General features: G+C 72.2%; 46 protein-coding genes. 27 read left to right on the top strand and 19 right to left on the bottom strand.

Features of this window, described 5'->3' with window-relative positions; translation table 11 throughout:
- Positions 1–187: 187 nt before the first annotated feature.
- Complete coding sequence (locus DEJ06_RS16825) at positions 188–1,432, bottom strand: multidrug effflux MFS transporter (RefSeq protein ID WP_111040077.1); 1,245 nt, start codon at positions 1,430–1,432, stop codon at positions 188–190.
- Positions 1,433–1,478: 46 nt separating this feature from the next.
- Here DEJ06_RS16825 and DEJ06_RS16820 point away from each other — a divergent pair, with 46 nt between their 5' ends.
- Positions 1,479–1,919, top strand: a complete 441-nt coding sequence (locus tag DEJ06_RS16820) for a MarR family winged helix-turn-helix transcriptional regulator (RefSeq protein WP_216852147.1) — start codon at positions 1,479–1,481, stop codon at positions 1,917–1,919.
- Here DEJ06_RS16820 and soxR read toward each other — a convergent pair.
- The 3 genes from soxR to DEJ06_RS16805 form a co-directional block, all read right to left on the bottom strand.
- Positions 1,916–2,434, bottom strand: coding sequence for a redox-sensitive transcriptional activator SoxR (soxR, locus tag DEJ06_RS16815; RefSeq protein WP_111040076.1), 519 nt, complete (start codon positions 2,432–2,434; stop codon positions 1,916–1,918). The two genes, DEJ06_RS16820 and soxR, sit on opposite strands and share 4 nt — an antisense overlap.
- 79 nt (positions 2,435–2,513) lie before the next feature.
- A complete protein-coding gene (locus DEJ06_RS16810) occupies positions 2,514–3,560 on the bottom strand; it encodes a YdcF family protein (protein WP_258372476.1) in 1,047 nt (348 codons plus the stop codon).
- A 2-nt stretch (positions 3,561–3,562) separates the two neighbouring features.
- Positions 3,563–4,018, bottom strand: coding sequence for an iron chaperone (locus DEJ06_RS16805; protein ID WP_196783353.1), 456 nt, complete (start codon positions 4,016–4,018; stop codon positions 3,563–3,565).
- Between the two features lie 90 nt (positions 4,019–4,108).
- Here DEJ06_RS16805 and mgrA point away from each other — a divergent pair, with 90 nt between their 5' ends.
- Both mgrA and DEJ06_RS16795 read left to right on the top strand, forming a co-directional pair.
- Positions 4,109–5,152, top strand: a complete 1,044-nt coding sequence (gene mgrA / locus DEJ06_RS16800; RefSeq protein ID WP_111040075.1) for an L-glyceraldehyde 3-phosphate reductase — start codon at positions 4,109–4,111, stop codon at positions 5,150–5,152.
- A gap of 561 nt (positions 5,153–5,713) precedes the next feature.
- Positions 5,714–6,955 carry an MFS transporter gene (locus DEJ06_RS16795; protein WP_111040074.1) on the top strand — a complete coding sequence of 414 codons (1,242 nt, stop codon included), beginning with the start codon at positions 5,714–5,716 and terminating at the stop codon, positions 6,953–6,955.
- A 77-nt stretch (positions 6,956–7,032) separates the two neighbouring features.
- Here DEJ06_RS16795 and mnhG read toward each other — a convergent pair whose 3' ends face one another.
- The 7 genes from mnhG to DEJ06_RS16760 all read right to left on the bottom strand — a co-directional run bounded on the left by mnhG (position 7,033) and on the right by DEJ06_RS16760 (position 14,160).
- The gene (gene mnhG, locus DEJ06_RS16790; RefSeq protein WP_111040073.1) at positions 7,033–7,389 is read right to left on the bottom strand and encodes a monovalent cation/H(+) antiporter subunit G; all 357 of its coding nucleotides are present in this window, start codon (positions 7,387–7,389) and stop codon (positions 7,033–7,035) included.
- Positions 7,386–7,724, bottom strand: a complete 339-nt coding sequence (locus tag DEJ06_RS16785) for a hypothetical protein (RefSeq protein WP_051597118.1) — start codon at positions 7,722–7,724, stop codon at positions 7,386–7,388. Before DEJ06_RS16785 ends, mnhG begins: the two co-directional genes overlap by 4 nt.
- On the bottom strand, positions 7,721–8,302 hold the full coding sequence (locus DEJ06_RS16780) for a Na+/H+ antiporter subunit E (RefSeq protein ID WP_111028654.1): 582 nt from the start codon (positions 8,300–8,302) through the stop codon (positions 7,721–7,723). Before DEJ06_RS16780 ends, DEJ06_RS16785 begins: the two co-directional genes overlap by 4 nt.
- A complete protein-coding gene (locus DEJ06_RS16775) occupies positions 8,299–9,990 on the bottom strand; it encodes a Na+/H+ antiporter subunit D (RefSeq protein ID WP_111040072.1) in 1,692 nt (563 codons plus the stop codon). The genes DEJ06_RS16780 and DEJ06_RS16775 overlap by 4 nt, the downstream gene beginning before the upstream one ends.
- Positions 9,987–10,397, bottom strand: a complete 411-nt coding sequence (locus DEJ06_RS16770; RefSeq protein ID WP_110865552.1) for a Na(+)/H(+) antiporter subunit C — start codon at positions 10,395–10,397, stop codon at positions 9,987–9,989. The genes DEJ06_RS16775 and DEJ06_RS16770 overlap by 4 nt, the downstream gene beginning before the upstream one ends.
- On the bottom strand, positions 10,394–13,306 hold the full coding sequence (locus DEJ06_RS16765) for a Na+/H+ antiporter subunit A (protein ID WP_111040071.1): 2,913 nt from the start codon (positions 13,304–13,306) through the stop codon (positions 10,394–10,396). The genes DEJ06_RS16770 and DEJ06_RS16765 overlap by 4 nt, the downstream gene beginning before the upstream one ends.
- Before the next feature lie 101 nt (positions 13,307–13,407).
- Complete coding sequence (locus DEJ06_RS16760; RefSeq protein WP_111040070.1) at positions 13,408–14,160, bottom strand: SDR family NAD(P)-dependent oxidoreductase; 753 nt, start codon at positions 14,158–14,160, stop codon at positions 13,408–13,410.
- Positions 14,161–14,205: 45 nt separating this feature from the next.
- Here DEJ06_RS16760 and DEJ06_RS16755 point away from each other — a divergent pair, with 45 nt between their 5' ends.
- The 6 genes from DEJ06_RS16755 to DEJ06_RS18685 all read left to right on the top strand — a co-directional run bounded on the left by DEJ06_RS16755 (position 14,206) and on the right by DEJ06_RS18685 (position 19,345).
- The gene (locus DEJ06_RS16755; protein WP_181436824.1) at positions 14,206–14,928 is read left to right on the top strand and encodes an SDR family oxidoreductase; all 723 of its coding nucleotides are present in this window, start codon (positions 14,206–14,208) and stop codon (positions 14,926–14,928) included.
- Entirely contained in the window at positions 14,925–15,584 is a 660-nt protein-coding gene (locus DEJ06_RS16750) for a FadR/GntR family transcriptional regulator (protein WP_111040068.1), read from the top strand. Before DEJ06_RS16755 ends, DEJ06_RS16750 begins: the two co-directional genes overlap by 4 nt.
- Before the next feature lie 67 nt (positions 15,585–15,651).
- Positions 15,652–16,272, top strand: a complete 621-nt coding sequence (locus DEJ06_RS16745; protein ID WP_111040067.1) for a DedA family protein — start codon at positions 15,652–15,654, stop codon at positions 16,270–16,272.
- A 40-nt stretch (positions 16,273–16,312) separates the two neighbouring features.
- A complete protein-coding gene (locus DEJ06_RS16740) occupies positions 16,313–17,179 on the top strand; it encodes an SMP-30/gluconolactonase/LRE family protein (RefSeq protein ID WP_276542208.1) in 867 nt (288 codons plus the stop codon).
- Between the two features lie 7 nt (positions 17,180–17,186).
- Positions 17,187–18,338 carry a 23S rRNA (uracil(747)-C(5))-methyltransferase RlmC gene (rlmC, locus tag DEJ06_RS16735; protein ID WP_111040066.1) on the top strand — a complete coding sequence of 384 codons (1,152 nt, stop codon included), beginning with the start codon at positions 17,187–17,189 and terminating at the stop codon, positions 18,336–18,338.
- Between the two features lie 302 nt (positions 18,339–18,640).
- A complete protein-coding gene (locus DEJ06_RS18685; protein WP_111040065.1) occupies positions 18,641–19,345 on the top strand; it encodes a transglycosylase family protein in 705 nt (234 codons plus the stop codon).
- A gap of 74 nt (positions 19,346–19,419) precedes the next feature.
- On the opposite strand, the gene DEJ06_RS16725 is transcribed toward DEJ06_RS18685, so the two are convergent.
- Both DEJ06_RS16725 and DEJ06_RS16720 read right to left on the bottom strand, forming a co-directional pair.
- Positions 19,420–20,463, bottom strand: coding sequence for an LCP family protein (locus DEJ06_RS16725; RefSeq protein WP_111040064.1), 1,044 nt, complete (start codon positions 20,461–20,463; stop codon positions 19,420–19,422).
- Positions 20,464–20,538: 75 nt separating this feature from the next.
- Positions 20,539–20,946, bottom strand: a complete 408-nt coding sequence (locus DEJ06_RS16720) for a MarR family winged helix-turn-helix transcriptional regulator (RefSeq protein WP_071404826.1) — start codon at positions 20,944–20,946, stop codon at positions 20,539–20,541.
- 77 nt (positions 20,947–21,023) lie between these two features.
- Here DEJ06_RS16720 and DEJ06_RS16715 point away from each other — a divergent pair, with 77 nt between their 5' ends.
- From DEJ06_RS16715 to DEJ06_RS16700, 4 genes are all read left to right on the top strand, one after another.
- Positions 21,024–23,138 (top strand): efflux RND transporter permease subunit, encoded by a 2,115-nt coding sequence (locus tag DEJ06_RS16715; RefSeq protein ID WP_111040063.1) that lies wholly within the window; start codon positions 21,024–21,026, stop codon positions 23,136–23,138.
- A gap of 12 nt (positions 23,139–23,150) precedes the next feature.
- A complete protein-coding gene (locus DEJ06_RS16710; protein WP_111040062.1) occupies positions 23,151–23,801 on the top strand; it encodes a GntR family transcriptional regulator in 651 nt (216 codons plus the stop codon).
- Positions 23,802–23,938: 137 nt separating this feature from the next.
- On the top strand, positions 23,939–25,441 hold the full coding sequence (locus tag DEJ06_RS16705) for an LCP family protein (protein WP_111040061.1): 1,503 nt from the start codon (positions 23,939–23,941) through the stop codon (positions 25,439–25,441).
- A gap of 38 nt (positions 25,442–25,479) precedes the next feature.
- Positions 25,480–26,262 carry an endonuclease/exonuclease/phosphatase family protein gene (locus DEJ06_RS16700; RefSeq protein ID WP_071404829.1) on the top strand — a complete coding sequence of 261 codons (783 nt, stop codon included), beginning with the start codon at positions 25,480–25,482 and terminating at the stop codon, positions 26,260–26,262.
- Between the two features lie 6 nt (positions 26,263–26,268).
- Here the strand turns inward: DEJ06_RS16700 and DEJ06_RS16695 are convergent, their stop codons facing one another.
- Positions 26,269–27,003 carry a hypothetical protein gene (locus tag DEJ06_RS16695; RefSeq protein ID WP_111040060.1) on the bottom strand — a complete coding sequence of 245 codons (735 nt, stop codon included), beginning with the start codon at positions 27,001–27,003 and terminating at the stop codon, positions 26,269–26,271.
- A 198-nt stretch (positions 27,004–27,201) separates the two neighbouring features.
- On the opposite strand from DEJ06_RS16695, the gene DEJ06_RS16690 reads away from it, so the two are divergent.
- Positions 27,202–28,128: an SDR family oxidoreductase gene (locus DEJ06_RS16690; RefSeq protein ID WP_110858602.1), complete on the top strand. Its 927-nt coding sequence runs from the start codon at positions 27,202–27,204 to the stop codon at positions 28,126–28,128.
- 98 nt (positions 28,129–28,226) lie between these two features.
- Here DEJ06_RS16690 and DEJ06_RS16685 read toward each other — a convergent pair whose 3' ends face one another.
- Positions 28,227–28,544, bottom strand: coding sequence for a hypothetical protein (locus tag DEJ06_RS16685; RefSeq protein WP_027467174.1), 318 nt, complete (start codon positions 28,542–28,544; stop codon positions 28,227–28,229).
- Positions 28,545–28,713: 169 nt separating this feature from the next.
- Here DEJ06_RS16685 and DEJ06_RS16680 point away from each other — a divergent pair, with 169 nt between their 5' ends.
- Both DEJ06_RS16680 and DEJ06_RS16675 read left to right on the top strand, forming a co-directional pair.
- Positions 28,714–29,397 carry a TetR/AcrR family transcriptional regulator gene (locus DEJ06_RS16680; RefSeq protein WP_111024589.1) on the top strand — a complete coding sequence of 228 codons (684 nt, stop codon included), beginning with the start codon at positions 28,714–28,716 and terminating at the stop codon, positions 29,395–29,397.
- Positions 29,398–29,488: 91 nt separating this feature from the next.
- Positions 29,489–29,683, top strand: coding sequence for a DUF2795 domain-containing protein (locus DEJ06_RS16675; RefSeq protein ID WP_027467172.1), 195 nt, complete (start codon positions 29,489–29,491; stop codon positions 29,681–29,683).
- Positions 29,684–29,786: 103 nt separating this feature from the next.
- Here DEJ06_RS16675 and DEJ06_RS16670 read toward each other — a convergent pair whose 3' ends face one another.
- The 3 genes from DEJ06_RS16670 to DEJ06_RS16660 form a co-directional block, all read right to left on the bottom strand.
- Positions 29,787–31,304, bottom strand: coding sequence for a threonine/serine exporter ThrE family protein (locus DEJ06_RS16670; protein WP_111040059.1), 1,518 nt, complete (start codon positions 31,302–31,304; stop codon positions 29,787–29,789).
- A gap of 58 nt (positions 31,305–31,362) precedes the next feature.
- A complete protein-coding gene (locus DEJ06_RS16665) occupies positions 31,363–31,617 on the bottom strand; it encodes a hypothetical protein (protein ID WP_111040058.1) in 255 nt (84 codons plus the stop codon).
- Positions 31,618–31,730: 113 nt separating this feature from the next.
- Positions 31,731–32,171, bottom strand: coding sequence for an OsmC family peroxiredoxin (locus tag DEJ06_RS16660; RefSeq protein ID WP_111040057.1), 441 nt, complete (start codon positions 32,169–32,171; stop codon positions 31,731–31,733).
- A 123-nt stretch (positions 32,172–32,294) separates the two neighbouring features.
- Between DEJ06_RS16660 and DEJ06_RS16655 the strand changes: the two genes are divergently transcribed.
- Both DEJ06_RS16655 and DEJ06_RS16650 read left to right on the top strand, forming a co-directional pair.
- Entirely contained in the window at positions 32,295–32,909 is a 615-nt protein-coding gene (locus DEJ06_RS16655; RefSeq protein WP_111040056.1) for a DUF805 domain-containing protein, read from the top strand.
- A gap of 22 nt (positions 32,910–32,931) precedes the next feature.
- Positions 32,932–33,975 carry an NAD(P)-dependent alcohol dehydrogenase gene (locus DEJ06_RS16650; protein WP_111024593.1) on the top strand — a complete coding sequence of 348 codons (1,044 nt, stop codon included), beginning with the start codon at positions 32,932–32,934 and terminating at the stop codon, positions 33,973–33,975.
- A gap of 105 nt (positions 33,976–34,080) precedes the next feature.
- Here DEJ06_RS16650 and DEJ06_RS16645 read toward each other — a convergent pair whose 3' ends face one another.
- The gene (locus DEJ06_RS16645; RefSeq protein WP_111040055.1) at positions 34,081–35,961 is read right to left on the bottom strand and encodes a gamma-glutamyltransferase family protein; all 1,881 of its coding nucleotides are present in this window, start codon (positions 35,959–35,961) and stop codon (positions 34,081–34,083) included.
- A 159-nt stretch (positions 35,962–36,120) separates the two neighbouring features.
- Here DEJ06_RS16645 and DEJ06_RS18680 point away from each other — a divergent pair, with 159 nt between their 5' ends.
- The 9 genes from DEJ06_RS18680 to DEJ06_RS16595 all read left to right on the top strand — a co-directional run bounded on the left by DEJ06_RS18680 (position 36,121) and on the right by DEJ06_RS16595 (position 45,069).
- Entirely contained in the window at positions 36,121–37,317 is a 1,197-nt protein-coding gene (locus DEJ06_RS18680; RefSeq protein ID WP_111028636.1) for a peptidoglycan DD-metalloendopeptidase family protein, read from the top strand.
- Between the two features lie 201 nt (positions 37,318–37,518).
- Positions 37,519–38,016, top strand: a complete 498-nt coding sequence (locus DEJ06_RS18495; protein ID WP_220036502.1) for a hypothetical protein — start codon at positions 37,519–37,521, stop codon at positions 38,014–38,016.
- A 10-nt stretch (positions 38,017–38,026) separates the two neighbouring features.
- Positions 38,027–38,830, top strand: coding sequence for a sulfite exporter TauE/SafE family protein (locus tag DEJ06_RS16625; RefSeq protein WP_181436825.1), 804 nt, complete (start codon positions 38,027–38,029; stop codon positions 38,828–38,830).
- Positions 38,827–39,462, top strand: coding sequence for a DNA alkylation repair protein (locus DEJ06_RS16620; protein WP_181436826.1), 636 nt, complete (start codon positions 38,827–38,829; stop codon positions 39,460–39,462). The genes DEJ06_RS16625 and DEJ06_RS16620 overlap by 4 nt, the downstream gene beginning before the upstream one ends.
- Positions 39,463–39,534: 72 nt before the next feature.
- Positions 39,535–41,055, top strand: coding sequence for an MFS transporter (locus DEJ06_RS16615; RefSeq protein WP_111040079.1), 1,521 nt, complete (start codon positions 39,535–39,537; stop codon positions 41,053–41,055).
- Positions 41,045–41,632, top strand: a complete 588-nt coding sequence (locus DEJ06_RS16610) for a TetR/AcrR family transcriptional regulator (protein ID WP_111040078.1) — start codon at positions 41,045–41,047, stop codon at positions 41,630–41,632. The genes DEJ06_RS16615 and DEJ06_RS16610 overlap by 11 nt, the downstream gene beginning before the upstream one ends.
- A 98-nt stretch (positions 41,633–41,730) precedes the next feature.
- Positions 41,731–42,630, top strand: coding sequence for an aminoglycoside phosphotransferase family protein (locus tag DEJ06_RS16605; protein WP_111040053.1), 900 nt, complete (start codon positions 41,731–41,733; stop codon positions 42,628–42,630).
- A gap of 145 nt (positions 42,631–42,775) precedes the next feature.
- Positions 42,776–43,969: a zinc-dependent alcohol dehydrogenase gene (locus tag DEJ06_RS16600; RefSeq protein ID WP_071404842.1), complete on the top strand. Its 1,194-nt coding sequence runs from the start codon at positions 42,776–42,778 to the stop codon at positions 43,967–43,969.
- A complete protein-coding gene (locus DEJ06_RS16595; RefSeq protein WP_111040052.1) occupies positions 43,969–45,069 on the top strand; it encodes an NAD-dependent epimerase/dehydratase family protein in 1,101 nt (366 codons plus the stop codon). The genes DEJ06_RS16600 and DEJ06_RS16595 overlap by 1 nt, the downstream gene beginning before the upstream one ends.
- Positions 45,070–45,085: the final 16 nt, after the last annotated feature.

The following is a 45,085-nucleotide window of genomic DNA, read 5'->3' as shown; positions in this document are numbered from 1 at the left end:
GCTGAGGCCGGGCTGGTTGGGGCCGGGCCGGGCCGGGTCGGGCCGGGTGCGGGGGCGGTCTGGTCGACGCGGAACGACACTGTCGATGTCGGGCGACGTCGACAGTGTCGTTCCACGTCAGCGGCGGGTGTCGTTCCGCGTCAGCAGGCGGTGCCGTTCCGGCTCAGCGGGGCGGTGTCCTTCCGGGTCAGCTGAGCGTGCTGGTCCGGCCCCGCGCCGCGAGCAGCGCCACGACGGCCACCACGGCGGCGGCGAGCATCACGATCGCCAGCGGCGCCGCGGTGTCCGAGCCGCCGATGCTGACGAGCGGGGACACGAGCGCCGCGAGCCCGAACTGCAGGGCACCGAGCACGGCCGAGGCGCTGCCGGCGGCCGAGGGCACGGCACCGAGGGCGAGTGCGGTGGCGTTGCCGAGCACCAGGCCGAGCGAGCCGACCGCGGTGAACAGCGGCACGGCGAGCCAGATGACCGGCGCCCCGGAGACGACGAGCAGTGCGAACGCCACGGTCGACGCGAGCACCAGCACGATGCCGAGCGACAGCACGCCCGTGACCGAACGGGTCGCGGTGAGCTTGGCGGACAGGATGCTGACGCCCATCAGTGCCAGGGCGTTCAGCCCGAAGGCCAGGCCGTAGCCGACCGTGCCGAAGCCGATCATGTCCTGGTACAGGAACGGTGACGCGGAGATGTAGGCCATCATCACGGCGAACGCGAAGCCGAACACCGCGGTGTAGCCGAGGAACGTGCGGGAGCGCAGGGCACGGAGCGCCGAGCCCGAGCCGCGGCGTTCCGCACGCAGGGCGTCGCGGTGTTCCTTCAGGTGGGTCTCGCGGATCACGGCGAGGACCGCGATGAGCATGACGACCGACAGACCGAGCACGATCGAGAGCAGGCCGCGCCAGCCGATCGGACCGGTGAGCAGGCCGCCGAGCAGCGGTGCGACGACCGGGGCGACCCCGCCGACGATCATCATGAGCGAGAACGCGCGGGCGGCGGACTTGCCGGTCGCCAGGTCGGAGATGACCGCACGGCTGATCACCATGCCGGCCGCACCGCCGAGGCCCTGCAGCAGGCGGGCGGCGATCAGCACGCCGATGTTCGGCGCGAGCACCGCGGCGATGCTGGCGAGCACGCACACCGCGGCACCGGCGATGAGCGGCGGCACGCGGCCGAACCGGTCGGACAGCGGACCGAACACGAGCTGGCCCGCGGTCACGCCCACCAGGAACGCGGTGAGGGTGAGCTGGACCGCGGTGGCGCTCGCCCCGAGCTCGGTGGTCATCTGCGGGAACGCCGGCAGGTACAGGTCGGTGGCGAAGGGGGCGACGGCACTGAGCAGGCCGAGCACCAGGAGCAGCGCGGTCGTGATGCCCTGCTGCTTGGTCGTGGGTGTCGCGATCGTCGCGCGGATGGTTCCGGTGTCCGTGGTCATTGTTATGAAAGCATAACTCATCGCCGGAAATCGGTACAGTACGGTCATGCACTCCGCCGTGTCCGACCACGTCCTCGCCGAGTTCGCGGACGTCCTGCTCCGGATCGCGCGTGACATCGACCCGCACGGCTCGGAGACCCTCGACATCGTGCCGCTGACCGGCACCGAGGCGCTGGTGATGCGCTGGATCAACCGCAACCCCGGCACCTCGCCCAGTGCCACCGCCGAGGCGACCGCCCTGCAGCGCAGCAACCTCAGCGTCGCGCTCCGGTCGCTCGTGGCGAAGGGCATGGTCGAGCGGCGCCAGGACCCGGCGGACGCCCGAACCGTGCAGCTGCACTCGACCGCCCTGGCCCAGGAGAGCGTCGACCGGCTCTACCGGCACTGGTCCGGCAAGCTCCGCACGGCCCTCGGTGGCGACGAGCGCGGTGCGGTCGAGGCGCTGGAGCTGCTGCAGCGGATCGACGACGGACTGCGCGCGGGCTAGGCGACAGCGTCCTCGGCAGCGGCAGCGTCCTCGGCATCGTCGGCCGCCTCGTCCTGGATCGGCAGCAGACGACGCGCGCCGTGCCCCTCGTCGCCCAGGGCATCACCGGGGTTCACGACCGAGCAGGCCCCGAGCGAGACGCACCCGCAGCCGATGCACTGCGTCATCTCCTGCTGCAGGCGCTCGAGCTCGAGCTGGCGGGCCCGCAGTCGTGCGCGCCACCGCTCGTTCAACCGGTTCCAGTCGCGCAGCGAGGGCATGCGGTCGGCGGGCAGGGCCTCGAACTGCTCGGCGACCTCGCTGAGCGGGATACCGAGGCGTTTGGCCACCTGGATGATCGCGATCCGTCGTTCGACGTGCCGCGGGTACATCCGCGTGCCACCGTCGGTGCGCTCCGGGTGGATCAGCCCCTTGCGCTCGTAGAAGTGCAGGGCCGAGGCGGCCACGCCCGTGCGGCGCACGATCTCGCCGATGGGCAGCAGGTCGGTGGGACGTGGCGGCTGGATCTCGACCATGGTCGAGATCTTACGGCGGCTCGGACTGGAGGCCCGTGGCGGGCCCGCCACGGGCCTCCAGTCCGTCCGTGGGTCGCGTCTACCGCTGCTGGAACGACTCCCAGAGCAGGAACCCGGTGAACAGCACGAACGGCGTGCAGGCGACCACGTTCAGCCAGCGGTGCTCGACGATCACCGCGGCGAACTCCCGCAGGAACGCACTCGGGACGTAGTACGCCGCCGTGCGCGCGCCGACGACCTGGGCCGGCAGATCGAGGCGACGGGCCAGGGTCGCGGCCCGCAGCACGTGGTAGTTGTTCGTGACCACGACCATCTGGCCGTCCCGGCCGGCGGCCGTCTGCACGTCCCGCGAGAACCGCAGGTTCTCGCGGGTGTTCCGCGACGCGGTCTCCGCCACGACGTCGTCCGCGTCGGCACCGTGCGCCACCAGGTACTCGGCCATCGCGGTGCCCTCGGGGCGGGGCTCGTCGTCTCCCTGTCCGCCGGACGGCACGAGGAGCGGTCGGCGTCCGGCGGCCCGTTCGGCCCGGTAGACGCCGAGCGCCCGGTCGAGCCGGCTCTGCAGCAGGGGTGGGACCTCGCCGTGCACGAGCCCGGAGCCGAGGACCACGATCGTGTCGGGGACGATGCCGTGCCGCGTCCGCCCGTAGACCACGGAGTACAGGGCGAACGCGACCAGCGACAGTGCGAAGTACCCGCAGACGAACACCATCAGCACGGCGACCGCGATCTTCGTGCCGTCCCAGAGCGTGAAGCCCTCGCCGCTGCCCGAGACGAGCAGGGCGATGGCGATCGCCGGCAGCACGAACACTGCCACCCCGGCGGCGAGCGACAGCAGGTTGCCGACGCTGCGCCCCTCGGTCCGGAGCATCTGCAGGCCGTTCGCGACCAGGGCGACCCCGAGCACCACCACGGCGAGCGGCACGAGCAGCAGCACCACGGCGACGAGCAGGCTGAACCCGGGGACCACCCTGGTCAGCACGGCCACGACCGTCGCGAGCCCGAACAGCACGGCCGCCGTCAGGAACACCCCGTTGCGGAGCATCCGCGGGTCCCGTCGCCGCCCCAGGACGTACAGCACCAGGAACAGCAGGGCGAAGACGGGAGCGGCGCCCAGCCCGAGCACCGTCAGCCGACCGCGCGACGGATCAGGTCGGCCACCCGTGCCTCGTCGGCCTCGGAGAACTCGGGGCTGATCGCCCACGACGTCGGCCAGAACGTGCCGTCGTCGAGCGCGGCCGAGTCCTGGAACCCGAGCGTCGCGTAGCGGGCCTTGAACTTCGCGGCGTCCTGGAAGAAGAACACCGCCTTGCCGTCCCGCGCGTAGGCGGGCATGCCGTACCAGAGCTTCGGCGCGAGCTCAGGCGCGACCTCGAGCGCGATGCGGTGGATGCGCTCCGCCAGACCGCGGTCCGGCTGGGGCATCTCGGCGATCTTCGCCTCGACCGCAGCGGCGTCGGCCGCCGCCTTCTCGGCCTTGGTGCCCTTCGTGCCGCGGGCGCGCTTGACCTCTGCGGCGTGCTCCTGCATCGCCGCGCGCTCCTCGTCGGTGAAGGTGGTCTCGGTCTTCGTCGTCCGTGCCATCGTCGTCTCCTCGTGGTCTCGTGCACCCATCATGGGTCCGGGAAGCGAAGCATGCGAGGCCAGGGCTCGAACGAGTGCCAGGCTCGTCCCATGACCTACATCGCCAGTGACGACCGCTACGACTCGATGACGTACCGCCGGACCGGCCGCTCGGGCCTCGACCTGCCGCTGCTCTCCCTGGGGTACTGGCACAACTTCGGGGACGACATGCCCTTCGAGAACCAGCGCGCCATCAGCCGCCGGGCGTTCGACCTCGGGATCACCCACCACGACCTCGCGAACAACTACGGCCCGCCGTACGGTGCCGCCGAGGTGAACTTCGGCCGCCTGATGCGCGAGGACTTCCGGCCCTACCGCGACGAGATGGTCGTCTCGACGAAGGCCGGCTGGGACATGTGGCCCGGGCCGTACGGGCAGGGCGGTGGCTCGCGCAAGTACGTGCTCGCCTCGCTCGACCAGTCGCTGCAGCGCACGGGCCTGGACTACGTCGACGTCTTCTACTCGCACCGTCTCGACGCCTCGACCCCGCTCGAGGAGACGATGGGCGCCCTGCACACCGCGGTCCAGCAGGGCAAGGCGCTGTACGTCGGGATCTCTTCGTACGACGCCGAGCGCAGCCGGCAGGCAGTCGAGATCCTCCGTGACCTCGGCACCCCGCTCCTGATCCACCAGCCCTCGTACTCGATGCTCAACCGCTGGATCGAGACCGAGGGGCTGCTCGACGCCGCCGGCGAGCTCGGCTTCGGCGTCATCGGCTTCACCGCGCTGGCGCAGGGGCTGCTGACCGGCAAGTACCTGAACGGCGTGCCCGAGGACTCCCGCGCGGCAGCGGGCAAGTCCCTCGACGCGTCGAGCATCACGCCCGAGGTCGTCGAACACCTCCGCGCCCTGAACGACGTCGCGGCCGCCCGCGGACAGTCCCTCGCGCAGCTCGCCCTCGCCTGGGCGCTCCGTGACGAGCGGGTGACCTCGCTCGTGATCGGCGCATCGCGTGTGTCGCAGCTCGAGGACAACGTCGCCGCGCTGTCCAACACCTCGTTCACCGACGAGGAGCTCCGCGTCATCGACGAGCACTCGGTCGGCATCACCGATGTCGACCTGTGGGCGGGAGCCCGCGCAGGCGAGGTCTCCTGACCCGAGCACCACGCCGCAGCAGTCGCTCGGCTGGTCGCATCTCGTTGCTCGTCGGGCCCCACCGGCTGGTCACGACCCGTCGCGGGTCGCCCGCCGAGCGGTCACGAACCGTCGGCTGGCGGCGCCGCAGGCGACGGTCTGCGACCGCGCCGCGCACGGCCGACGGGGTGTCGTGACCGCTGCGGGGCCCTGGGGGTGCGGTGCGGCGGACGGGAGGCGCGGGGCACGCCGCCACGCGCCTCCCGTCCGTCGTCCGGTCGCGTCGCGTCGCGTGGTCGGCCCGCGCCGGCTGGTCACGACCCGTCGCGGGTCGCCCGCCGAGCGGTCACGAACTGTCGGCTGGCGGCGCCGCAGGCGACGGTCTGCGACCGCACCACGGGCTGACCGCCGGGACGGCGCCAGGAGCGAACTCCTCCGAGGCGCGGCGGCCGGTTGGTACCATCGACAGCGTTCGACAACACGCAGTGTGTATCTACCGGCCGCCGGCATCCCGGCGGACAACGGCGGCACCCGATGGGTCCGCCGCCACCGAACCGGGCGGGCCGAGAAGGCACAACCCCGATGCTCCAGACCCGCTCAACCGACGCCCCGCCCGCTCCGGACCGCTCACTCGTCTCCCTCGCCGGCCGCTGGTACTTCCCCGTGGCGTTCATCGCCCGACTCCCGTTCGCGATGATGGTGGTCGGCGTCCTGACCCTCGTCGTCGCCGCCCGTGACTCCGTCGCCCTCGGCGGCATCAACTCCGCCGCCGTCGGCATCGGCTCCGCGATCTTCGGCCCGATGGTCGGCGCCGCGGCCGACCGCTACGGCCAGCGGGCGGTGCTCGTCCCCGTCGGCCTGGTGAACGCGGCGCTGCTCGGGTTCTTCCCGTTCGTCGCCAGCGGCACCGCGCCCGACCTCGCCGTCCTCGCGGTCGCGTTCTGCATCGGCGCCTCGGCCCCGCAGGTCGCCCCGATGTCCCGCACCCGGCTCGTCGCGATCATCCGGCAGCGGATGGCCCCGGCGCGGCGCGAGAAGACCCTCAGCGGCACGATGGCCTACGAGTCCGCCGCCGACGAGACCGTGTTCATCATCGGTCCGTTCCTGGTCGGCATCCTCGCCAGCGCGATCGCCCCGTGGGTGGCCGTCGCCGGCGCCTCGGTCCTGACGTTCGTGTTCGTGACGGCGTTCGCGCTGCACCCGACCGGCAAGCTCGTGGTCGGCCAGCACGCGGAGTCGACGCAGGCACCCGCCCGGCAGCTCCTGCGTCCGCGGCTCGTCGTCGTGGTGGTCGGCATCCTCGGCATCGGCCTGTTCTTCGGCTCGACGCTCACCTCGCTGACAGCCTTCATGGAGACCCACGGCGAGGCCTCGCAGGCCGGCCTGCTCTACGGCCTGATGGGCATCGGTTCCGCCGGGTTGGCGCTCGGGTCGGCGGCGTTCCCGCGGTCGTTCGGCCTCGGTTGGCGCTGGCTCGTGTTCGGCGTCGTGCTCCTCGGCGGTGCGATCGCGTTCGCCAGCGCCGACTCCGTCGTCGCCGCGGGCGTCGTCCTCGCGATCATGGGCATCGGGATCGGGCCGACCCTGGTCGCCCAGTACAGCCTCGGCTCAGACCGCTCACCGGTCGGCCGGTCCGCCACCACCATGACGATCCTCGGGTCCGCCGTCATCGTCGGCCAGTCCATCGCCTCCGCGATCACCGGGGACGTCGCCGAGCACCACGGCACCGCTGCAGCGATGCTGCTGCCGGCGGTCTCCGCCGCGATCGTCGTGGTCGCCGCGGTCGGCAACCTGCTGCTCCCGCGCCGGGTCGCGACCGCCTGACCGCGAACGTGACCACCTGACGGACCGGAGGCCCGTGGCGACGCCGCCACGGGCCTCCAGTCCGTCAGGTCGGTGCGTCAGGACTCCGTGTCGTCGACGAGCAGGTCCTCGTGCCGGTAGTCGTCGGCGCGCAGGCCGGCGCGGGCGATCATGTGCGTCGACACCGGCACCAGGAACAGCTGGAACACCATGATCGGCAGCACGACCCAGAACGCCGTCCACGTCCACACCGCGACCACGATGGCGGCCAGCGCGAGTGCGAGCCCGAGCACCTGCGGCTTCGCCATCGCGTGCAGACGGACGAGCGGGTCCGGGAACCGGACGATGCCGACCCCGGCGCCGAGCGACAGCAGCGACCCGACGAGCAGCAGCCCGACGGCGATCCACGCCCGGATGCCGGCGTCGTCGACGAACGACTCGATGATCTCGATCACGACTGGTCCTCCTCGGCGCGCTCGGGGGTGGTGACGGTCAGCCCCTCGTCGGACGGGTCAGCCGAGGGCGTGACGGCCCGGGCGACGGCGACCGTGGCGAACACACTCGTCGCCGAGATCACCACGAGCACGGGGATGCCGGTCAGGTCCTGGCGGATGACCATCGCGGCGGCGATCACCACGAGCACGGTGGTCAGCACCATGTCGGAGCCGATCATGCGGTCGAGGATGGTCGGGCCGCGCACGATGCGGAACACCGCGAGGGCGAACGTCGCCCCGAGGAGCGCGAGCACGAGCGCGACGGCGATGCCCATCACGACGACGGCGGGGCTCATCGGGTCACCTCCGGCAGGGGCTCGGACAGCTCGGAGACGTCCTGCTTGGACCCCAGTGCGCGGATGACCATGGCCTCGATCCGGAGTGCGACGCGGCGTTCGTCCTCGACCTGCTCGAGGCGCTCGGTGTCGAGCACGTGGAGCAGCAGGCGACGGCGCCGCAGGTCCACGTCGGCGACGTACGAGCCGGGCACGAGCGAGATCGCGAGGGTGGCCAGGGTGAAGGTCATCTCGGAGGTCGAGTGCAGCTGCACGAGCGTGATCGAGCTCCGCCGCACACCGCGAGGACGGAACGCGACCCAGGCGACCCGGAAGGACGCCACGACGACGAGCCCGGACCAGACCGCCAGGAACCGCAGCACGTGCACGATCGAGAACCGTGCGGACAGGGGGACCGGCGGGAGCGGCAGCGCCTGGGTGACGATGAGCGCCACGACGATGCCGCACAGCAGCGTCAGCGGGGTCCACGACCCCCAGAGCAGCGCCCAGAGCACGGTGAGCCCCGCGACCAGGGGCACGTCGTAGCGCCACGCCAGCGCGATCCGCCTGGCGTTCGAGATGCGGCGGACGTCGGTCATCGCTCACCTCCGAGCACGGCCTGCACGTAGCGGTCGGGCGACTCCAGCGACTCCGCTGCGCGGGTCGCGTAACCGTAGAGCGGGCCGGCGACGACGGTCAGGGCGACGGACCCGAGCACCGCGACGGTCGTCACGCCGACGAGCATGCGCGGCAGGCGCACCTTCTCGGGAGCCTCGCCGACCGCCTCGGTCGCGCCGGTGGTCGGACTGGAGGCACGGGCCGCGTGCGGTGCGTCGGTGACCGTCACCGAGCCTCCCGGGTGGTACGCCTCGCCCGTCTCCTCGGAGACGGTGAGCGGCGCCGGTTCCGGCGACCGGAGGTGGGCGTGCGGTTCGGCACTCGTCGCGTGCGGGGCGGCGGCCTCGGCCGCCGGCTTCGGCCGCCAGAAGGCGGCGTCCCAGACCCGCATGAGCGCGTACAGGGTGAGCAGCGAGGTGACGACGCCGGCGCCGATGGTGACGTACGCCATCGGGGAGCCGTCCTCGGCGGCGGCGCGGAACAGGCCGAGCTTGCCGATGAAGCCGGAGAACGGCGGGATCCCGCCCAGGTTGAACGCGGGGATCAGGTACAGGGCGGCCAGCAGCGGTGCGGCCTTCAGCAGTCCGCCGAGCGACCGGGTCGAGGTCGTCCCGCCGACACGTTCCATCAGACCGGACACCAGGAACAGCGTGGTCTGCACGACGATGTGGTGCACCGTGTAGAACACCGCTGCCGCCGTCCCCGCGACGGTGCCGAGTCCGACGCCCATCACCATGAAGCCGATGTGGCTGATCAGCGTGAAGGACAGCAGCCGTTTCACGTCGGTCTGCGACACCGCGCCGAGCACCCCGACCACCATCGTCAGTGCGGCGACGACGAGCAGCACCTCGTTGAGTTGTGGTCGCGGGAAGATCACCGTCTCGAGCCGGATGATCGCGTAGATGCCGACCTTCGTCAGCAGGCCCGCGAAGACCGCGGTGACCGGCGCCGGGGCCGTCGGGTACGAGTCCGGCAGCCAGAACGCCAGTGGGAACACGGCCGCCTTGAGGCCGAACCCGATCAGCAGCATCGTGTGCAGGAGCAGCTGGACGTGTTCCGGCAGGTCGGCGACGCGCTCGCTGATCTGGGCGATGTTCACCGTGCCGGTGGCGCCGTAGACCAGCCCGATGGCGGCGAGGAAGATCGCCGACGCGATCAGGCTCGTGACGATGTACGTCGTGCCGGCCCGGACGCGCTGTTCGCTGCCGCCCAGCGTGATGAGCACGTAGCTCGCCACCAGCAGCATCTCGAACGCGACGTACAGGTTGAACAGGTCACCGGCGATGAACGAGTCGAGCACACCGGCGGCGAGCACCAGGTACGTCGGGTAGAAGATCGTGACCGGGGCGTCCTCGTCGTCGGCGGCCAGGCCCTGCCCGATCGAGAACAGCAGGACGAGCAGCAGGACGCTCGCACTGACGGTGAGCAGCAGTGCGCTGAGCCGGTCGACGACGAGCGAGATGCCGTAGGGGGCGTCCCAGCCGCCGACCTGCACCACGATCGTGCCGTGCCGGTCGACCAGGACCATGAGCGTGGCGGCGACGGCCAGGGCCACGACGAGCACCACGACGGTGATCGCACGCTGGAGCTTCTGGTGCCGGAGGAGTCCGAGCGCGACCGCGGCACCGAGCAGCGGGACGAGGACGAGGAGCGGGACGAGCCAGGTCATCGGGTCGCCTCCTGTTCTGCGTCGGTGGTGGTCTCCGGGTCCTCGTCGGCCGCCTCGTCGCGGTCGCGGCCGATCGCGGCGTCGGCTTCGTCGACCTCGACCTCGTCGGCGCGGGACAGCTGCCACGACCGGTGGATCAGGGCCAGCAGGAACGCACTGACGGCGAAGGTGATCACGATCGCGGTCAGGGCGAACGCCTGGGGGAGCGGGTCGGTGATGCCCTCGGCGCTCTTGCCGATCGGCGGGTCGCCCGCGGCGCCGGACATCACCAGCAACAGCAGGTTGAGCGAGTTGCCGAGCAGCAGGAAGCCGAGGAGCATCCGGGTCAGGGAGCGTTCGAGCAGCAGGTAGACGCCGCACGAGAACAGCACCGCCATGGCGATCACGAGGACGAGGGTGACGGTCACGTGGCGCTCCCTTCCGGGGTGGGGGCATCGAGGGCGTCGCTGACGGACCCCTCGGTGGTGTCGCGGGTCGGGGTCGAGGCGTCCTCGAGGCGCTGCCGGTCGACCTCGGCACCGAGGCTGCGGAGGACGTCGAGCACCAGGCCGACGACGACCAGGTAGACGCCGATGTCGAAGAACGTGGCGGTGACGAACTCGACGTGCCCGAGGATCGGGACGGTGGCCTCGAAGAACTCGGAGTACAGGGCTTCACGGCCGAAGAACAGCGGCACGATCGCGGTGATCGCTGCCGTCGCGACACCGAGCCCGAGCAGTCGACCGGCACGCACCGGGGCCGCTGCGCCGAGTTCGGCCGGGCCGCCGGCCAGGTAGCGGGCCGCGAGCGCGATGCCGGCGACCAGGCCACCAGCGAACCCGCCACCGGCCGAGTTGTGCCCGGCGAACAGCAGGTACACCGACAGCACGATCAGGCCGTGGAACAGCAGGCGGACGACCACGTCGAGCAGTGCCGAACGGCCGGTCGGGATCGCGGCGCTCGTCGGCAGCCAGGCGCGGGGCTCGCCGTCGGTGCGCTCGCCGTTCGCGGTCAGGGTCTCCGGCAGGTCCCGCAGCCTGGGCAGGGTGTCCTCGCGCGAGTTCACGAAGATCAGGCTCGCGACGCCGGTGGCCGCGGCGACCACGACCGTGAGCTCACCGAGGGTGTCCCAGCCGCGCAGGTCGACGAGGGCGACGTTCACCACGTTCAGACCGTGCCCGAACGAGCTCGTCAGCGCGGGCAGGTCGGGCCAGAGGGGGCGTGCCGTCCGGGCCGAGGCAGCGACGACGACGACGATCGCCAGCGTCAGCCCCGCCAGCCCGGCGAAGAGCGCCCGCACGACCCGGAACCGCGACGGGTTGGTCGTGGCGATGCGCGGGGGCAGCCGTCGGAGCACCAGGACGAAGGCGATCAGGGTGACCGTCTCGACCACGAGCTGCGTCAGGGCGAGGTCGACGGCGCCGTGCAGGACGAACAGCACCGAGAGGCCGTAGCCGGTGACGCCGACCAGGACCGCGGCGGCGAACCGGGTCTTCGCCGTGAGCACCGCGATGCCCGCGATCGACATCACGATCATCACCGGGATCTGGCCCCACGAGTCGGCGAACCGGACGTGGAACTCCCACGGCCCGCCGAGCACCAGGTTGGCGAGCGCCCCGGCGACGAAGACCGACAGGATCACGGTCAGGTAGTAGGGGAGCGAGCCGCGCTGCAGGCTCGCGGTGAGTCCGGTCGCCCCGCGGTCGAGCAGTCGCATGCCGTGCCGGTACGTGCCCGCAGCGCTCGGGAACCCCGCGAGCCGGTGCTGGAGCGCTTCGACCGGACGACGCAGGGCGAACAGTGCGAGGCCGCCGACCAGGGTGATCGCGGACAGGCCGAGCGCGGGTTCGAGGCCGTGCCAGAGCGCGAGGTGCGGGACGTCCTCGCTACCGAGTGCGGCGGTCGTGGCAGCGGGCTCGATGCCGTGCGCGACCACCGGGGTGAGCAGGCCGAGTGCAAGGCCGGCCAGCGCGAGCACCGAGGGCACGACGGCGAGGCCGTGCAGGGCGTGCGGCTCGGTGGTCGCGATGCCGGGCTTGCGGGCGAAGGCGCCCCACAGGAACCGCAGCGAGTAGGCCACGGTGAGCACCGATCCGACGGTCACACCGATCAGGGCGAACCAGGCCCAGCCGGCGTCGGGGCCGTGCAGGGACTCGGTGAACCCGGTCAGCACGGCTTCCTTCGCGACGAACCCGATCGTCGGCGGGATCCCGGCCATCGACAGCAGCGCGAGCACCGCGACGACCGCCAGCCACGGGCGGGCGCGGCCGAGCCCGCTGAGTCGACCGAGGTCACGCGTGCCGGTGAGGTGGTCGATCGCGCCGACGACCAGGAAGAGCGTCGACTTGAAGGCGGCGTGGGCCACGAGGAGCGCGACCCCGCCGAGGGCGACCGCGGGGGCACCCCAGCCGGCGGCGAGCACGAGGAACCCGAGCTGGGCCACGGTGCCGTAGGCGAGCAGGAGCTTGAGGTCGGTCTGCCGCAGGGCGCGGTACCCGCCGACGAGCATCCCGGCGACGCCGAGCAGCGTGATCGTCTCGCGCCAGCCGTCGAGCAGCGCGAACGCGGGGGCGAGCCGGGCCACCAGGTAGATGCCGGCCTTCACCATCGCCGCGGCGTGCAGGTACGCGCTGACCGGTGTGGGTGCGGCCATCGCGGCGGGGAGCCAGAAGTGGAACGGCACGATCGCCGACTTCGTGAGCGCCCCGAGCAGCACGAGGACCACCGACACCGAGACGACCGTGCCGCTCGGGGGATCGGCGACGATCGCGGACAGCGAGGTCGTGCCCGCCGTGACCGAGAGCATCACGAGGCCCGCGAGCATCGCCAGGCCACCGGCGGTGGTCACCACGAGCGCCTGCATGGCGGCGGCGCGACTGGCACGCTTCGCGGCGTCGTGCCCGATGAGCAGGTAGGAGAAGACCGTCGTGGCCTCCCACAGGACGAACAGCACGATGACGTCGTCGGCGATCACGAGCCCGTACATCGAGCCGGCGAAGGCGGTCAGGACCCCGGCGAACCGACCGAGCCCGGGTTCGTCCCGCTCGAAGTAGGAGGCGCAGTAGACCAGCACCAACGCGCCGACGATCGACACCACGAGGGCGAGCACCCACGACAGGGCGTCCATCCGCAGCGTGACGTCGAGGTCGAGCTGGGGGACCCACTGGTGCCGTTCGACGACGCTGCCGTGCAGGGCGGCGTCGGTCTGGGCGATCGTCAGCACCGCCGCCGCGGCGGGGGCGAGGGCCGCCACGTAGAAGACGCGGCGGCCGAGGACGGGGGTCAGGGCGGGGACGATCAGGGCGACGATCGCGAACGCGACGAGGACGAGGACCATCGGGCACCTCCTCGGGGTCGGGCTGCAGTCCGGCTCACTGGGCTTTCACAGCCTACGGAGGAGGCCATGTGGAGAACCTGTGCGGCCGGACAGCAGTCCGCTCAGGTCCGGCCGTGCGCGCGAGCGGGGATCTGGGTTGCGAACTTGCCGCCGGAGACGTCGAGCAGGGTCCCGGTGATGTACCCGGAAGCATCGCTCGCCACGAAGACGAGCAGGTCGGCGACGTCGTCCGCGGTCTCCCACCGGCGGAGCGACAGCGTGTCGAGCAGGCGGTCCTGCGCCTCGGCCGGCATCGTCGCGAAGCCGTTCATCGCCGTCGGCACCATGCCCGGTGCGTAGGCGTTCACGGTGATCCCCCACGGGCCGAGCTCCGACGCCAGGACCCGGGTGAACGAGACGACGGCGGCCTTCGACGCCGCGTAGGCAGCGCTCCCGACGCTGGGCACGATCGCCGCGAACGATGCGGCGTTGATGATCCGCCCGCGCCCGGCGGCCTGCATCACCGGAGCCACGGCCTGGCTCATCAGGAACGTGCCGCCGAGGTTGACGTCAATGCAGCGGCGCCAGGCGTCCCACTCGAGTTCGGCGACCGTGCCCGTGACGTTGATGCCGGCGTTGTTCACCAGTACGTCGATCGTGCCGTGCCGCCGGACGACCTCGTCCACGGCGTCGCGAACCGACTGCGGGTCGGCGACGTTGCACACGACGTGGTCGAGCGGGAAGTCCGGCTCGAAGGCCAGGTCGAGCGCGACGACGCGACACCCCTCGCTGACGAAGCGGTCGGCGAGCGTGCGGCCGATCCCGCGCGCTGCGCCGGTCACGATCACCACGCGGTCGGTCAGGTCGAGGTGCATCGTTGCTCCCGTCGTCGGTGCCTTGAATAGGCATACTATTCGAGCATGACGGATCAGCGTGTGCTCTGGGTCACGGGTGGGGGCAGCGGCATGGGGGCCGCGAGCGCCGAGGCAGCGGCGCGGGACGGTTGGACCGTGGTCCTCAGCGGGCGCCGTGCCGAGCGGCTCGAGCAGGTCGCGCGCACCGTCCGCGGCGCCGGGGGAACCGCGGACGTCCTGCCCCTCGACGCGAACGACACCGACGCCGTCGCAGCCGCGCGGGACACCGTGCTCGAGCGGCACGGGCGGCTCGACGGGCTCGTGCTGGCGGCCGGGCTCAACGCCCCGAGGCGCCGGTGGGACGACCAGTCGCTGACCGACTTCCGCGCGATCGTGGACACGAACCTCACCGCCGTCGTCTCGCTGGTGGACGCCGCGCTGCCGGCACTCCGCGCGGCCGGCGGCGTGGTCGTCGTCGTGTCGTCGTACGCCGGGTGGTCCTTCCAGCCGGGGGCGGGTGTCGCGTACTCGGCGAGCAAGTCGGCGCTCGCGGCGGTCGTCCGGACGCTCAACCAGCAGGAGGCCGAGCACGGCGTGCGTGCCACCCACCTGTGCCCGGGTGACGTCGCGACGGACTTCCTCGACCAGCGGCCGGAGGTCCCCGACGCGGCCGCGCGGCAGCGCATGCTCCAACCGGAGGACATCGGGCGGACGGTCGCCTTCGTGCTCGGGTCGCCGGCACACGTGCGCATCGACGAGCTCGTGCTGTCGCCGGTCTCGCAGCGGTGACGAGCACCTTCGAACGGGTCCTCGACCAGGTCGGTGCCGCCGTCGTCTCCGGCGCGGTCGCCGTGGGCAGCCGCCGGAGCGTCGACGACCTGGTGACCTGGACGGGCGCCAGTCGCAGCATCGTCCGCGAGGCCGTCCGCGTCCTCGTCGCGCTCGGCCTGCTCAGCGCGCGGCGCCGGGTCGGCGTGACCGTCCTCGACGTGCGGGAGTGGGACGTCCTGGACCCGCGCGTGGTACGGTGGCGTCTGCGGGGCCCCGACGGTGACCGCGTGGCGGTCGAGCTCCGCGAGCTACGGGCGGCGGTCGAACCCGCCGCCGCTGCCGCAGCGGCCCGGCGAGCGGCGCTCGACGCGTGCGCGGACCGACGGGAGGCCCTCCGCACCACCGCGGACGAGCTCGCCGCCGCCGCGACCCGCGACGACCGCCTCGACTTCGTGGCCGCGGACGTTCGGTTCCACGCGCTCGTGCTCGACCTGTCCGGCAACGCCCTGTACCGACGCCTGCACCAGGTCGTCGGCCAGGTACTGCGCGAACGCGGGAGCATCCGCCCGGACCGGCACGACGTCGGCCTCCACCTGGCACTCGCCGACGCCGTCCTCGACGGCCGCCCGGACGACGCGGCCTCGACCATGCGGGCGATCGTCGACCGCACGTGAGCGGAGCGCGCCGGACCTGCGAGGATGGACCCCGGCGCGCCCCTCCGGTGCCCGTGGAGGGTGAGTCGTGGACGCAGCACAGGACCTGGTCGTCCAGCTCGTCGGCACCCCGTGGGCGTTCTTCGTGGTCGGCCTCGTGCTCGCCGTGGGCAGCGTCGCCGTCTTCCTGCCCAGCCAGGCACTCGTCGTCGCGATCGGCACGCTCCTGGTGGGCGGTGACGGTGGTCTCCTGCCGGTCCTCTTCCTCGTCGTCGCGGCGTCGATCGGGATGGTCCTCGGCGACCTCGGGCTCTACCACCTGGCGCGGTCGGTCGACCTCGGCTCGAAGTCGTGGTTCGCGCGTCCGAAGGTCCGCGCGGCCCGGGACGCCATCGACGGCCGCTACCGTGCCGCTCCCGGGCGCATCGCGGTGCTCGGACGCTTCATCCCGATGGGCCGGTTGACGACGAACCTGGTCGGCGCGGACAGCGGGCTCGACCTCCGGCGGTTCCTGCTCAGCTGTGTGCTCGCCGACGTCGTGTGGGCCGCGTACTGCGTCGGCATCGCCTCGGTCACCGGGCGCTGGAGCCGCGAGCAGCCCTTCCTCGTCACGACCCTCGCGGTCGTGGCGTCGATCCTGCTCGGCCTCGCGATCTCCGCGATCGAGAAGGCGGTGCGACGCCGGAGCGAGGCTGCGGCCGCGGCCTGACGAACGTAGGCTGAGCACCCCGTTCGAAGGAGAACCCGTGCTGCTCGACGACCTCGTACCGGACCCCGACGCGCTCGAGCGCATCGCCACCGGCAGCACCTGGGCCGAGGGGCCCTGCTGGATCCCGTCGACGCGCACGCTGCGGTGGTCCGACATCCCCGGCGACCGGATCCTGCAGTGGCACGCGGACTCGGGGGACACCTCGGTGTACGCGGACGGTGTCGAGTTCACCAACGGCCGCACGCTCGACCGGGACGGCAGCGTCGTGCAGTGCTCGCACGGGCTGCGTCGGGTCGAGCGGGACCGCGACGGCGTCGTCACGCCGATCGTCGACGTGTGGGACGGGGGCCGGTTCAACTCCCCGAACGACGTGGTGGTCGCGCGGGACGGCGGCGTCTGGTTCACCGACCCCGCCTACGGCATCACCCAGCCGCGCGAGGGACACCCGGGCGTGCGTGAGTACGGCGACCACTGGGTGTTCCGGTGCGGCCCGGCGGGCGAGGACCTGCGACCAGTGGCGACCGACCTGGACGAGCCGAACGGCCTGGCCTTCGACCCGGACGAGCGGGTGCTGTACATCGCGAGTTCGTCGGGCGACGAGCCGGTCATCCGCGCCTACGACCGACGTGGCGACCTGCTGAAGAACGGTCGGGTGTTCGCGCGGCTCGAACCCGGAGAGGGTGCGCCGGACGGCATCCGGGTGGACGTGCGCGGAAACGTCTGGTCGTCCTCGCACCGCGGCGTCGTCGTGTTCGACCCGACGGGTGCCCGGATCGGTGCGGTCGCCGTGCCGGAGGTCACGTCGAACCTGTGCTTCGGCGGCGACGACGGCACCACGCTCTTCCTGACCGCGACCACGTCGGTGTACCGGATCGCCACGACGACGCGGGACGCTGCCGTATCCTGACTCGGCCATGCAGTGCGACTACTTCGACCGCGGGGTGTGCCGGTCGTGCACGCTCATGGGCCAGCCCTACGCCGACCAGGTCCTCGACAAGGAACTCCGCACGCGCGAGCTCCTGCACGCCGCGGTCGAGGCCGCCGGAGGCCCCGGAGCGGTCTCCTGGTCGCCCGCGATCACGAGCCCGGAGTCGGGGTACCGGAACAAGGCGAAGATGGTCGTGGGCGGGACCGTCCAGCACCCCACCGTCGGTATCCTCGACCACCGGCAGCGCGGGGTGGACCTGCGGCACTGCGGGATCTGCACGCCCGGCATCCGGCACGCGTTGCCCGTGCTGGCCGAGTTCGTCTCGACCGCCGGGCTGATCCCGTACGACGTCGCCGCGCGCCGGGGTGAGCTCAAGTACGTCCTGGTCACCGAGTCGCCCGACGGCGAGCTGATGATCCGGTTCGTGCTGCGTTCCGAGGGGCAGCTCCCGCGGCTCCGCCAGCACCTCGACGCCCTGCGTGCCGCACTGCCGGACGCGGTCGTGGTGACCGCCAACCTGCTGCCCGAGCACAAGGCCGTCACCGAGGGCGACCGCGAGATCGTGCTGACCGAGCAGGAGACCCTGCCGATGCGGCTCGGCGGGATCACGATGCACCTGCGGCCGCAGAGCTTCTTCCAGACGAACACCGGCGTCGCGACCGAGCTGTACGCGCAGGCGACGGCCTGGATCGACGAGCTCGACCCGGCATCGATGTGGGACCTGTACTGCGGCGTCGGCGGGTTCGCGCTGCACGCTGCCCGTCCCGGCCGCGTGGTGACCGGCATCGAGACGAGCGCCGAGGCGATCCGCTCCGCGAAGCAGTCCGCTCGTGAGGCCGGCCTCGAAGGCCTCCGGTTCGCCGCCGACGACGCGACCGAGCACGCCCTCCGGGCTCGTCCGGACGCGGTGCCCGAGCTCGTCGTCGTGAACCCTCCGCGTCGCGGGATCGGGGAGCGGTTGTCGACCTGGCTCGAGGAGTCGGACGTCCAGCACGTCGTCTACTCGAGCTGCAACCCGGTGACCCTGGCGAAGGACCTGGCACGCATGCCGTCGTTCCGGCTGCACCGGGCCAGGGTGCTCGACATGTTCCCGCAGACCGGTCACCTCGAGGCCGTGACCCTGCTCACGCGGGCCTGATCCCGACCGCCGATCGGCATTGCCAGGGAATTGCCAAGGACACGTACCCGGGTACGCCTCGATCACCATGGCCATGGGCATCGAGCCGTTCAGGTTCTGGGGTGGGGTACATAGCATGCACGGGTAGAACCGTTTGTCTCGGTTTGATAACGGTCAAGAGTTTCCTATGGTTGCCGACCGAGGTGCCGCCGGCCCGATGACCACTGCCCCCGGTGGCGCACCCCCACAACTGACCGCGATCGGTCGGGGTGGGCAGTGGATCCCGCAACAGATGCGGCTCGTGACCCCGGTGGAGCAATCACATGAAGAAGCTTTCCCGTACCCGCACCATCGTCGGTGGCCTGGCGTTCGCCGGCATCGCCGCGACCGGTGTCGGCCTCGCGGCAGCCCCCGCGAACGCAGCGTCCGGTTCGACCTGGGACCAGCTCGCGCAGTGCGAGTCCGGCGGCAACTGGGCCATCAACACCGGCAACGGCTACTACGGCGGCCTGCAGTTCAACCTCGGTACCTGGCAGGCGAACGGTGGCGCGGGCAACCCCGCCTCCGCCAGCCGCGAGGCCCAGATCGCCGTCGCCGAGCGTGTCCTCGCCTCGCAGGGCTGGGGTGCCTGGCCTGCCTGCTCCGCCCAGCTCGGGCTGAGCGGCACCAGCGGTGCAGCGCCCGCCGCGGCGGCTCCGGCCCCCGCGCCGGCTCCGGCGCCCGCACAGCAGGCTGCCCCGCAGCCCGCTGCTCCGGCACCGGCTCCTGCCGAGCAGGCTGCCCCGCAGCCGGCCGCGCCGAGCACGACCGAGTCGACGCCCGCCCCGGCAGCGACGACGCCGAGCAAGCCGGCCCCGGTCAAGACGAGCGGCAAGACGTACACGATCGCCCCGGGTGACACGCTCGACACGATCGCGACGAAGCTCGGGATCGACGGCGGCTGGAAGCAGCTCTGGGCCGCGAACACGTCGACCATCGACGACGCGAACCTGATCTACGCCGGCCAGGAGCTCCAGCTCCCCGCCTGATCTCTCCGCAGACCGAACACGACGACGCCCCACGACCTCGAGTCGTGGGGCGTCGTCGTGCGTGCGGTGCCGGGCTACTGCGGGTTGTCGCTGAGCCAGCCGGCGACGTCGTCGGACCGGAGCGCCTGGGACAGCGAGGCGACCTCGAGTCCGTTCAACGTGACGACCGACTGCCCGTCCGGCGAGGTGCCGGAGCCTGCCGTCGGGACGGTGAAGGTCGCTAGGTCGTCGGCCCGTGCGGCCCGGAGCGACCAGCCCAGCTCGACGAGCCGTGAGGACGACAGCCCCGCGTCGACCGCAAGGTGGTCGCTCGTCGCGGCGACGAAGTCCTGGATGCGCCCCGGGTTGGTGACGGTGCCGCGGGACAGCAGTCCGTCCACGACGCCGCGCATGAACGCCTGCTGGTTGCGGACCCGCGTGTGGTCGGCGTCGGCGAAGGCGTAGCGCTCCCGGACGAAGGCGAGCGCGGCGGCGCCGTCGAGCCGGTTCGCCCCCGCCGTGAAGTCGTGGCCTCGTGCCGAGAACGCCCGGGGGGAGTCGACCGTGACCCCGCCGAGGGCATCGGTCATGTCCGCGAACCCGGCGAAGTCGATCTCGGCGACGTGGTCGACCCGGACGTCCAGGAGCTGCTCGACGGTCTGCACGGTCAGGGGTACTCCGCCCCAGGAGTAGGCGGCGTTGATCTTCGCACGGCCGTGTCCGGGCACCTCGACCCACGAGTCCCGCATGATCGACATGAGGTAGACGTGCTGCCGGTCGGCGGGGACGTGCACGAGCATCAGGGTGTCGGAGCGCCCGCCGAGCTCGGGCCGCGCACCTTCGGGTCCGCCCTGCGCTCGGGCGTCGGACCCGATGAGCAGGATGTTCTCACCGCCGGAGGCGCTCGGCCGAGCGCCGTTCGGGAACGGGTCGGCGATGGTGTCGCGACCGGCGTCGAAGCTGCGCGCGAGCCCGCCGACGAACACACTCGCCACGACGGCGACGACCAGGGCGACACCGACGAGCGAGCCGAGCGTCGCGATCAGGGCGACCAGGAACGGTCGCCGTCGCCGGGTGCTGCGACGGGGTGCGCGGCGGGTGTGGGTTGCGGCCGCCCGGGCGGCTCGGCGTTCGGACATGCGGGGCTCCTGTGGTCAGGTCGGCACGCACCGACCACAGGATCTTATCGCATGTGGTATTTCATGAACAGTGTGTCACTCGGACTGCGGTTTGGCGAGCAGTTCGCCCAGTGCCGTCCGGAGTGCCGGGTCCTCCGGCAGGACCTCGCGCTCGATGTGCCGTGCGGTCTCCCAGGCGGACCGGCCAGCGGACGTCACGCTCACCACGCGGCGCCGGCGATCGGCGGGATGCGGGGTGCGCTCGACCAGGCCGTCCCGCTCCATCCGCTCGAGCGTGCGGGACATCGTCTGCGGCTGGACCCGGGCCGTGCGGGCGATGGTGTCCGCGCCGGTCGGACCGGTCCGGATGAGGATGTCGATCGCGACGACCGCGGCGTGCGAGAGCCCGATGGCGCGGAGCCGTTCGTCCCAGTCCCGTTCGACGGACCGTGCAGCCGCGGACAGCAGGCGCCCGAGGGGCCACTGCTCGCTCGTGTCCTGCATGCCGTGATTCTATGGTCGTCAGGAGCGCTCGACCGTCAAGTAATCAGCATGCTGACGATCGGTGTACGCTCACCGACGTGTCCCGCTTCCTCCGCATCGTCCTCCCCGCGCTCGTCATCGTGGTCTGGCTCGGCATCGCCTCGGTCGGCGGTCCCTTCTTCGGCAAGATCTCCGAGGTCTCGACCAACGACCAGACCTCGTTCCTGCCCGCCTCGGCCGACGCCACGAAGGTGCAGGAGCGGTCCTCCGAGTTCCGTGACGAGTCCGGAGCGCCCGCGATCATCGTCCTCGAGCGCGACGGCGGACTGACGTCGACCGACCTCGCCGACGCGAAGACACTCGCCACGACGCTGTCCGACCGCGCCGACGTCGATGCCGTCAGCCCCGTGATCCCGAGCGAGGACGGCGACGCGGTCGAGATCGTCGCCACACTCACGCAGGACGCCGAGACCGGAGATGCGGTCGAGGCCATCCGGGCCGACGTCGACGACGCACTGCCGTCCGGTGTGAGCGGCTACGTCACCGGCCCCGCCGGGTTCACCGCGGACCTGACCGAGGCCTTCGCCGGCATCGACGGGCTGCTGCTCGGGGTGGCGCTCGCCGCGGTGTTCGTGATCCTGATCATCGTCTACCGATCACCCCTGCTGCCCGTCCTCGTGCTCGGGACCGCCACGTTCGCCCTGTGCGCCTCGATCCTCGTGGTCTGGTGGCTCGCCAAGGCCGACATCGTGACGGTCAACGGGCAGGTCCAGGGCATCCTGTCGATCCTGGTGATCGGCGCGGCGACGGACTACGCGCTCCTGTACACCTCGCGCTTCCGGGAGGCGCTGCGCGACCACCGCACCGGCTGGGACGCGACGAAGGCCGCCCTGCGGGGGAGCCTCGAGCCGATCCTGGCGTCGGGCGGCACGGTGATCGTCGGGGTGCTCTGCCTGCTGCTCTCCGACCTCAACTCGAACAAGGCGCTCGGCCCCGTCGCGGCCATCGGCATCGCGTTCAGCCTGCTCGCCGCCCTGACGCTCCTGCCCGCGCTGCTGCTCGCGTTCCGCCGCGCGGCGTTCTGGCCGCTGCGTCCCGCGTTCGGCAGCGCCCACCCCGTGCTCACCGGTCCGGACGCCCGCGGCATCTGGGCGCGCGTCGGCCGGCTCGTCGCCCGGCGGTCGCGGGTGGTGTGGATCGTCTGCACGGTCGGCCTGCTCGCGATGGGTGCCGGCCTGTTCGGACTCAAGGCGGACGGGGTGCCGCAGAGCGACCTGATCATCGGGTCGTCGCAGGCCCGTGATGGCCAGGACGTGCTGGCCGACCACTTCCCGGGCGGCTCGGGGAGCCCCGCGCAGGTCATCGGAGCGGAGCGCGACCTCGACCAGCTCGTCGACGCGATCACCGCGGTGGACGGGGTCGACGGTGTGGTCGCCGCGGCGAAGGACAGCCCCGCCGGGACCGTCCCGGTGACCGGGGGCGCCGCCGGCAGCAGCACGCCGACCGTCTCCCGCGGTGACGTCCTGCTCGAGGCGACGCTGTCCGATGCCGCCGACTCGGACGCCGCCGAGCAGACCGTCCGCGACCTCCGCACCGCCGTCGAACGGGTCGACCCGGGAGCGATCGTCGGTGGCGTCACCGCGACGGCGGTCGACACGAACGACACCGGCATCCGTGACCGCACCCTGATCATCCCCGTGGTGCTCGTCGTGATCCTGCTGATCCTGATGCTCCTGCTCCGCAGCATCGTCGCGCCGCTCGTGCTGATCGGCAGCGTGATCGTGTCCTTCGCGGCGGCCCTCGGCGTCGGAGCGCTCGTGTTCGACCACGTGTTCCACTTCCCGGGCGCGGACCCGAGCGTGCCGCTGTACTCGTTCGTGTTCCTGGTGGCACTCGGCGTCGACTACAACATCTTCCTCATGACACGAGTGCGTGAGGAGGCGCTGCGGCACGGTCCACGCGAGGGCGTCCTGCGCGGACTCGGCGTGACCGGCGGGGTGATCACGTCGGCGGGCGTCGTGCTCGCCGCCACGTTCGCCGCCCTCGGCGTGATCCCGATCCTGTTCCTCGTGCAGATCGCGTTCGTCGTCGCGTTCGGCGTCCTGCTCGACACGATCGTGGTCCGTTCGCTGCTCGTGCCGGCGCTGGCCTACGACCTCGGGCACCGCGCCTGGTGGCCGTCGCGCCTCTCGCGCACGAACCCTGACATGTGACACGCTGGACCCATGCCAGTTCCCTCGACGCAGCCCGCTGCCGAGCGCAAGCTCCTCCGTGACACGGTGCAGGACAAGATCCGCGACGCCATCATGGACGGCACGCTCGAGCCCGGGGAACGGCTCAACGACGACGACCTGATCGCCTGGCTCGGGGTCTCCCGCACCCCGATCCGTGAGGCCCTCGCCGAGCTCGCCCGGGCCGGCCTCATCGAGATGGCACCGAACCGCTACACCCGGGTCGCGGCGCCGACGAAGGGGGAACTCCTCGACGCGTACCGCACCCTCGGCGTGATCTACGGCGGCGTCGTGCGGCTCGCGGTGCCCCGGTTCACGGACGCGCAGCGCAAGAAGATCGTGAAGATGCTCGACGACGTGCACGCGCGGGTGAGCGCCGACGAGCAGGACCAGGTGGCGCGCGACGGAGCCGGCATCTACGCCATGTGGGCGGATGCGTGCGGCAACCCCTCGCTCGTGCAGCTCTGCAACTCGACCACGGACGGGCTCTCCTTCAAGCTCCGCGTGCCGGAGCTCGCCGAGCTCCTGCCGGCCGACGTGATCCTGCCCGAGCTGACGAAGCTCAAGGACGCCGTCGTCGCGAAGGACCCCATCGCTGCCGAACTCGCCATGGAGGCGATCCACCTGCTCCCGTCGCGCGGCTAGCGCGACCAGGAGACGGACTGGAGGCCCGTGGGGACGCCGCCACGGGCCTCCAGCCCGTCACGGGGTGACGGCGAGTACGGGGTGACCTTCCAGGCGCATCCCATGTCCGTTCCCCGCGTGGCGGTTATGGTTTCCCGGTGAGCAACGAACCCGAGCAGACGACCGAGCCCGCACACCGCGGTGCCGCGACGCCGCGCCACGGGCGCCAGAAGCGTCGGGCGGGCGTCGTGTTCCCGGCCGTCGCGGGGGTGCTCACGATGGCCCTCCTGCTGGGCGTCGGGTACGCGGGGTACGCGTACAACCAGCTGTCCGACGGTGTCACGATCGTCAACGCGATCACCGGCAAGAAGGGCACGAAGGACGACGTCGACGGCAAGGCGCAGAACATCCTGCTCGTCGGGGACGACCACCGGCCGGAGAACGCCACCCCCGAGCAGATGGCGGAACTGAGCACGACGTCGGACGGCGGTGCGACGAACACCGACACGATGATCGTCCTGCACATCAACGCCGACGGCAGCCAGGCGACGATGATCTCGTTCCCCCGTGACTCGTACGTCGACATCCCGGACGTCGGCAAGGGCAAGCTCAACAGCGCCTTCTACTACGGCACGCTCAACGGCGGTGGCGACACCGGCGGTGCGAAGATGCTCATCAAGACGATCGAGAACCTGAGCGGCCTGCAGATCGACCACTACGTCCGCGTCTCGCTGCTCGGCTTCTACCAGGTCGTCAAGGAACTCGGCCCGGTGCAGGTCTGCCTCAACCAGGCGACCAGCGACCCGTACTCCGGCGTCGACCTGCCGGCGGGCAAGTCCTCGCTCAACGCGAAGGAGGCGCTGTCCTTCGTGCGACAGCGCCACGGCCTGCCGAACGGCGACCTCGACCGCAACGTCCGCCAGCAGTACTTCCTGTCGCAGGAGGCCCGGAAGGTCACGTCGGCGGGGACGCTGCTCAACCCGGTGAAGATGGGGAACATCCTCAAGGCCGTCGGCGGATCGATCCAGACCGACACCGACCTCATCGACCTGGCGTCACAGATGCGCAACCTGCGGCCCGGCAACATCCAGTCCGCCACGATCCCGACGCTCGGCACGCCGACCATCTACGTGAACGGGTCCGCCCTGTCGATCGTCGAGGTCGACACCGTCGGCCTGCCCGCGTTCGTGCAGGGCCTGGTCGGCGAACCCGAGGCGTACACGAAGGCCGGCCGCGCACAGCCGGCGAACACCTCGGTCACCGTGCTGAACGGCAGCGGGGTCGAGGGTGCCGCGACGGCTGCGGGGCAGGTCCTGACCGCCCGCGGCTTCCAGGTCGCCCCGGCCGGCTCGTCCGCGACGACGAAGACCACCCAGGTGCAGTACCCCGCCGGTCAGGAGTCGCAGGCGAAGGCCATCGCATCCGTGGTGCCCGGCGCCGTCGCCGTCCGCACCAGTGCGGTCACCGGTGTCACGCTCGTGCTCGGCACCGACGGCAAGACCGCCAAGCCGATCGCGACCAAGCCGAGCGCCGGGGCCTCGACGCCGTCGACCGGCGGTTCGAGCACCGGCTCGAAGCCGACGAAGAAGCCCGCGAAGGAGCCGACGCCCAAGTCGACCGACGTGCACAACTACGGCACCGAGGGCACCTGCATCAACTGATGGGAACCCGCCGGGCAACCGATCGGTAGGTTCACGGTGTGACCAGCGCCGCACGCCCGATCGTCCTGATGACCTACAACATCAAGAACCCGGACCCCGCGCACGACTGGCCGGCCCGCCTGCCGGTCGTGCTCGACCTGATCCGCCGGCACGACCCCGACCTGCTGTGCGTGCAGGAGGCCTTCGCGCACCAGATGGACGACCTGCGTGCCGGCCTGCCGGACCACGCCGACGTCGGACAGGGGCGCGAGGGCGGTGACGCCGGCGAACACGCGTCCGTCTTCTACCGCCGCGACCGGTTCCGGCCGTCCGACGAGGGGTCGTTCTGGCTGTCGGACACCCCGGACGAGCCCGTTTCGAACACCTGGGGCAGCCTGTACCCGCGGATCGCGAACCACGCCCGGTTCCTCGACGCCGAGGGGCCCGCGTTCACCCTGCTCACCACGCACCTGGACCACGAGCCCGGTGCGCACGGTGACGAGGTCCGGGGCCGGAGTGCCGCGCTCATCGCCGAACGACTGGCGGGCACCACCGGCCCGGTCGTGTTCGCGGGGGACTGCAACGAACCCGCGGGGAGCGGGACGGCCTCGCGGGTGTTCGCCGAGGCCGGGTTCGCCGACGCCTGGCTCGCCGCGGGGGACCCCGCCGACCGCACCGCCACGTTCAACGACTGGCAGCCGCCGGTCGACTCGGGCGAGCGGATCGACTGGGTGCTCACCCGCGACGTCAGCGCCGTGGACCGCGTCGTCATCGACCACGACGGTCCCGAGACCTGGTTCGCCAGCGACCACTTCCCGGTGGTCGCGACGCTGCGGGTCTGAGTCGCTTCAGCAGCTGCGCTGCGCGTGGACGGGCATCGGTGAACCGAGCACCGTGACGGTCGTCTCGTTCGTCAGGGCGGAGACCCCGTTGGTGCCGGCGTCGCCGGAGTGCTCGCTCGACTCGTCGTCGTGCCGGTCCGCCCAGCCCTCGCGGAGCAGGAGCTGCCAGGCGCGCGAGTCGTCCGAGCCGTAGGACACCCGCTCCGAACCGGGAGCGTCGGCGATCTCGTCCGCGATGTCGTCGCCCACCCGGACACCGCCCGGCCCGGTCAGCTCGATCTGCCGGCCGAGCACGCTGCGGACCGAGTCGCGCAGCACCCGGATCTCGACGGCGTTGCCGGCCGCCGCGTCGGTCGTCAGGGCTGCGACGCGGATGGCGCCGCCCCAGGTGTAGGTGGTGCCTGCGGGGAAGCACGCCCCGCCGTCGCCCTCGGCCGTCTGCGTGCGGGACGGTGTGCCGAGCAGACGGTTCAGGACGCTCACGGTCAGCCCGGAGTCGCGCATCGAGGACTCGACCACGGTGTCGTCGCCGTTCCGGAGCACGAGTGCTTCGGCGTCGAGCTCGATCGAGTCGACCCGTCGGAGTTCCGCCTTCGTCACGTGCACCGGAGCGGCGTCGTGCGAGGTCTCGGCGGCCACGGCCACGTCGGCCCCGAGCCCGGTTGTGCCGTCGAACGCGAGCGCACCGGCCGAGAAGGCCAGCACGGCGGCGCCGAGCGCCAGCAGGGTCCGAGGAGTCACCGTTCGACGGTAGGGCCTCGATCGGAACAGAACGACAGGTGTTACCGAATCGGAGCCTGCCCGTCACCGGACCGTGACAAACGAGGATCACGCACCTGCGGCCCTGGAGCGGTGCAGCCGGCGGGCGCAGGCCGCTCCGCGCAACGGGGGACAGCCTCCTGGACGGCCCGCAGCGACCCCCTGCGTACCGTCGGCGGCATGACGGACCAGCAGAACGACCAGACCGGGCCTGACCAGTACGTGATGCAGGACCCCACGAAGATGTACGCCGACAAGAAGCCCGACGAGCAGTACCTCGAGGGCGCCGGCACCGACGCGGAGATGGCGCAGAACGTCCCCGCCGACCACGGTGAGGACACCTACCGCGGCTCGGGTCGTCTGACCGGCCGCAAGGCGCTCGTCACCGGTGGCGACTCCGGCATCGGTGCCGCCGTGGCCATCGCCTACGCCCGCGAAGGTGCGGACGTCGCGATCTCGTACCTGCCCGAGGAGCAGGAGGACGCCGACCGCATCGTCGGGCTCATCGAGGCCGCCGGACGCAAGGCCGTCGCACTGCCGGGCGACATCACCTCGCTCGAGGTCTGCGAGCAGCTCGTCGCCGACGCGGTCGAGCAGCTCGGTGGCCTCGACATCCTGGTGAACAACGCCGGCAAGCAGCAGAACGTCGACGACATCACGAAGATCTCCGACGAGGAGTTCGACGAGACCTTCAAGACGAACGCCTACGCGACGTTCCGGATCACGAAGGCCGCCGTGCCGCACCTGCAGCCCGGCTCCACGATCATCAACACGACGTCGATCCAGGCGTACGCCCCGTCGCCGCACCTGGTGCACTACGCGGCCACGAAGGCGACCGTGAACAACATGGCGAAGGGCCTGGCCGCGCAGCTCGCGCCGAAGGGGATCCGCGTCAACGCGGTCGCTCCGGGCCCGATCTGGACGCCGCTGCAGCCGGCCGGCGGTCAGCCGCCGGAGGCGCTGCCGAGCGCGGGCGAGCAGACCTACCTGGGCCGCTGGGGCCAGCCGGCCGAGCTCGCGCCGGCCTACGTGTTCCTGGCGAGCGGTGAGTCGTCGTACGTCGTGGGCGAGACGCTGCACGTCGACGGTGGGATGCCGACGCCGTAGGGCGCCTGTTCCTGACGGGACTCTGACGGGAGGCGCGGTGCCGGTGGGTACCGCGCCTCCCGTCGTCCGTGTGGTCGGGTCCAGGGCGCCTGGTCGCGTCAGCAGCTGACGGAGCGCGCCATCCGCTCGAGGAGCTCGCGCGCCGACATCGCGGCGGCCAGCTCGACCTCGACGGGGTTGATGCCGATCGCCTGCTCGAACGCGCGACGGCGGGCCTGGTCGGCGATCGGCACCTCGGGCCGCTGGGGCAGCACGGCGATGGCTCGAGCCGCCGCCTCGAACGCACCGGCGGGCCGTCCGAGCTGCTCCCACATGGCCCGGACGTCGTGCGCCACCTGGTCGGGGTCGCCGCCGAACTCGAAGCCGGTCGAGGCCATGGTCGCGAGTCCCTGGGCAGTGGGGTCGTTCGGGGTCATGCCCGCATGGTCGCACGGACGGCCGCGAACCGGCTCGACGTCGGGGTCTGTCCCCCCTTGTGCCGACACCCGTACCGGGGATTCTGGTGTCCCCCGTTCTGCGTTTGGATGGAGGTACCTCGGATCCGGGGTGACACGGACAGGACGTCCGGGGACGACGGAGGGCACGATGCTCGAACACACCAGCGCCGACACGCAGGCCGCTGCGGCCGCGGCGGCCACGCTGCACCTGCGGATCACGATCGTGGGTGCCACCGTCGACCTGCTCCGGGACGTCCCCTTCCACGAAGCCCGGCCCCTGCAGGTCGCCGAGCGGATGGGCATCAGCGTCGCCGAGCTGGAGCAGCACTTCCCGTCGTGGGACGGCCTGGTCCTCGCCGCACTGGACCGCTGGAACGGTGCCCGGATGGACGAGGTCACGCACGAGGTCGGTGACGGCTCGACCGTGGACCTGCTCCGCGCCATCGTCGCCTCGAACGCCGAGGACCCGGCCCTGATGCGCCTGCTCGTCGCCCTGCTGTCCGTCGCGGGCAACCCGGCGCACCCGATGGCGACCTACCTGCGGTCGCGGTACCAGCTCTTCTTCGCGCAGATCAAGCGCGGCCTGGAGCACGACGTCGCGATCGGCCGTGCCCCGCACACGATGGACCCCCGCCGCGGTGCCGAGCAGCTCATCGCCCTGTACGAGGGGCTGCAGCTGCAGGCCCTGCTGCGCGCCGAGCTCGACCTGGTGGCGGCGTTCGACCGCGCGGTCGCCCGGCTCGAGCGCGGCTGGATGGAGCGGTACGAGCCGCAGGCCGCCCGCCGTCTGGCGATGTGGGACGACGACGACTCGGGCAGCTGGGAGATCTGACCGGCGTTTCGTCCGCGGAGCGCGTTCCTTGCGCCGTCGTGCAGCGCCCCGCGGGTACTCCGGGAGTCGCAACCTGACGGAAGGAACCGACATGGCAGCACCGAACCCCATCCAGGTCCAGAAGTACCTGAGCGGCATCGACTACCCGGCGTCCAAGGACGACGTGGTCTCGACGGCCGAGCAGGAGGGCGCTCCGGACGACGTCCTCGAGGCGCTCCGCGCGATCCCGGACGGCGAGTACGACGCCCCGACCGCGGTGTCGAGCGCGGTGTCCGACGCCGGCTGAGCGCGGCGGACTCACTCGGTGAGCAGAAGAGGTCGGGTGCGTGCGTCGCACTCGACCTCTTCTGCTCACGAAGCGTCTTCCGGGGCGGTGCCGGCCGCGCAGCTCATGAAGCGCCGTTCGAGCGCGACCCGCGCGGCACCGAACCGTCGCCGGGGTCGTACCCGGTGTCACGGATGACGCGCAGCGCCGTGGTGTCGTTGTGGACCGAGTGCACGACGACCCGACGCGTCCGGCGGAGCGCTCGACGGGCACCGGGCGTCGCGAAGAGCCCACCGAGCACCAGGCCCGCGCCGATCCCGAGTGCCACGGACACCGCTGCCACGAAGTCGAGCGCGGCGCTCGACGACCCGGACATGAAGTTCAGCAGGGCGTTCGACACGGCGACACCGGGCAGCAGCGCCCCGCAGAACGCCGGCACCGCGATCGCCGCCACGGCCGTGCGCATCCGGACGGCCGCGTAGGTCGAGAGCACCCCGAGCAGCACCGCCGCCAGGAACGTCGCCCCGAGGAGCGGCAGCCCGGCCTGCCGCAGCGCCCACAGCGCGGCACCGGCGGCGACCGAGAACACCACGGCGACCGGGATCACGCGGGCGCTCGCCTGCTGCACGAAGCAGTTCGCGCCCGCCGACACCACGGTCAGTGACAGCGACGCCCAGAGCGGCAGGGTCTGCGTCACGATGCCGGACGGGTCGACCTCGATCCGCAGCCAGTGCGTCATCGCGATCCCGGCCGGCACCCCGACCACGATCGCCGCGATGACCAGCCCGATGTAGAACGCCCGGGCCACGGCCATCGCCCGGAACCCCGAGATGGCGTCCTGCGCCCAGGTCACCAGGGACGGGTGCGGCAGCAGGAGCACCACGAGCGCCGCCACCATCGTCGCGGCGCCGTTCGCGTTGAGCACTCCGGCCCAGATGGCCAGCGTGCCGATCGCCGACGCCACCGCGCCCTGTGCCCCGGACACGAAGAACTGCGGGTACCCCCGGTCGGTGAGCCAGCGCCCGGAGACGATGATCCCGAGCATCAGCACGAACGCCCCGAGTCCCGCGCGCCACCCGCCTCCGGCCTGCACGGCGATCGAGATGCCGAGGATCGACAGGCCGACGTCGGACAGCCACATCGGCCACCGCGGCGGGAGTCGCAGGACGGCGACCAGGGCGCTCACCGCCGAGGTCATGTCGCGGTCGTCGTGGATCAGGTCGTCGACGATCTGGTTCGCCCGCGCGAGCTTGTCGAGGTCGGAGCCGTCCGACCGCACGGTGCGGACCTTGACGAGCGGCGGGACGTCGGCCGGGGCGTACTGGATGGTCACCGAGCTGCCGGAGAAGTCGAGGTCGAGTGGCGCGAGGTTCCACTTCGTCGAGACCGCGACGACGGCCGTCTCGACGCTGCGGGTGTCGGCACCCGAGGCGAGCATGACCTCGGCCAGGTCGAGGCAGAAGTCGACGATCTGGGTCGCCGTGTACTGGTCGCGCCCCTTGGCGTCGGGCTCGACGTGCTCGTAGATCGTCCCGCGCAGGCGGGCTCGTGCGTCGCGCAGGTCGTGCTGCGCGAGGCTGCGGCGTCGTGGCCGGGGTGGGCGGCCCGGCTTGTGCGGGCCCGGGGGGTGCTGCTCGGCCATCACGCCATGGTGCCAGTCGACGGCGGCCGAGTCCGGACGTCCGCTGGACGCCTTCGGATCAGCCCCGGCGGCGCGTGCTCAGACGACCGAGGGCGAACGCCGCGACGACCGCGCCCACCAGCACGAGGACCGGTCCGGCGGTCAGCTGCCACGGTCGGCCGTTGGCGACGAACGCGTAGTCGGACAGCGGGGCGACGGCGGCGAAGCCGAACGTGAACGTCGGAGCCGTCAGCACGAACACGATCCCGACGACGACGGCCAGCAGGCCGAGCCAGAGGGCGACGAGGGTCGGGGTGGCGAGGAAGCGGGGCACGGCACCCAGCGTATGTGGACGGCGGACGGGAGGCCCGGTGCCAGCTGGCACCGGGCCTCCCGTCCGTCACGTGGTGACGGTTCCTGCTTCGCGCGCCTACTGCGCTGCGTTCGCTACTGCTCGAAGGTCGCGTGCAGCGTGACCTCGACGCCGGTCAGCGCCTTGCTGACGGGGCAGGTCGCCTTGGCGTCCTCGGCGGCCTTGAGGAAGGCCGCCTCGTCGATGCCGGAGACCTCGCCGCTGACGGTCAGGACGATGCCGGTGAGACGGAAGCCGCCGGCCGGGTCCGGACCGAGCGAGACGTCGGCCTTGACGTCGAGGGCCTCGACCGTGCCGCCGGCCTCGCCGAGGACCGCGGAGAACTGCATGGCGTAGCAGGCCGAGTGGGCGGCGGCGATGAGCTCCTCGGGGCTCGTGGTGCCCCCGGCGTCCTCGGCGGTGCGCTTCGGGAACGAGACGTCGTACGTGCCGACCTTCGAGCTCGAGAGTTCGACCTGGCCGGAACCGTCCTCGAGGCCGCCGTTCCAGGCGGTGCGTGCGGTGCGAGTGGGCATGCCCGCTCCTTTCGTGTGGGGGAGCGGCCCCGAGCGGGACCGCCGCTCCTGAGTCAATCGGAGAACGAGCGTTCTCGCAACGGGCTCACGGCGAAGACGCAGGTCTGCCCTACGATCTGGCACATGGGGGACAGCGACAAGACAGGCTTCCGCGAGTCCGTACTCGAGCAGGGGCCGGCCGACGTGACGAACCCGGTGGTCGCCTGGCTCCGGTTCTGGACGCAGGGGTGGCGGTTCCACGGGCGGGCGAGTCGCTCGGAGTTCTGGTGGGTGATCGCGCTCGAGCTCGCGCTGGTCGGGGTCGCGCTCTGGGTCGTCGGCGTGCACGGGACCGCAGGGCGGTGGGAGATGTACGTCGACCCGTTCGGGGTCGTTCCGTCACCGCGGGTCTCGTTCCACCTGATCGACCGCGGGCAGGACGGGTGGTTCGGTTGGGGGGCCGGCGACCGCGAGCTCCGGCCGGACGCGTGGGACCTGGCGCTGCTCGTCCCGACGATCCTGACCATCGTGCCGCGGTGGTCGCTGCTCGTGCGGCGACTGCACGACCGGGACCACGCCGGGCTGTGGATCCTGCTCCTCGTCTTCACCGGACCGCTCGGCGCGGTCGTGCTGGGTGTCATGGTGGCGCGGTCGTCGCGCCCTGGTGGGGCACGGTTCGACCGCGGACTGTTCGCGGGAGGGCGTGGTCCCGAGGCAACTGGGCGACACATGTCGTCCTCGACGACAGGTGTAGCGTGAAGGGCGATCAGAGGAGAACCCCATGCGCGCCGTCGTGTTCGAGCAGTACCAGACCTTCCCGTCCCTGACCGAGGTCCCGAAGCCCGCACCCGGGCCCGGTGAGGTCCTGCTCAAGGTTGCCGGCGCCGGTGCCTGCCACTCGGACGTCGCCGTGTACCGCGAGTTCCAGCAGGGGCAGCCGGGAGCCCAGGCGCCCGCGTTCGTGCTCGGCCACGAGAACTCCGGCTGGGTCGAGGCCGTCGGGGACGGGGTCACCGGCTTCGCCGAGGGCGACGCCTACCTGGTCTACGGGCCGGTCGGCTGCGGGCACTGCTCGTACTGCTCGAAGGGACAGGACACCTACTGCGAGAACGCCGCGACGAACCCCTACATGGGGATCGGCCTCGGGCGCGACGGCGGCATGGCGGAGTACGTGAGCGTCCCGGCGCGGAACCTCGTGCCGCTCGGCGACGCCGACCCGGTCGCCGCCGCACCGCTGAGCGACGCCGCCCTCACGCCGTACCACGCGATCAAGAACTCCCTGCCGAACCTGGCTGGTGGCGGTCGCTTCGCGCTCGTCGTCGGGCTGGGCGGCCTCGGCCAGATCGCCGTGCAGATCCTCACGGCGCTCACCGGTGCCACGGTCATCGCGACCGACATGAAGCAGGACGCGATGGACCGCGCCGCCGCCCGGGGCGCGATCACCGTCCCCGGCGGCCCGGACCAGGCCGAGCGCATCCGCGAGATCACCGGCGGACGCGGCGTCGACGCTGCCTTCGACTTCGTCGGTGCCACCCCCACGATCAAGGTCGCGCAGGCCTCGATGGCGGTCGGCGGGCGGTTCACCGTCGTCGGGATCGCCGGCGGCACCACCGAGTGGAACTTCTTCGCGACGCCGTACGAGTCGACGATCACGAACACCTACTGGGGCACCATCGAGGACCTGCACGAGGTCGTCGCGATGTACCGCGCCGGCCAGATCGTGCCCGACGTCGAGCGGTACGCGCTGTCCGACGCGCTCGAGGCGTACCGGAAGCTCGAGGCCGGCGAGCTCTCGGGTCGCGCGGTGGTCGTCCCGACGCTCTGAACGGGGCGTACCTGGTCGAATCGGGCGTACCTGGTCGGAAGTTCTGACCAGGTACGCCCGATTCCACTTTCCAGTGCGGGCGTTCTGGGAAGGAACGGGCGCCGGTCAGCGCCCCGCGGCGTACCCCTGCGCGCCGCGGGGGTTCGCGGCAGCACCGAGGATCCCGGTGTCCGGGTCACGGGTGACGCACGACAGCCGGCCCAGGCTCCAGTCACCGCCGCGGGTCACGACGTGTCCGCGGGCCTCGAGCGCCTCGATGACCTCCTCACCCAGGCGGTCCTCGACGACCAGTCCGGCGGGCTCCCACGTGCGCGGCCAGAACGACCCCGGGAAGGACGTGGTGTGCAGCGCCGGTGCGTCGATGGCCTGCTGCGGGGAGTAGCCGCCGACGATCCAGCGCAGCAGGAACAGCAGCTGCCACTGGTCCTGCTGGTCACCGCCGGGGGAACCGAGCGCGGCGACCGGCTGCCCGTCGCGGAGCACCAGGGTCGGGGTCAGCGTCGTGCGGGGGCGCTCGCCGGGCCGCAGGGTCGAGGCCGTGCCCGGCTCGAGCCAGGTCATCTGCAGGCGGGTGCCGAGGCAGAACCCGAGCTCGGGGATCGTCGGCGACGACTGCAGCCACCCGCCGGACGGGGTCGCGCTGACGATGTTGCCCCAGCGGTCCACGACGTCGATGTGGCACGTGTCGCCGCGGGTCTCGCCGTCGGGGGTGACGAACGGTTCGCCGCGGTCCTCGAGCGGAGCGGCGGGCGGGACCTCGGTGTCGGCTTCTGCCTCGCGGGCGACCTGCACGGTCGGTTCGCCCACCCCGACCGTCCCGGCGGAGTCGTACGAGGTGCGGATCGGCGGCAGCGCGTGCTCGGCCCCGGCGATCGCGCCGGGCCGGAGCTCTGCCGAGGCCCGCTCGCCGATCAGCGCACGGCGCTCGTCGGCGTAGGCGTCGGAGAGCAGGACGTCCATCGGGACCTCGCCGTCGCCGTAGAACGCCTCACGATCGGCGAGGGCGAGCTTCTGCGCCTCGACGATCGTGTGCGCGCCGAGCTCGGTCGACGGGTCGAGCAGGGCGTCGTCGAGCGGTTCGAGCAGCCGCAGTGTCTGAAGCAGCGCCGGACCCTGGCCCCACGGTCCGGTCTTGGCGATCGTGCAGCCGCGGAACTCGGCGGTCGTCGCGGGCTCGTACGACGCCCGGAACGCCGCCAGGTCGGACGCCCGGATGACCCCGGCGTGGTCGGTGCCCGACGCGTGCCGGTGCGGTTCGCGGACGAACCGGTCGATCGCCTCGGCGACGGACCCCTCCGCCCACTCGGACCGGGCCGCATCGATGCGGCCGGTCCGGCTGCCGGCACCGGCACCGGCCTCGACCAGCCGGTCGAGCACTGCAGCGAGTGCCTCGTTGCGCACCAGGTCCCCGGGGACCGGCACCGCGCCTCCCGGCATCCACTGTGTGGCGGAGGTGGGCCAGTGCTGCTCGAACAGGCCGCGCACGGCGGTGATCGTCCGGACCACCGCAGGTGCGACCGGGTGTCCGTCGCGGGCGTACTCGATCGCGGGGGCGAGGACGTCGGCCAGCTCCCACGTGCCGTGGTCGCGGAGCAGGAGCAGCCAGGCGTCGACCGCGCCGGGGACGGTCGCGGCCAGCGCGCCGGAGCCGGGGACCAGGTCGAGGCCCTCGGCGCGGTAGTGCTCCGGGGTCGCGCCCTCGGGCGCGGGACCCTGACCGACCAGCACCGTCGGCACGGGGTTGACTGCCGTCGCGAAGACCGCCGTCAGGTCGCCCCCGGGGCCGTTCAGGTGGGGCTCCACGACCTGCAGGACGAAGGCCCCGGCGACGGCGGCGTCGAAGGCGTTGCCGCCGCGCTCGAGCACCGACTGGGCGGTCGCCGTCGCGATCCAGTGCGTCGAGGCCGCCATCCCGAACGTGCCCTGCAGGTCCGGACGGGTGGTCTGCGCAGCGGGCGAGACGAAGGCGGGGTTCGGCGTCGACATGGTCCCATCCTGTCCCGGGGTGATCGGCCGCGTGCTGTACACCCCCCGTCCAAGGGGTTGTGCACCCCGCGCAGAAAAGCGAACATCGTTCGGCGACTCGTGCAGGGCGAGCGCCGAACGACCGTGCGCTCGCACGGTCGGTTCCAGGGCAGGGGATCCATGACCACCACTCCGTCGACCGTCGCACGTGCGCGCCGACTCCCACGCATCGCCGGCGCCGTGACGGCACTGGCCCTGGCGGCGGGGGCGCTCGTGGCGACAGCCGAACCGGCAGCGGCCTCTGCGGTCTGGGTCGGCTCGGCCCCGGCCGGCACCAAGATCCTGCCCGGCGACCAGGTCACGTCGCCGAACGGCCAGTTCAAGCTCATCATGCAGGGCGACGGCAACCTGGTCGAGTACGGCATCGGCAACCGCGTGCTGTGGGCGTCGAACACCGCCGGCAACTCCGGCGCGATCGCCGTGGTCGGCAAGAACCGCGCCCTCGACATCACCAAGAACGGCAAGCGTGTGGCCCGTTGGGCCTCGGCCGGCACCGTGAACTCGACCGCGCTGAAGGTGCGCGCCGACGGCACGATGGCGCTGCTCGCAGGCAAGACCGTGGTCGTGAGCTGGAACGGCTACCAGGACCGCGTCCCGTCGGGGAACACCATCCTGGGCGGCACCGTGCTGCGATCCGACACCTCGAACACGCGCATCCTCAACATGCGCACCGACGGCAACCTGGTGCAGAAGGTCAGCGGCCGCGTGGTCTGGCAGTCGCGCACCGGCGGACACCCGGGCGCCTGGGCCGAGCTGCAGGCCAAGGGCAACTTCGTCATCTGGACCCGTGATGCCTCACGCAAGAAGGTCGCGCTCTGGAGCTCACGCACCAGCACCGCCGGGTCCGGCAACCTGCTCGTCCAGGTCGACGGAAACGTCGTGCTCTACGGCGCGAAGGACACCCGCGTCTGGTCGAGCCGACCGGTCACCGGCCTGGCCTGGCCCGTCAACGGCACGAAGATCACCGGCCGGTACGGCGACGACCGCGGCGCCGGGCACGTCCCGCGCTACCACCAGGGCACCGACGCCCCGGTGCCGGTCGGGACGGCCGTGTACGGCTCCGGGACGGGGACGGTCACCAAGACCATCGCGAACGACGCGGCCTACGGCAACTACATCGTCGTCACGTACGGCATGACGGCGGTGCTGGTCGCGCACCTCAGCAAGATCGAGGTGAAGCAGGGGCAGATCGTGAAGCTCGGCACCGAGATCGCGAAGTCCGGCAACACCGGGCAGTCGACGGGGCCGCACGTGCACGTCGAGACGCGGCGGAACGGCACCCTCGTCGACCCGCTGAAGAACATGCACTTCCGCTGAGGCGGGCGGGCGCGGGGCGCGGGCGCGGCGTGGGGCGCGGGGTTCGTCGCACGTCGCGTGTGTCGCGCGCGACCCCGCCCCGCGCATCGGGTGAGCAGAAAAGGTCGGGTGGCTCGAGGTCACTCGACCTTTTCTGCTCACTCGTTGGCCGCCCCCGCACCGTGCGAGGGCGGCGTCATCATCCCGCTTCGTCTCTGTCGCTTGCCTTGGGGAATCAAGGGCAGTAGACAGTGCAACACCGGGATCGTCGTCGGGTCGACTCGGAGCACCGTCGGACGGCACTCCGAGGTCGCCGACGGCACCGCTCGGGCGTTCTTCAAGCAGTTCGAGCAGAACGACCAGTTCCCCGGCGCGATCTCGCAGGTCCGTCGGCTCGACCTCGCTGCCGATGCCCAGCGTGAAGCGATCGCCTTCGTCGCCGAGGTCGATCAGGACGACGTCACCGTGGTCATCCGCGCCGAGCTCGAACCAGCCCTGGCGCGCTCGCTCGAAGAGGCCACCGCGCTGCGCGCCGAGGCCGAGGTCAAGGAGGCCCGCGCGCTCTCGCTCCGCAGGGCGATCGCTGTCTCGCTGAAGGACGACGGTCTCACCCTGCGGGACATCGCGGTCGTCCTCGGCGTCTCGTACCAGCGGGTGCACCAGCTCGCGACGAGGGTGAGCCGGCGGCGCTCGCTGCGTCGTAGCCCGCGGCGCGGATAGCCTGGGCGGGATGAGGAAGCGCGGCGGAACGGTGCTCGTGTTGGTGGCGATCGGGGCCCTGGCGGGCGTGCTGTCCGGGCTGTTCGGCGTCGGCGGTGGGGTCATCGTGGTGCCGGCGCTCATGGCCTTCGCACAGATGGACCAGCGTCGGGCCTCGGCCACCTCGCTCGTGGCCATCGCCCCCGCAGCCGTCGTCGGCGCGGTCACCTACGCCGTGCAGGGCGAGGTGCACTGGCTCGCGGCCCTGACCCTGGCGGTCGGCAGCGTCATCGGCGCCCCGATCGGTGCCCGGCTGCTCCGTGCCCTGCCACTCCGCGCGCTGCCGTGGATCTTCGTCGGGTTCATCGCCGTCGTGCTGGTGTCGCTGTTCACCACGGTGCCGACCCGCGGCGGCGAGGTGCACTTCGGGGTCGTCGAGGCGATCGTCCTGCTGCTGCTCGGGCTGCTGTCGGGGGTGCTGTCCGGGCTCGTCGGGGTCGGCGGCGGGGTCGTCATCGTGCCGGGGCTCGAGGTCGTGCTCGGCGCCGGCGACCTGCTGGCGAAGGGCACGTCACTCCTCACGATGGTGCCGACGTCGCTGTCCGGGACGGTCGCGAACCTCCGGCGCCGTGCGGTCGACCTGCGGGTCGGGCTGACGGTCGGCATCACCGCCGCCGTCTGCTCGCCGGGTGGCGCCGTGCTGGCGCGCTTGGTCGACCCGCAGGTCGGCACCTGGCTGTTTGCGGCGTTCCTGGTGGTCGTCGCGGTCATCGTGCTCAGCCGCGGGCGTCGGAGGGCACCACAGAACGACGCGAGCGACGGGGAGGTCGCGTGACGGGCCTCCAGGCAGGGCGCGACGCGGAAGCCGTGCTGGCGGCATTCGCCCGCACCACCGGCGACGTCGCCGCGGCCCGCCGGGTCGCGCGGCAGTTCCACGACCTCGACGAGGGGGAGCGCTCGGCGCTGCTCTGGAGCGAGGACGACGGCGCGAAGCTCGTCGCCGTCCTGCTGCTCGTGCAGGCGATGCGGGCGCGGCCGGACCCGGAGCTCACCGACGAGTACCTGTCCGCGGCGAAGGCCGAGCGGTTCGAAGACCCGGTGCTCGTCGACCTGGCCGCCGAGGAACTCGTCGGCGCCCCGTTGGTGGGCGCCTCGACCGGTCCGCTGTTCGCGCTGGCGAAGTCCGACGTCGCGATGGTCCGCCGGATCGCGGTCGTGGCGACCCTGGCGTTCGCGAAGCAGGGCGACGCCGAGGTGCCACTCGGGATCGCCGGGCGCCTGGTGCGGGAGCGCAGCGAGACGGTGCAGTCGGCGCTCGGGTTGGTCCTGCGCGAGACGGGGAAGCGGGCGTCCGAGGCGGCGCTCGTGGCGTTCCTCGAGCAGAGCGGCCGGTTCCTCAGCCCGGCCGCCCGCCGGACGGCCACCGAGCACCTGCCGCCAGGGGAGCGTGACCGGCTGCGGGGCTGACCGAGCGGCGCTGTGCTGTGAACCGACTGTGCAGTCTGCCCAACCGACCAAATGGTCGGTTACGGTCGACCGATGACCACGACCAGCACCACCCCGACCCACCGCGCCTCCGTCCGTGAGTGGGCGTCCCTCGGCGTCCTCACCCTGGCCGTGGTGCTCCTGGCGATCGACGGCACCGTGCTGGCCCTGGCGGTGCCGTCCCTGACCGCCGACCTCGACCCGACCGCGACCCAGGTGCTCTGGATCGGCGACGTCTACTCGTTCGCACTCGCCGGGTTGCTCGTCACGATGGGCAACGTCGCCGATCGGATCGGTCGGAAGCGCCTGCTGCTCCTCGGCTCCGTCGCGTTCGGACTGGCATCGGCCGCTGCGGCCTTCGCCTCGAGCCCGGAGCTGCTCATCGCCGCACGGGCACTCCTCGGCGTCGCCGGCGCCACCCTGATGCCCTCGACGCTGTCGCTGGTGCGCACGATCTTCCGCGACCCGCGGCAGCGCACCACCGCCATCGCGGTGTGGTCCGCGGGCGCGACCGGTGGTGCCGCGGCCGGACCACTCGTCGGCGGGGCGCTGCTGGAACACTTCTGGTGGGGATCGGTGTTCCTCATCAACATCCCCGTCATCGCGGTGATCGTCGTCGCCGGGGCGTTCCTGCTGCCGGAGTCCCGCGGCGGCGCCCGGACCCCGATCGACCTGCTCTCCGCGGTGCTCTCGGTGCTCGCGATCGTGCCGCTGGTCTACGCCGTGAAGCACGTCGCCGGGCACGGGTTCGACTGGACGGTGCCGGCGACCGCGTTGCTCGGGCTCGCGTCGGGCTGGTGGTTCGTCCGGCGGCAGAAACGCCTGACCACGCCGCTCATCGACCTGCAGCTGTTCCGGATCCCGGCGTTCTCCGGTGCGGTGGTCGCGAACTCGCTGTCCGTCTTCGCGCTGAGCGGTCTGCTGTTCTTCTTCTCGCAGTACCTGCAGCTGGTGCGCGGGTTCACCCCGCTGCTCGCCGGAGCCGCGGAGCTGCCGGCCACCCTGGCGTCCATCGCGGTCATCGCCGTGATCGGCCTGCTCTCCCGTCGCGTCGGCCCCGGTCGCTCCATCGGCCTCGGGCTGGCGGTCGCCGCGGTCGGCATGGCCGGACTCGCCTTCGCCGAGGGGCTGCCGACGTACTGGGGGATCGCCATCGCGCTCGCCGTGGTCGGCCTCGGCGTCGGGGTGTCGATGACGCTGGCGACGGACGCGGTCGTCGCCGCGGCTCCGCGGGAGCGTGCGGGCGCCGCCTCGGCGATCTCGGAGACCGGGTACGAGCTCGGCGTCGCGCTCGGCATCGCGGTGCTCGGGTCGCTGCAGACCGCGTTCTACCGGTCGAACCTCGACCTCACGGGCGACAGCCTGGGTTCGGGGGTCGCGGACCGGGTCCGGGAGTCGCTGGCGTCGGCGAGCCAGGTACTGCAACCGGGGTCGCCGGTGCTCGAGCACGCCCGTGAAGCGTTCACCGGTGGCATGCAACTCGCCTCCGTCTGCGCCGCGGTGCTGCTCGCGGTCGCCGCCGTGGTCGCGCTCCGGGTCATCCCGAACCGGCAGGATGGACCGCATGACCACTGACCGCAGCACGGGCCCCGGCACCGGCACCGACGGCTCCCGCGACCGCGAGCGCACGCGGCAGGCCGTGCTCGAGTCCGCACGCCGATTGCTCGCCGAGCGCGGTACGCGGGTGAGCGTCGCCGAGATCGCGACCGAAGCCGGCGTCTCGAAGAGCGGGCTGCTGCACCACTTCCCGTCGAAGGACGAACTCCTGCTCGCGGTCGTCGAGCACGGGTTGGCCGCGTTCACGGACGAGGTCATGGAGCACGTGGACCTCGCCGAGAACCGACCGGGCAAGGTCCTGCGCGCCTACGTCCGGACGCTCTGCGGCGGCAGCGAGCAGGCGATGGACCTGTTCGCACCGTCGTCGCACTGGCCCGGTCTGATGGCCGTCCCGGGGATCGCCGCGGCCGTCGCGGCCGACGCCGAGCACTGGCGGACGCTGTTCGCACGCGACGGCCTGCCCGAGGACCGCGCACTGGTGGTCCGGCACGCGGCCGAGGGCCTCGCGGCCGCGGTCGGCATGCCGCCCTACCTGGACGAGCGGGAGCTCGCGGTCGCGCGCGACGCCTTGCTCGCCCTGGCAGAACCCGCCTGAGGCGACGGCCGGGAGGCCCGGTGCGAGTCCGCCCCGCCGCTGGCCGCCCGCGCGCACCGGCCCCACCGCCGTCCCGGTCCGACGCCTAGGCTGCGGGCATGCACACCGAGGTGCCCCGGATCGACGCCGGACTCGTCGAACGACTCGTCGCGGAGCAGTTCCCCGACTGGGCCGACCTGCCCGTGCGCGAGGTCGACCACCAGGGCTGGGACAACCGCACCTACCGGCTCGGGGACGCCCTGTCGGTGCGACTGCCGAGCGCGGCCGGCTACGTGCCCGCGGTCGAGAAGGAGCAGGACGTCCTGCCGTACCTCGCCCGGCGGCTGGACGTCGCCGTCCCGGAGCCCGTGGCGCTCGGGGAACCGGGCCAGGGGTACCCGTTCCCGTGGTCGGTGCGGCGGTGGCTCGACGGGGTGCCCGCCGTGCAGGTCGACGACCTCGACCACGAGCGCTTCGCTGCCGAGGTCGGTGCCGTGCTCCGGCAGCTCCGGAGCGTCCCGGCGACGGGCGGCCCCACCGCCGGCGCGCACTCGTTCCACCGCGGCGAGCACCCGTCCGTGTACGACGCCGAGGTGCGGACGGCGCTCGACACGCTCGGCGGCGGCGGCGGCAGGACCGGCGGTACCGTCGTCGACCGCGGCGCGTGCGAAGCGGTCTGGGCCGAGGCCCTCGCCAGCCGGTGGGACGGGCCGGCGGTCTGGTTCCACGGCGACGTCGCCCCGGGCAACCTGCTCGTCGACGACACCGGGCGGCTGTGCGCGGTGATCGACTTCGGCACGTGCGGCGTGGGGGACCCGGCGTGCGACCTCGTGCTCGCGTGGACGATGCTGGACGGGCCGGCGCGACGGGTGTTCCGGCGGGCCGTCGACCTGGACGACGACACGTGGGCGCGTGCACGGGGATGGGCGCTGTGGAAGGCGCTCATCATGCTCGCCGGCAGTGCCGGACCGGGCGGTCGCGACGAGCACGAGCGGGTCCTCGCAGCCGTCCTCGCCTGAGGTCGCGGCCACGGCTGCCCACCCGTGCCGACGTGCGCGAGGGGGACGCGGGGCTGGGAGCGTCCACGGGGCGGGCGCGTACCGAGGAGGGGAACGCGAGTCGTGCCTCCAGGCCGGCTCGAAGCGACCACGAGAGGAACGCAACGTGCGCGCACTGACCTACCAGGGCACCGAGAAGGTGTCCGTCGAGACCGTCCCCGACCCGACCATCCAGGAGCCGACCGACGCGATCGTGCGGATCACCTCCACGGCGATCTGCGGCTCCGACCTGCACCTGTACCGCGTGCTCGGCCCGTACATCGACCGCGGCGACGTCCTCGGCCACGAGCCGATGGGCATCGTGGAAGAGGTCGGATCCGGCGTCACGAACCTGAAGGTCGGCGACCGGGTCGTCATCCCCTTCAACATCTCCTGCGGCCACTGCTGGATGTGCCAGCACGGCCTGCAGTCGCAGTGCGAGACCACCCAGGTGACCGAGTACGGCACCGGGGCCTCGCTGTTCGGCTACACGAAGATGTACGGCCAGGTCCCGGGTGGCCAGGCGGAGTACCTGCGCGTGCCGCACGCCGACTACGGCCCCATCGTCGTGCCGGACGACGGCACCCCCGACGACCGCTGGCTGTTCCTGAGCGACATCCTGCCGACCGCGTGGCAGGCCGTGCAGTACGCCCAGGTGCCCGAGGGTGGCACGCTCGCCGTGCTCGGCCTCGGCCCGGTCGGCCAGTTCGCCGCCCGCATCGGCAAGCACCTCGGCTACCGCGTGCTCGCCGTCGACCCCGAGCAGGTCCGCCGTGACCTCGGGGCGAAGCACGGTGCCGAGGTGTTCGACCTGACGAAGGACCTGGTGCCCGAGCTCGTCGACCTGACCGACGGTCGCGGCCCCGACGGGGTCGTCGACGCCGTCGGCATGGAGGCCCACGGCAACCCGATGGCGGGCTTCGCCCAGCGCGCCGCCGGCCTGCTGCCCGACAAGCTCGCGCAGAAGGCGATCGAGACCGCCGGTGTCGACCGCCTGGCGGCCGTGCACGCGGCGATCGACCTGGTCCGTCGCGGCGGCACCGTCTCGCTGAGCGGTGTCTACGGCGGCATGGCCGACCCGATGCCGATGATGACGCTGTTCGACAAGCAGATCACCATCCGCGAGGGCCAGTGCAACGTGAAGCGCTGGATCGACGACATCATGCCGCTCGTCTCCGACCCGTCGGACCCGCTCGGCACGCTCGACCTGACCACCCACCGTGTCTCGCTCGAGGATGCCCCGCACATGTACGAGGTCTTCCAGAAGAAGCAGGACGACTGCGTCAAGGTCGTGCTCGACCCCGCGATGGCCGCGGCCTGATGCGCGTCGTCGTCGTCGGTGCGACCGGCAACGTCGGGACGGCGGTGCTCCGTCGGCTCGCGGCCGTGCGCGCCGACGGCGACGGTGACACCGGCCGTGACGGCGCCAGCGGTGACACCGGCCGTCACGCCGCCGGTGACGGCGTCGGCGTCCAGATCGTCGGTGTCGCCCGGCGCCTGCCGGACCTGCGCGCGGAGCCGTACGCCGCCGCCGTCTGGCACGCCGTCGACGTCGGTGCCGCGGACGCCGTGGACCAGCTCGCCGCCGTGTTCCAGGGCGCCGACGCCGTCATCCACCTGGCGTGGGCGCTGCAACCGACGCACGACATCCCGGCGCAGCACCGCACGAACGTGACCGGCACGGCAAACGTCCTGGCAGCCGTCGCGCGCGCCGAGGTACCGCAGGTCGTCGTGGCGTCCTCGGTCGGCGCCTACCGCGGGGTGGACGTCGACGGCAAGCGCACGCCCGTGGACGAGAGCTGGCCGACGGACGGCATCCCGACGGCGACGTACTCGATCCACAAGGCCGCCAACGAAGCGGCCATGGACGCGTTCGAGGCCGAACACCCCTCCGTGACCGTCACCCGGCTGCGCCCGGGACTGATCTTCCAGCGGGACGCCGCGGCCGAGATCCGGGGGCTGTTCCTCGGACACCTCGTGCCGATGTCGATCGTGCGCTGGATCCGCTGGCTCGTGCTGCCGCTGCCGTACCCGTTCGTGTTCCAGGCCGTGCACGCCGACGACGTCGCCGACGCCTACTGGCGCGCGGTCGACCGACGGGCAGCGGGGGCGTTCAACATCGCCGCGTCGCCCGTGCTCAACCCGCCGCGACTGGCCCGGGCCTTCGGCATGCTCGGTGCCGTCCGGATCCCGCTGCGGCTGCTGCGCGGGATCGTGACGGTGACGTGGCGGCTGCGGTTGCAGCCGACGGACGCCGGGTGGATCGACATCGCCGCCGGCGTGCCGATCATGCGGACCGACCGTGCCCGGTCCGTGCTCGGATGGGAGGCCCGACACACCTCCGAAGAAGCGTTGCGTGCACTCGTGGCCGGGTTCGCGGACGGTGCGAACGTTCCGGGGTCGGGGCCGCTGCGCGGCTGAGCGGGCTGGGGTTGGC

It is taken from the genome of Curtobacterium sp. MCLR17_051, assembly GCF_003234395.1.
GTDB classification, from domain to species: Bacteria; Actinomycetota; Actinomycetes; order Actinomycetales; family Microbacteriaceae; genus Curtobacterium; species Curtobacterium flaccumfaciens.
The sequence above is the reverse complement of the archived record's forward strand: the minus strand, read 5'-3'. Positions and strand labels throughout refer to the sequence as shown.

Coding starts and splice junctions, on each gene's coding strand:
- DEJ06_RS16825 (WP_111040077.1), bottom strand. CDS start 1,432: ATGACCACGGACACCGGAACCATCCGCGCGACGATCGCGACACCCACG.
- DEJ06_RS16820 (WP_216852147.1), top strand. CDS start 1,479: ATGCACTCCGCCGTGTCCGACCACGTCCTCGCCGAGTTCGCGGACGTC.
- soxR (WP_111040076.1), bottom strand. CDS start 2,434: ATGGTCGAGATCCAGCCGCCACGTCCCACCGACCTGCTGCCCATCGGC.
- DEJ06_RS16805 (WP_196783353.1), bottom strand. CDS start 4,018: ATGGCACGGACGACGAAGACCGAGACCACCTTCACCGACGAGGAGCGC.
- mgrA (WP_111040075.1), top strand. CDS start 4,109: ATGACCTACATCGCCAGTGACGACCGCTACGACTCGATGACGTACCGC.
- DEJ06_RS16795 (WP_111040074.1), top strand. CDS start 5,714: ATGCTCCAGACCCGCTCAACCGACGCCCCGCCCGCTCCGGACCGCTCA.
- DEJ06_RS16785 (WP_051597118.1), bottom strand. CDS start 7,724: ATGAGCCCCGCCGTCGTCGTGATGGGCATCGCCGTCGCGCTCGTGCTC.
- DEJ06_RS16780 (WP_111028654.1), bottom strand. CDS start 8,302: ATGACCGACGTCCGCCGCATCTCGAACGCCAGGCGGATCGCGCTGGCG.
- DEJ06_RS16775 (WP_111040072.1), bottom strand. CDS start 9,990: ATGACCTGGCTCGTCCCGCTCCTCGTCCTCGTCCCGCTGCTCGGTGCC.
- DEJ06_RS16765 (WP_111040071.1), bottom strand. CDS start 13,306: ATGGTCCTCGTCCTCGTCGCGTTCGCGATCGTCGCCCTGATCGTCCCC.
- DEJ06_RS16760 (WP_111040070.1), bottom strand. CDS start 14,160: ATGCACCTCGACCTGACCGACCGCGTGGTGATCGTGACCGGCGCAGCG.
- DEJ06_RS16755 (WP_181436824.1), top strand. CDS start 14,206: ATGACGGATCAGCGTGTGCTCTGGGTCACGGGTGGGGGCAGCGGCATG.
- rlmC (WP_111040066.1), top strand. CDS start 17,187: ATGCAGTGCGACTACTTCGACCGCGGGGTGTGCCGGTCGTGCACGCTC.
- DEJ06_RS18685 (WP_111040065.1), top strand. CDS start 18,641: ATGAAGAAGCTTTCCCGTACCCGCACCATCGTCGGTGGCCTGGCGTTC.
- DEJ06_RS16725 (WP_111040064.1), bottom strand. CDS start 20,463: ATGTCCGAACGCCGAGCCGCCCGGGCGGCCGCAACCCACACCCGCCGC.
- DEJ06_RS16720 (WP_071404826.1), bottom strand. CDS start 20,946: ATGCAGGACACGAGCGAGCAGTGGCCCCTCGGGCGCCTGCTGTCCGCG.
- DEJ06_RS16710 (WP_111040062.1), top strand. CDS start 23,151: ATGCCAGTTCCCTCGACGCAGCCCGCTGCCGAGCGCAAGCTCCTCCGT.
- DEJ06_RS16690 (WP_110858602.1), top strand. CDS start 27,202: ATGACGGACCAGCAGAACGACCAGACCGGGCCTGACCAGTACGTGATG.
- DEJ06_RS16685 (WP_027467174.1), bottom strand. CDS start 28,544: ATGACCCCGAACGACCCCACTGCCCAGGGACTCGCGACCATGGCCTCG.
- DEJ06_RS16680 (WP_111024589.1), top strand. CDS start 28,714: ATGCTCGAACACACCAGCGCCGACACGCAGGCCGCTGCGGCCGCGGCG.
- DEJ06_RS16675 (WP_027467172.1), top strand. CDS start 29,489: ATGGCAGCACCGAACCCCATCCAGGTCCAGAAGTACCTGAGCGGCATC.
- DEJ06_RS16670 (WP_111040059.1), bottom strand. CDS start 31,304: ATGGCCGAGCAGCACCCCCCGGGCCCGCACAAGCCGGGCCGCCCACCC.
- DEJ06_RS16660 (WP_111040057.1), bottom strand. CDS start 32,171: ATGCCCACTCGCACCGCACGCACCGCCTGGAACGGCGGCCTCGAGGAC.
- DEJ06_RS16655 (WP_111040056.1), top strand. CDS start 32,295: ATGGGGGACAGCGACAAGACAGGCTTCCGCGAGTCCGTACTCGAGCAG.
- DEJ06_RS16650 (WP_111024593.1), top strand. CDS start 32,932: ATGCGCGCCGTCGTGTTCGAGCAGTACCAGACCTTCCCGTCCCTGACC.
- DEJ06_RS16645 (WP_111040055.1), bottom strand. CDS start 35,961: ATGTCGACGCCGAACCCCGCCTTCGTCTCGCCCGCTGCGCAGACCACC.
- DEJ06_RS18680 (WP_111028636.1), top strand. CDS start 36,121: ATGACCACCACTCCGTCGACCGTCGCACGTGCGCGCCGACTCCCACGC.
- DEJ06_RS16625 (WP_181436825.1), top strand. CDS start 38,027: ATGAGGAAGCGCGGCGGAACGGTGCTCGTGTTGGTGGCGATCGGGGCC.
- DEJ06_RS16615 (WP_111040079.1), top strand. CDS start 39,535: ATGACCACGACCAGCACCACCCCGACCCACCGCGCCTCCGTCCGTGAG.
- DEJ06_RS16610 (WP_111040078.1), top strand. CDS start 41,045: ATGACCACTGACCGCAGCACGGGCCCCGGCACCGGCACCGACGGCTCC.
- DEJ06_RS16605 (WP_111040053.1), top strand. CDS start 41,731: ATGCACACCGAGGTGCCCCGGATCGACGCCGGACTCGTCGAACGACTC.
- DEJ06_RS16595 (WP_111040052.1), top strand. CDS start 43,969: ATGCGCGTCGTCGTCGTCGGTGCGACCGGCAACGTCGGGACGGCGGTG.